The sequence below is a fragment of the Pseudomonas frederiksbergensis genome (assembly GCF_017114915.1).
In the GTDB taxonomy this organism is placed as follows: Bacteria; Pseudomonadota; Gammaproteobacteria; order Pseudomonadales; family Pseudomonadaceae; genus Aquipseudomonas; species Aquipseudomonas frederiksbergensis_I.
Genome location: NZ_JAAUOE010000040.1, coordinates 1 through 46782, shown reverse-complemented (window position 1 = coordinate 46782; position 46782 = coordinate 1). Strand labels below are relative to the sequence as shown.

34 protein-coding genes, 1 tRNA gene and 1 pseudogene are annotated in these 46782 nt (G+C 59.8%); 22 read left to right on the top strand and 14 right to left on the bottom strand.

The window, feature by feature from the left end; translation table 11 throughout:
* Positions 1 to 208 precede the first annotated feature (208 nt).
* From rimP to HCU66_RS22595, 9 genes are all read left to right on the top strand, one after another.
* Entirely contained in the window at positions 209 to 667 is a 459-nt protein-coding gene (gene rimP, locus HCU66_RS22635; RefSeq protein WP_205890659.1) for a ribosome maturation factor RimP, read from the top strand.
* Between the two features lie 47 nt (positions 668 to 714).
* A complete protein-coding gene (gene nusA, locus HCU66_RS22630; protein WP_007900474.1) occupies positions 715 to 2196 on the top strand; it encodes a transcription termination factor NusA in 1482 nt (493 codons plus the stop codon).
* A gap of 27 nt (positions 2197 to 2223) precedes the next feature.
* Complete coding sequence (infB, locus tag HCU66_RS22625) at positions 2224 to 4749, top strand: translation initiation factor IF-2 (RefSeq protein ID WP_205890658.1); 2526 nt, start codon at positions 2224 to 2226, stop codon at positions 4747 to 4749.
* Between the two features lie 159 nt (positions 4750 to 4908).
* The gene (gene rbfA, locus HCU66_RS22620; RefSeq protein ID WP_205890657.1) at positions 4909 to 5304 is read left to right on the top strand and encodes a 30S ribosome-binding factor RbfA; all 396 of its coding nucleotides are present in this window, start codon (positions 4909 to 4911) and stop codon (positions 5302 to 5304) included.
* A gap of 3 nt (positions 5305 to 5307) precedes the next feature.
* Positions 5308 to 6225, top strand: coding sequence for a tRNA pseudouridine(55) synthase TruB (truB, locus tag HCU66_RS22615; protein WP_007933551.1), 918 nt, complete (start codon positions 5308 to 5310; stop codon positions 6223 to 6225).
* A 142-nt stretch (positions 6226 to 6367) separates the two neighbouring features.
* Complete coding sequence (rpsO, locus tag HCU66_RS22610; RefSeq protein WP_011332409.1) at positions 6368 to 6637, top strand: 30S ribosomal protein S15; 270 nt, start codon at positions 6368 to 6370, stop codon at positions 6635 to 6637.
* A gap of 197 nt (positions 6638 to 6834) precedes the next feature.
* Complete coding sequence (pnp, locus tag HCU66_RS22605) at positions 6835 to 8940, top strand: polyribonucleotide nucleotidyltransferase (RefSeq protein WP_205890656.1); 2106 nt, start codon at positions 6835 to 6837, stop codon at positions 8938 to 8940.
* Between the two features lie 275 nt (positions 8941 to 9215).
* Positions 9216 to 9291, top strand: a tRNA-Thr gene (locus HCU66_RS22600).
* 260 nt (positions 9292 to 9551) lie between these two features.
* Positions 9552 to 9857, top strand: coding sequence for a DUF6388 family protein (locus HCU66_RS22595; protein ID WP_205890655.1), 306 nt, complete (start codon positions 9552 to 9554; stop codon positions 9855 to 9857).
* 83 nt (positions 9858 to 9940) lie between these two features.
* Here the strand turns inward: HCU66_RS22595 and nadC are convergent, their stop codons facing one another.
* Positions 9941 to 10789, bottom strand: coding sequence for a carboxylating nicotinate-nucleotide diphosphorylase (nadC, locus tag HCU66_RS22590; protein WP_205890654.1), 849 nt, complete (start codon positions 10787 to 10789; stop codon positions 9941 to 9943).
* 336 nt (positions 10790 to 11125) lie between these two features.
* Here nadC and HCU66_RS22585 point away from each other — a divergent pair, with 336 nt between their 5' ends.
* The 5 genes and pseudogenes from HCU66_RS22585 (at position 11126) to HCU66_RS27595 (ending at position 17133) form a co-directional block, all read left to right on the top strand.
* Positions 11126 to 13327, top strand: a complete 2202-nt coding sequence (locus HCU66_RS22585; RefSeq protein WP_205890653.1) for a DUF1631 domain-containing protein — start codon at positions 11126 to 11128, stop codon at positions 13325 to 13327.
* Positions 13328 to 13391: 64 nt separating this feature from the next.
* Positions 13392 to 13967, top strand: a complete 576-nt coding sequence (gene ampD, locus HCU66_RS22580; protein WP_205890652.1) for a 1,6-anhydro-N-acetylmuramyl-L-alanine amidase AmpD — start codon at positions 13392 to 13394, stop codon at positions 13965 to 13967.
* The gene (gene ampE, locus HCU66_RS22575; RefSeq protein WP_205890651.1) at positions 13964 to 14800 is read left to right on the top strand and encodes a regulatory signaling modulator protein AmpE; all 837 of its coding nucleotides are present in this window, start codon (positions 13964 to 13966) and stop codon (positions 14798 to 14800) included. The genes ampD and ampE overlap by 4 nt, the downstream gene beginning before the upstream one ends.
* Before the next feature lie 335 nt (positions 14801 to 15135).
* Positions 15136 to 16227 (top strand): annotated as a pseudogene (locus HCU66_RS27600) (methyl-accepting chemotaxis protein); the annotation flags it as partial.
* Entirely contained in the window at positions 16204 to 17133 is a 930-nt protein-coding gene (locus HCU66_RS27595; RefSeq protein ID WP_420908072.1) for a methyl-accepting chemotaxis protein, read from the top strand. The pseudogene HCU66_RS27600 and the gene HCU66_RS27595, both read left to right, overlap by 24 nt.
* Positions 17134 to 17273: 140 nt before the next feature.
* Here HCU66_RS27595 and HCU66_RS22565 read toward each other — a convergent pair whose 3' ends face one another.
* Together HCU66_RS22565 and cra are read right to left on the bottom strand one after the other, a co-directional pair.
* Positions 17274 to 18050, bottom strand: a complete 777-nt coding sequence (locus HCU66_RS22565; protein ID WP_205890649.1) for a TatD family hydrolase — start codon at positions 18048 to 18050, stop codon at positions 17274 to 17276.
* Between the two features lie 3 nt (positions 18051 to 18053).
* Positions 18054 to 19049 carry a catabolite repressor/activator gene (cra, locus tag HCU66_RS22560; protein WP_205890648.1) on the bottom strand — a complete coding sequence of 332 codons (996 nt, stop codon included), beginning with the start codon at positions 19047 to 19049 and terminating at the stop codon, positions 18054 to 18056.
* Between the two features lie 302 nt (positions 19050 to 19351).
* Here cra and ptsP point away from each other — a divergent pair, with 302 nt between their 5' ends.
* From ptsP to HCU66_RS22540, 4 genes are all read left to right on the top strand, one after another.
* The gene (gene ptsP / locus HCU66_RS22555) at positions 19352 to 22213 is read left to right on the top strand and encodes a phosphoenolpyruvate--protein phosphotransferase (RefSeq protein ID WP_205890647.1); all 2862 of its coding nucleotides are present in this window, start codon (positions 19352 to 19354) and stop codon (positions 22211 to 22213) included.
* The gene (gene pfkB, locus HCU66_RS22550) at positions 22213 to 23154 is read left to right on the top strand and encodes a 1-phosphofructokinase (RefSeq protein ID WP_205890646.1); all 942 of its coding nucleotides are present in this window, start codon (positions 22213 to 22215) and stop codon (positions 23152 to 23154) included. Before ptsP ends, pfkB begins: the two co-directional genes overlap by 1 nt.
* A gap of 11 nt (positions 23155 to 23165) precedes the next feature.
* Positions 23166 to 24905 carry a PTS fructose-like transporter subunit IIB gene (locus tag HCU66_RS22545; protein WP_205890645.1) on the top strand — a complete coding sequence of 580 codons (1740 nt, stop codon included), beginning with the start codon at positions 23166 to 23168 and terminating at the stop codon, positions 24903 to 24905.
* Between the two features lie 133 nt (positions 24906 to 25038).
* Positions 25039 to 26580 carry an alkaline phosphatase D family protein gene (locus HCU66_RS22540; protein ID WP_205890644.1) on the top strand — a complete coding sequence of 514 codons (1542 nt, stop codon included), beginning with the start codon at positions 25039 to 25041 and terminating at the stop codon, positions 26578 to 26580.
* A gap of 147 nt (positions 26581 to 26727) precedes the next feature.
* Here the strand turns inward: HCU66_RS22540 and HCU66_RS22535 are convergent, their stop codons facing one another.
* The gene (locus tag HCU66_RS22535; protein ID WP_205890643.1) at positions 26728 to 29256 is read right to left on the bottom strand and encodes a PepSY domain-containing protein; all 2529 of its coding nucleotides are present in this window, start codon (positions 29254 to 29256) and stop codon (positions 26728 to 26730) included.
* Positions 29257 to 29572: 316 nt separating this feature from the next.
* Complete coding sequence (locus HCU66_RS22530) at positions 29573 to 30736, bottom strand: type III PLP-dependent enzyme (protein WP_205890642.1); 1164 nt, start codon at positions 30734 to 30736, stop codon at positions 29573 to 29575.
* 14 nt (positions 30737 to 30750) lie between these two features.
* Here HCU66_RS22530 and HCU66_RS22525 point away from each other — a divergent pair, with 14 nt between their 5' ends.
* The 3 genes from HCU66_RS22525 (at position 30751) to HCU66_RS22515 (ending at position 33272) form a co-directional block, all read left to right on the top strand.
* The gene (locus HCU66_RS22525; protein WP_205890641.1) at positions 30751 to 31023 is read left to right on the top strand and encodes a hypothetical protein; all 273 of its coding nucleotides are present in this window, start codon (positions 30751 to 30753) and stop codon (positions 31021 to 31023) included.
* Positions 31024 to 31222: 199 nt separating this feature from the next.
* On the top strand, positions 31223 to 32806 hold the full coding sequence (locus HCU66_RS22520; RefSeq protein ID WP_205890640.1) for a peptide chain release factor 3: 1584 nt from the start codon (positions 31223 to 31225) through the stop codon (positions 32804 to 32806).
* A 226-nt stretch (positions 32807 to 33032) separates the two neighbouring features.
* Positions 33033 to 33272: a hypothetical protein gene (locus HCU66_RS22515; protein ID WP_205890639.1), complete on the top strand. Its 240-nt coding sequence runs from the start codon at positions 33033 to 33035 to the stop codon at positions 33270 to 33272.
* A gap of 187 nt (positions 33273 to 33459) precedes the next feature.
* Here HCU66_RS22515 and HCU66_RS22510 read toward each other — a convergent pair whose 3' ends face one another.
* The 9 genes from HCU66_RS22510 to HCU66_RS22470 all read right to left on the bottom strand — a co-directional run bounded on the left by HCU66_RS22510 (position 33460) and on the right by HCU66_RS22470 (position 46105).
* Positions 33460 to 34440, bottom strand: coding sequence for a peptide ABC transporter ATP-binding protein (locus HCU66_RS22510; RefSeq protein WP_205890638.1), 981 nt, complete (start codon positions 34438 to 34440; stop codon positions 33460 to 33462).
* Positions 34440 to 35408 (bottom strand): ABC transporter ATP-binding protein, encoded by a 969-nt coding sequence (locus HCU66_RS22505; RefSeq protein ID WP_205890637.1) that lies wholly within the window; start codon positions 35406 to 35408, stop codon positions 34440 to 34442. Before HCU66_RS22505 ends, HCU66_RS22510 begins: the two co-directional genes overlap by 1 nt.
* 10 nt (positions 35409 to 35418) lie before the next feature.
* Complete coding sequence (locus HCU66_RS22500) at positions 35419 to 36345, bottom strand: ABC transporter permease subunit (RefSeq protein ID WP_205890636.1); 927 nt, start codon at positions 36343 to 36345, stop codon at positions 35419 to 35421.
* Between the two features lie 11 nt (positions 36346 to 36356).
* Positions 36357 to 37367: an ABC transporter permease subunit gene (locus tag HCU66_RS22495; protein ID WP_205890635.1), complete on the bottom strand. Its 1011-nt coding sequence runs from the start codon at positions 37365 to 37367 to the stop codon at positions 36357 to 36359.
* A gap of 73 nt (positions 37368 to 37440) precedes the next feature.
* Positions 37441 to 39036 carry an ABC transporter substrate-binding protein gene (locus HCU66_RS22490; protein ID WP_205890634.1) on the bottom strand — a complete coding sequence of 532 codons (1596 nt, stop codon included), beginning with the start codon at positions 39034 to 39036 and terminating at the stop codon, positions 37441 to 37443.
* A gap of 77 nt (positions 39037 to 39113) precedes the next feature.
* On the bottom strand, positions 39114 to 40529 hold the full coding sequence (locus HCU66_RS22485) for an OprD family porin (protein WP_205890633.1): 1416 nt from the start codon (positions 40527 to 40529) through the stop codon (positions 39114 to 39116).
* Positions 40530 to 40704: 175 nt separating this feature from the next.
* A complete protein-coding gene (locus HCU66_RS22480) occupies positions 40705 to 42306 on the bottom strand; it encodes an ABC transporter substrate-binding protein (RefSeq protein WP_205890632.1) in 1602 nt (533 codons plus the stop codon).
* 303 nt (positions 42307 to 42609) lie between these two features.
* Entirely contained in the window at positions 42610 to 44235 is a 1626-nt protein-coding gene (locus tag HCU66_RS22475; protein ID WP_205890631.1) for an ABC transporter substrate-binding protein, read from the bottom strand.
* Between the two features lie 259 nt (positions 44236 to 44494).
* Positions 44495 to 46105 carry an ABC transporter substrate-binding protein gene (locus tag HCU66_RS22470; RefSeq protein ID WP_205890630.1) on the bottom strand — a complete coding sequence of 537 codons (1611 nt, stop codon included), beginning with the start codon at positions 46103 to 46105 and terminating at the stop codon, positions 44495 to 44497.
* A 274-nt stretch (positions 46106 to 46379) separates the two neighbouring features.
* Between HCU66_RS22470 and HCU66_RS22465 the strand changes: the two genes are divergently transcribed.
* Positions 46380 to 46730 (top strand): NIPSNAP family protein, encoded by a 351-nt coding sequence (locus HCU66_RS22465; RefSeq protein ID WP_205890629.1) that lies wholly within the window; start codon positions 46380 to 46382, stop codon positions 46728 to 46730.
* Positions 46731 to 46782: the final 52 nt, after the last annotated feature.

The window sequence follows — 46782 nt, the reverse complement described above, 5'->3', positions numbered from 1 at the left end:
TGGAGCAGTCTGGTAGCTCGTCGGGCTCATAACCCGAAGGTCGTCGGTTCAAATCCGGCCCCCGCAACCAGTTTAAGGAGCCCCTTTTCAGGGGCTTTTTGTTAGCTGGACACTTTCAACGCCGCTGTTCAACGGCGTTTCAAGGATGGGCGTTTCGCCCATTTTTTTATTTTGCATAGCATGCACATACATGCACGAGGGGGTTCAGGTGTCGAGCAAGCTAGAAGAGTTGCAGGCCTTGCTGGCCCCGGTGGTCGTGGCCCTAGGCTATGAATGCTGGGGTATTGAGTTTACGGCTCAAGGTCGCCACTCAATGTTGCGCGTTTATATCGATAAAGAAGGCGGCGTGCTGGTGGACGATTGTGCCATCGTCAGTCGCCAGATCAGCGGTGTACTGGATGTTGAAGATCCTATCGCCGTTGAATACACCCTTGAAGTTTCCTCGCCTGGCATGGAACGCCCACTGTTCACTCTTGAGCAGTTTGCAAAATTTGCCGGTGAACAAGTGAAGATCAAGCTGCGCTCGCCTTTTGAAGGTCGACGCAACTTTCAGGGCCTTCTGCGCGGTGTAGAAGAGCAGGACGTCGTGGTGCAGGTTGAAGACCATGAGTTTCTGTTGCCGATCGATATGATCGACAAGGCCAACATTATTCCCAGTTTTGACTGAGACGCGGATCCCGCGGATCCAATGGCTTGCGAAAGGCGAGGCGTACGATGAGCAAAGAAGTACTGCTGGTTGTTGAGTCGGTATCCAATGAAAAGGGCGTACCGGCAAACGTAATTTTTGAAGCGCTGGAGCTGGCTCTGGCCACTGCTACCAAAAAGCGTTTCGAGGACGAAGTCGATCTGCGTGTGGAAATCAATCGCCACACTGGTGCTTATGAGACGTTCCGTCGCTGGACGGTCGTCGAAGAAGCCGATCTGGACGATCCGGCCATCGAAACCTGGCCGAGCAAGGTTGCCGAAACGCACCCTGGCGCCAAGGTCGGTGACGTTGTCGAAGAAAAGATCGAATCCATCGAGTTCGGCCGCATTGCTGCACAGACTGCCAAGCAAGTCATCGTGCAGAAAGTTCGTGAAGCCGAGCGTGCTCAAGTCGTTGATGCCTATCGCGAGCGCTTGGGGGAAATCATCTCCGGCACCGTGAAGAAAGTCACCCGCGACAACGTGATCGTCGACCTGGGCAACAATGCTGAAGCGTTGCTGGCCCGTGAAGACATCATCTCTCGCGAGACCTTCCGGGTTGGCGTGCGTCTGCGTGCGCTGCTCAAGGAAATCCGCACCGAGAACCGCGGCCCGCAGCTGATCCTGTCGCGTACCGCGCCGGAAATGCTGATCGAGTTGTTCCGCATCGAAGTGCCGGAAATCGCAGAAGGCCTGATCGAAGTAATGGCTGCGTCCCGTGACCCGGGTTCGCGCGCCAAGATCGCGGTCCGCTCCAAGGACAAACGCATCGACCCGCAAGGCGCTTGCATCGGTATGCGCGGTTCGCGCGTCCAGGCGGTGTCCGGCGAGTTGGGTGGCGAGCGTGTGGACATCGTCCTGTGGGACGATAACCCGGCTCAGTTCGTGATCAATGCAATGTCGCCGGCTGAAGTGGCGGCAATTATCGTTGACGAAGATGCCCATGCAATGGACATCGCCGTTGGCGCAGACAATCTGGCTCAGGCCATCGGTCGCGGTGGTCAGAACGTGCGTCTGGCTAGCCAGTTGACTGGCTGGACCCTGAACGTGATGACCGAATCGGACATCCAGGCTAAGCAACAAGCAGAAACCGGCGACATCCTGCGCAACTTCATCGACGAGCTGGAAGTCGACGAAGACCTGGCACAGGTGCTGGTAGATGAAGGTTTCACCAGCCTGGAAGAGATTGCCTACGTACCGTTGGAAGAAATGCTCAACATCGACGGCTTTGACGAAGAAACCGTCAACGAGCTTCGCGCTCGCGCCAAGGATCGTTTGTTGACCAAAGCCATCGCTACTGAGGAAAAGCTGGCAGACGCCCATCCGGCCGAAGACCTGCTCTCGCTTGAGGGCATGGACAAGGATTTGGCGATGGAACTGGCGGTGCGCGGCGTAATTACCCGCGAAGACCTGGCCGAGCAGTCTATTGACGACCTGCTCGACATCGACGGCATTGACGATGATCGTGCCGGCAAGTTGATCATGGCCGCCCGAGCCCACTGGTTCGAGTAATTAGGCGCGGCCTGAGGAGAGAAGTGCATGACGCAAGTCACGGTGAAACAACTGGCCGATGAGGTCAAAACACCGGTAGAGCGCCTGTTGCAGCAGATGCGTGAGGCAGGTCTGCCGCACACCGCCGCCGAAGAACATGTGACTGACAGTGAGAAGCAATCTTTGCTGACTCACTTGAAAAGCAGCCACAAGGCGAAAGTGGAAGAACCACGCAAGATCACGCTGCAGCGTAAAACCACCAGCACCCTGCGTGTTGCTGGCAGCAAAAGCATCAGCGTTGAAGTACGCAAGAAGAAAGTCTTCGTGCAACGCAGCCCGGAAGAGATCGAAGCCGAGCGCAAACGCGAACTGGACGAACGTCGCGCAGTAGAAAATGCTGCACGTCAGAAGGCTGAAGAAGAAGCCAAGCGTCGCGCCGAAGAAGAAGCGCGTCGCCAGCCTGCTGCTGCGCAAACCGCTCCTGTCGAAGCAGTCGCGGCCCCTGTTGCTGTTGCCGAGCCTGTGCGTGAAAGCGCCCCGGTCATGGCTGCTGCGCCAGCACCTGCAGTCGACACGCGCAAACGCGACGAACAGCGTCGTCCGGACAAACCACGTGCCGACGACAGCAACCGTCGTGGCGGTGGCGATGGCGAGCGCAAAAACGCTCCGCATCGTGCTTCGGTCAAGGAAAAAGCGCCTGCTCCACGCGTTGCGCCACGTACTACCGATGAAGAAAGCGATGGTTTCCGTCGCGGTGGTCGCGGCAAGGCCAAGCTGAAGAAGCGCAACGCTCACGGTTTCCAGAGCCCTACCGGCCCTGTCGTGCGTGAAGTGAAGATCGGCGAAACCATCACTGTTGGCGATCTCGCCCAGCAGATGTCGGTCAAGGCTGCTGAAATCATCAAGTTCATGTTCAAGCTGGGTACTCCGGCCACCATCAACCAGGTACTGGATCAGGAAACTGCCCAACTGGTTGCCGAAGAGCTGGGCCACAAAGTGACCCTGATCAGCGATACCGCCCTGGAAGATTCCCTGGCCGAGTCCCTGAAGTTCGAAGGTGAAGCGGTTCCTCGTGCGCCGGTCGTGACCGTCATGGGTCACGTTGACCACGGTAAGACCTCGCTGCTCGACTACATCCGTCGTGCCAAGGTAGCTGCTGGCGAAGCCGGCGGTATCACCCAGCATATCGGTGCGTACCACGTTGAAACCGAACGCGGCATGGTCACCTTCCTCGACACCCCGGGTCACGCCGCGTTTACCGCAATGCGTGCCCGTGGTGCCAAGGCGACCGACATCGTGATCCTGGTGGTTGCGGCGGACGACGGCGTGATGCCACAAACCATCGAAGCCGTTCAGCACGCCCAGGCTGCTGGCGTTCCGCTGGTGGTTGCGGTGAACAAGATCGACAAGCCGGGTGCCGACCTCGATCGCATCCGTAGCGAATTGTCGGTTCATGGCGTGACCTCCGAAGAGTGGGGTGGCGACACTCCGTTCGTTCCGGTTTCCGCGAAGATGGGTACCGGTGTCGACGAACTGCTCGAAGCCGTACTGCTGCAGGCCGAAGTTCTCGAACTGACCGCCACTCCATCGGCTCCTGGCCGTGGTGTTGTGGTTGAATCGCGTCTCGACAAGGGCCGCGGCCCGGTGGCGACCGTGCTGGTTCAGGACGGTACCCTGCGTCAAGGCGACATGGTGCTGGTCGGCTCGAACTATGGCCGCGTGCGCGCCATGCTCGACGAGAACGGCAAGCCGATCAAGGACGCGGGCCCGGCCATTCCGGTCGAGATCCTCGGCCTGGACGGTACCCCGGACGCTGGCGACGAGATGAGCGTGGTTGCAGACGAGAAGAAAGCCCGTGAAGTGGCTCTGTTCCGTCAAGGCAAATTCCGCGAAGTCAAACTGGCCCGTGCTCACGCCGGCAAGCTTGAAAACATCTTCGAGAACATGGGTCAGGAAGAGAAGAAGACGCTTAACATCGTCCTCAAATCCGACGTTCGTGGTTCGCTGGAAGCGTTGAACGGTGCCTTGAACGGCCTGGGTAACGACGAAGTGCAAGTGCGTGTGGTCGGTGGCGGTGTCGGTGGTATCACCGAATCCGACGCCAACTTGGCACTGGCCTCCAATGCTGTACTGTTCGGTTTCAACGTGCGTGCCGATGCCGGCGCTCGCAAGATCGTCGAGCAGGAAGGTCTGGACATGCGTTACTACAACGTGATCTACGACATCATCGAAGACGTCAAGAAAGCCCTCACCGGTATGCTCGGCAGCGATGTTCGCGAGAACATCCTGGGTACCGCTGAAGTGCGTGACGTGTTCCGTTCGCCGAAGTTCGGCGCGATCGCCGGTTGCATGGTGATCGAAGGTGTCGTTCACCGTAACCGTCCAATCCGTGTACTGCGTGAAGACATCGTTATCTTCGAAGGCGAGCTGGAATCCCTGCGCCGCTTCAAGGATGACGCTTCCGAAGTACGTGCCGGCATGGAATGCGGTATCGGCGTGAAGAGCTACAACGACGTCAAGGTCGGTGACAAGATCGAAGTCTTCGAGAAGGTTCAGGTTGCTCGCAGCCTCTGACTTGCACACTTCAAGAGCCCTGATGGCCAGCCGCATGCAACTGCGCGGCGCATCGGTCGGGCTCTAAACGCAACGCCCGGTCTGGCTTCTGTCAGGCCGGGCGTTTGCCGCTTTCAGACCACACGGGTTTCACCGTGGGGCAGTAACAGGTAACAAGACATGGCAAAAGAATATAGCCGTACCCAACGTATCGGCGATCAGATGCAGCGTGAGCTGGCACAGCTGATCCGTCGTGAAGTCAAAGACCCGCGCGTCGGCCTGGTCACCATTACCGCTGTTGAAGTCAGTCGCGATGTCGGTCACGCCAAGATCTTCATCACCGTGATGGGGCAGGACAGCGCCGAAGAAATCTCGCAAAGCATCAAGGTGCTCAACTCCGCTGCCGGTTTCCTGCGCATGCAGTTGGCTCGCGAAATGAAGTTGCGCAGCGTTCCTCAGCTGCATTTCCACTACGACGAAAGCGTCGTGCGGGGCGCGCATCTGTCGGCCCTGATCGAGCGCGCCGTGGCTGAAGACAGCCAGCACGCCGCTGAACCCGAAGACGCCAAGGAGTAATCGGTGGCTCAGGTCAAACGTATCCGTCGTAACGTCAGCGGCATCATCCTGCTCGACAAGCCGCTGGGATTCACTTCCAACGCGGCATTGCAGAAAGTCCGCTGGTTGCTCAACGCCGAGAAGGCCGGGCACACCGGCAGTCTCGATCCGCTGGCCACCGGCGTGCTGCCGTTGTGCTTCGGCGAGGCCACCAAGTTCTCGCAGTACCTGCTCGATTCCGACAAGGGTTACGAAACCCTGGCGCAACTGGGCAAGACCACCACCACGGCCGATGCCGAAGGTGAAGTTTTGCTGGAGCGTCCGGTGACCGTTGGTCGCGCCGATATCGAAGCCGTTCTGCCGAAATTTCGTGGGCAAATCAGTCAGATACCGCCGATGTACTCGGCGCTCAAGCGCGATGGTCAGCCGCTGTACAAGCTGGCTCGTGCAGGCGAAGTAGTGGAGCGCGAACCGCGTTCTGTTACTATTGCGCGCTTGGAATTACTGGCCTTTGAAGGTGATACTGCGCGGCTTGCGGTGGATTGCAGCAAAGGCACCTATATCCGTACCCTGGTGGAGGATATTGGTGAGCAACTCGGTTGTGGCGCTTACGTGGCTGAATTGCGACGGACCCAGGCCGGGCCTTTCACGCTGGCCCAGACTGTCACCCTGGAAGAGCTGGAAGCGGTACATGCCGAAGGCGGCAACGAAGCGGTCGACCGCTTCCTGATGCCATCGGACAGCGGCCTGCTGGATTGGCCACTGTTGCAGTTCTCGGAAGCGAGCGCGTTCTACTGGCTTAACGGCCAACCGGTACGCGCCCCGGATGCACCGAAATTTGGCATGGTACGGGTACAGGATCACAATGGTCGCTTCATCGGTATCGGTGAAGTGAGCGAAGACGGGCGCATCGCGCCACGTCGTTTGATTCGGTCGGAATGACCGAAACCAGCCTGTGTAACAGCAGACTGGCGAGGGTGGCTGTCAACAGGCACGGTCACTACTCATTTATAGATACAGGGATTTGTCCCTGGCCTGTTGAAACTGTTTTCCTGAAACAGTTTCCTGATAAAAGGATTGCCTCATGGCTCTCGACGTTCAAGAAAAAGCTCAAATCGTAGCTGACTACCAGCAAGCCGTTGGTGACACTGGTTCGCCAGAAGTGCAAGTTGCACTGCTGACCGCCAACATCAACAAACTGCAAGGTCACTTCAAGGCCAACGGTAAAGACCACCACTCCCGTCGTGGTCTGATCCGCATGGTTAACCAGCGTCGTAAGCTGCTGGACTACCTGAAAGGCAAGGACGTGAGCCGTTACAGCGCTCTGATCGCTCGCCTGGGTCTGCGTCGCTAATAAGCGATTGCGCTAGAGGTTGGTTGTCTGTCGTGCGTCAGCGGGTTTCCCGCCAGCGCATGGCAGGCTCCCAGCCTCAAGTTTTATCTGGATATCAGCTTTACCCTGGACAATGGAGTCGGGCCGATTCCCGGCGTTGCCCAAGAATTTCGCAAGAAGACAAGTTCCCCCAAGAGCCACAAAGAAGGTAGGACACCGTGAACCCGGTAATCAAAAAATTCCAGTTCGGTCAGTCGACCGTTACCCTCGAGACTGGCCGTATCGCCCGTCAGGCCTCCGGCGCAGTATTGGTCACCGTTGACGACGACGTCAGCGTATTGGTGACCGTCGTCGGTGCCAAACAAGCCGATCCAGGCAAGGGCTTCTTCCCTCTGTCTGTTCACTACCAGGAAAAGACTTACGCTGCCGGTAAGATCCCTGGCGGTTTCTTCAAGCGCGAAGGCCGTCCTTCTGAGAAAGAAACCCTGACTTCCCGACTGATCGACCGTCCGATCCGTCCACTGTTCCCGGAAGGCTTCATGAACGAAGTGCAGGTTGTCTGCACCGTCGTTTCCACCAGCAAGAAGACCGATCCGGACATCGCTGCGATGATCGGTACCTCGGCTGCCCTGGCCATCTCCGGTATTCCTTTCGATGGCCCGATCGGCGCTGCCCGCGTTGCGTTCCACGAAAGCACCGGCTACCTGCTGAACCCGACTTACGAGCAACTGGCTGCTTCGAGCCTGGACATGGTCGTCGCCGGTACTTCGGAAGCCGTTCTGATGGTTGAATCGGAAGCCAAAGAGCTGACCGAAGACCAGATGCTGGGCGCCGTACTGTTCGCCCACGACGAATTCCAGGCCGTGATCCAGGCCGTCAAGGAGCTGGCCGCCGAAGCTGCCAAGCCAACCTGGACCTGGGCTCCACAAGCCGAAGCCACCGAACTGCTGGGCGCCATCCGCGCCGAGTTCGGCGAAGCGATCTCCCAGGCTTACACCATCACCGTCAAGGCCGACCGTTACGCTCGCCTGGGCGAGTTGAAGGATCAGGTGGTTGCCAAGCTGTCCGGCGAAGAAGGCCAGCCTTGCGCTGCTGACGTCAAAGCGGCTTTCGGCGAAATCGAATACCGCACCGTTCGCGAAAACATCGTTAACGGCAAGCCACGTATCGACGGTCGCGACACTCGCACCGTGCGTCCGTTGAACATCGAAGTCGGCGTTCTGCCAAAAACCCACGGTTCGGCCCTGTTCACCCGTGGTGAAACCCAGGCTCTGGTAGTCGCGACACTGGGCACCGCCCGTGACGCACAACTGCTGGATACTCTGGAAGGCGAGAAAAAAGACCCGTTCATGCTGCACTACAACTTCCCTCCGTTCTCGGTGGGCGAGTGTGGTCGCATGGGTGGCGCCGGTCGCCGCGAAATCGGTCACGGCCGTCTGGCCCGTCGTTCGGTTCAGGCCATGCTGCCTGCCGCTGACGTGTTCCCGTACACCATCCGTGTTGTGTCGGAAATCACCGAGTCCAACGGTTCGAGCTCCATGGCTTCGGTCTGCGGCGCTTCCCTGGCTCTGATGGACGCCGGTGTGCCGATGAAGGCGCCGGTTGCCGGTATCGCCATGGGTCTGGTTAAAGAAGGCGAGAAATTCGCCGTCCTGACCGACATCCTGGGTGACGAAGACCACCTCGGCGACATGGACTTCAAAGTAGCCGGTACCGCCAAGGGTGTGACCGCGCTGCAGATGGACATCAAGATCAAAGGCATCACCGAAGAAATCATGGAGATCGCTCTGGGCCAGGCCCTGGAAGCGCGCCTGAACATCCTCGGCCAGATGAACCAGATCATTGGCCAGTCGCGTACCGAACTGTCGGCCAACGCTCCGACCATGATCGCGATGAAAATCGACACTGACAAAATCCGTGATGTTATCGGTAAAGGCGGCGCGACCATCCGTGCGATCTGTGAAGAGACCAAGGCTTCGATCGACATCGAAGACGACGGCTCGATCAAGATCTTCGGCGAAACCAAGGAAGCTGCAGAAGCTGCACGTCAGCGCGTTCTGGGCATCACCGCTGAAGCTGAAATCGGCAAGATCTACGTGGGTAAAGTTGAGCGCATCGTCGACTTCGGCGCCTTCGTCAACATCCTGCCAGGCAAGGACGGTCTGGTTCACATCTCCATGCTGAGTGATGCTCGCGTCGAGAAAGTGACCGACATCCTGAAAGAAGGCCAGGAAGTGGAAGTACTGGTACTGGACGTGGACAACCGCGGCCGTATCAAGCTGTCCATCAAAGACGTAGCAGCAGCCAAGGTTTCGGGCGTTTAATTACTCCCGCACCTGACCGCTTCAACGTTATAAAAAATGCCCCGCCGTTAAAACGGCGGGGCATTTTTTTGTGTGCAGGNGTTAAAACGGCGGGGCATTTTTTTGTGTGCAGGAAGATCAAAAGATCGCAGCCTTCGGCAGCTCCAGATTCGATGTACACCGAGATAGCGGAGTTGAACACAATCTCGGGTAGGAGCTGCCGAAGGCTGCGATCTTTTGATTCTGCGGTGCGCGAAGTTGCCGGACCTCGAGACCGGTGCTAGGTTTAGCCCACAGCCCGTGTAGCTCAGCCGGTAGAGCAGCGCACTCGTAACGCGAAGGTCGCAGGTTCGATTCCTGTCTCGGGCACCACTTTCCTCGTCTGTTTTATGTTCCCGGGATTTCCTGCGCCTTACGCCCGTGACTTTTTGTGCGGTAGATGTAAAGAGCCGTGTAAATCGTCGGCAAAACGTCCTATATTCGTTGCCTGCCTGAGCATCGCCCAGCAGTTTTCAGATGATCCCGAATGGTTCTGAAGGCCAGACAAACCGGGCTTCAAACGGTTTTTTTGCGTCAGAGAGATCCTTGATGATCCAGATCCATCTTCCATTCCCCAGATCAACGAGAACGCCATGACCGTTAAAGAATTGACCCAAGAAGCCAGACACGAAGAAGCCCTGAGAAAGTATGTGCTGGACGCACCTGAATTGATGGATGAGATCAAGGACTTGCCACCCGATGATCAGAAAGACCAGATCCAGTGGGCGTTCGAAGATGAGGCCGAAGCCCAGGGCTTGCAGCCATGGGAACTGACGCTCAAGTACACCTCAAGCCCGCAAGAGTACGAGGCCGCGCGCCTGGCGCTGCACAAGGAGGCGGCCGAGGTATTGGGCGTCGAGTGGGAAGAGTACTGCGAGATGAACAATCTGGTCGTTTGACAGCAGTTTGAAGCTTCAAGCGGCAAGCTATAAGCCAAAGCAGATTCGCTTGAGGCTTGCAGCTTGTCGCTTGTAGCTGCTCCTCAGAGACTGAGGCGCATCGACAGGTCCACAGCCTTCACATCCTTGGTCATCGCACCAATCGAAATGTAATCCACCCCGGTCTGTGCAATTGGCAGCAACGTACTTTCGTTGATACCGCCGCTGGCCTCCAGTTTTGCCTTGCCGGCGTTCAGGCGCACGGCTTCGCGCATGTCATCCAGGCTCAATTCGTCGAGCATGATGATGTCGGCACCCGCCGCCAGGGCTTCTTTGAGTTCTGCCAAGTCCTCCACTTCAATCTCCACCGGTTTGCCCGGGGCGATCTTGTGCGCGGCGTTGATGGCTTCAGCGATGCCACCGCAGGCGGCGATATGGTTTTCCTTGATCAGGAACGCGTCATACAGGCCGATGCGGTGGTTATGGCAACCGCCGCAGGTCACGGCGTATTTCTGGGCCAGACGCAGCCCCGGCAGGGTTTTGCGGGTGTCGAGCAATTTCACTTGGGTTTGGGCGACGAAATCCGCCAGGTACTGCGCGCGCGTGGCCACGCCCGAGAGCAGTTGCAGGAAGTTCAGCGCGCTGCGCTCGCCTGTGAGCAGCGAGCGCGCCGGGCCTTCGAGGTGGAATAACACCTGATTGGGTTTCACCCGCTCGCCATCGGTCACTTGCCAGTGCACGGCGACCCGCGGATCCAGCTGCCGAAACACGGCATCAACCCACGCCGTGCCGCTGATGACGGCGGCATCGCGGGTGATGATGGTGGCTTTGGCCAGGCGTTCGGCCGGGATCAGTTGCGCGGTGATGTCGCCGCTGCCGATGTCCTCGAGCAACGCACGGCGCACGTTGGCTTCGATTTCGGCGGTCAAATCGGCGAGACGTAGATTCGGCATAACGGGCTCCACAAACAAAGTGGCCCGATTATAGGGCCATGGTGCGAGGCAACCCAAGGCATCGTCGGCCATCCCGTCGCTCGCCATCTGCATTTGGTCGATTCGCGCGAGCAATCGTCCCTGAGCAAGGGGCTTTCATAAACGTCTATTTCCACGGGCGGTGCAGAGTCTGCTGGCACAAGGAGGACCTTTTGCAGATAATTCGCCTTGTATTTGACGTCATGGCTTTGACGTGTGGAGTGGATATTGTTCCCCACTGAGCGCCGGCTGCCTGGCCTGCGAGCTCGATCTTTCTTAACGAACCGAACCGAAGAATCACCGTTTCAGGAGGCTTGGATGCACAACGACGGGAATGTAGTGCCTTTGCACAAGGCCGCTACCGACCAGGCTCATTCGCTGCTCGCCCGCCTGCCCGTGATTCTGCTTCAGGTTCGCGACAAGGCTGCGCAACAGCTCAAGCAGGGTTTGCAGGAGCTGTTCGATAACGCCGACGACACCCTGTTCGAAATGGCCGACCGGGCCCGAAACGACGTCGAGCAAAACATCTTCTTCGAGGCCATGCGCGATTTGCGCCTCAAGCGCAAAAATATCGAACGCGGTTTTCTCGAGCAGTTCCTCGAGGCTTTCCTGCGCCTCACGCAGTTCGACACCGCTCAGGCGGCCTTGCCTCGGGCGTTGTTCGATACCTCGGCGTCATTATCCCGCGACGACATGGAGCGCAATGTGGCGGTGGAGGGCATGGTCGGCAAAGTGCTGCACCGCGACGGTTTCGCCCTCGACCAACTCACCGCCCGACTCAGCACGTTGCTGGGCAAGACGCTGGTCGAACAGCACAACCCTCTGGGACCGACGCTGCTCTGCGAGTATTTCCTGCAGGCCGGGCGCAACCTGGGGATGGAGATCAAGGTCAAGCTGATCATCCTCAAGCTGTTCGAGCGCTACGTGCTCAGCAACACTGATCAGCTCTACGCCGAAGCCAATCAACTGCTGATCGCCACCGGCGTGCTGCCGGACCTCAAGCCTGCCCCGACGCGGCGTGCCGCCGATCGGGCGGCCGCCGGTGTTCACGATGCACCCGCCAAGGCGGGGGGGCGCTGCGGCATTCCACAGATTGACGAGGGGGTGCAGGAAGTTTTCGCCGCCTTGCAGGAGTTGCTGTTCCATGTGCGTGGCAGCGTTGCGCCGACCCTGGAGGTCAGTGCCCAGGCCCAGCCCATTTCTACCCGCGACTTGCTGCGCCTGCTCTCGCACTTGCAGCAATACGTGCCGGCACTGGCGGCTCAGGACGACTTCGATCTGCGTAACCAGCTCGAACAACTGCTGACCCGGGTCAGTGTCAAAAGCGGCAAGTCACGCGTGGTCGGGGTGGCTGATGAAGATGTGATCAACCTGATCGCCATGCTCTTCGAATGCATCCTCGATGATCGCAACCTCCCGGACTCCCTCAAAGCGCTGATCGGCCGCTTGCAGATCCCGATGCTGAAAGTCGCGGTGCTCGACAAGAGTTTTTTCAGCCGCAGCAGCCATCCGGCCCGGCGTTTGCTCAACGAAATCGCCGCGGCGGCCTTGGGCTGGGGCGCGTGCGATGACCATGAGCGCGACAGTCTGTACCTGCGCATCGAACAGGTGGTGCAGCGTTTGTTGAACGACTTTGTCGATGATCCGGCGATCTTCTCCGAACTGCTGGCGGATTTTCTCGCCTTCACCCATGACGAGCGCCGTCGCAGCGAATTGCTCGAGCAGCGTACCCGTGATGCCGAAGAAGGCCGCGCCAGGACCGAACTGGCGCGCCAGCGTGTCGAGCAGGCGCTGAACCAGGCGTTGCTGGGCAAGATTCTGCCGCACAGCGTGGTGGCGTTTGTCCAGGACGCCTGGAGCAAAGTGCTGTTGCTGACCGGCCTTAAGCACGGTGATCAGTCCGCCGAATGGCACGCCGATGTGCAAACCATGGAGCAGTTGATCTGGAGCGTGCAACGCCATGACGAACCCGACGCGAACCTGCGCTTGCTGGCGCTGGTGCCGGGGTTGCTCAAGTCGTTGCGCGAGGGGTTGAACAGCTCGGCGTTCGACCCCTTCGCCACCAGCGAGTTTTTCAGCGAACTGGAAGTCTTGCACGTTCAACTGTTCGAACGACCGGGCCGGAACAGCACGCCTGTCGACGGGCCGATGATGGTCCAGGTGCAGCAGGAAATCGTGCTTCGCACCGCTGACGAGGGCCTGGTCGAAACAGCTTCGGTGCGTTTGCCGGAGGACGATGCTGCTCTGCTGCAGGTCGATCAACTGCGCCCGGGTTGTTGGGTCGAGTTTCAGGAAGATGAAGACAATACCTTGCGCTGTAAATTGGCGGCGATCATTGAAACCACCGGCAAGTACATCTTCGTCGACCGCACCGGGATGAAAGTGCTGGAGCACAGCCGTACCGGTCTGGCCCAGGAGTTGCGGCGTGGCGCGGTGCGCATGCTGGACGATACCTTGCTGTTCGACCGGGCGCTGGAGTCGGTGCTGGGTAACTTGCGGCGCCTCAATCGCGGCAAGTGATCGCGCGACGAGGGTCTATCGCGGCATACTGAGCGCCAACACAGTCGTCGTTGAAGGAACTTGTATGCAGTTGGACCCCGCGAGCGGTTGGTGTCAGGGCGTGCGTGTATGCCCTTCGCCCAACTTCAATGCGCGCCCCGAGGGCGAAATTTCCCTGCTGGTGATCCACAACATCAGTCTGCCGCCGGCGCAGTTTCTGACCGGCAAAGTGCAGGAATTTTTCCAGAATCGTCTGGATGTCACGGAGCATCCCTACTTTGCGGGGATCGCCGACCTGCGGGTGTCTGCGCACTTTCTGATTGAACGTGACGGCACCGTCACCCAGTTTGTCTCTTGTCTTGAGCGCGCCTGGCACGCCGGTGTCTCGTGTTTCGAAGGACGGGACACCTGTAACGATTTTTCCGTGGGCATCGAGCTTGAAGGCACGGATGATCTGCCGTTTAGCGACGCCCAGTATCAGGCGTTGACGGCCCTGACCCGACAACTGCAAAGCGCCTTCACGGGCATCACCGCACAACGCATCTGCGGGCATAGCGACATTGCACCCGGGCGCAAGACCGATCCGGGACCGGCGTTCGACTGGGCACGCTATCGCGCGGCCCTGACAAATGCCGCTCAGGAAGAAGAGGAAGGACAATGAGTTTTCTGGTGCTGCTGTTGGCGGTGTGGATCGAAAAATTCTCGGCCCTGCGCCATCGGGTTCAACATGATGGCGGCTGGGTACGCGAGCTGAACAAGCTCGAAGTCAGCCCACGCATGACCAACCGCCCGTGGCTGATACTGGTGGTGCTGGTGTTGTTGCCAGTGGCGCTGCTGGGTTTGTTGTTGGTGGTGCTGGAGCCGGTGGCCTACGGTTTGCTGGCATTGCCGGTGCACTTGCTGGTGGTGATTTACAGCCTGGGCCGGGGCGATCTGCTGGCCGGCCTCGGACCCTTTCGCGACGCCTGGCGCCGGGAAGACCTGCAAGCCGCTGCCCACGTGGCCAAACGCGACCTGGATATCTGCGCCGACAGCGGCGAGCAATTGCTGGAGCGGGTACAAGGGCATTTGCTGTGGGAGGCCTATCAGAGCTTTTTCGCGGTGATCTTCTGGTACTTCCTGCTGGGGCCGGTGGCGGCGCTAAGCTATCGACTGCTGGCTCTGGCCCAAGAGCACGGGCAGAACCCGGCCGTGGTCGAGCGAGCGGCACAACTGCGCCACGCGTTCGATTGGGTGCCGGTGCGGTTGCTGGCGGCGAGTTTCGCGCTGGTCGGCAACTTTGTCTCGGTCGGCCGGGTGATGCTGCACGAACTGCTGAACTGGAACATCGGCGCCGCTCAGTTGATCGAGAAGGTCGGGCTGGTGGCCGGTGAAATTCCGGCGCCGGTGGTCGGCCCGGATGGCATCAATAGCCTGGACCGGATCTGGGAACTGCTGCTGCGCGCTGCGGTGCTTTGGTATGCCGGGTTTGCGTTGTGGACTGTTTTGTCCTGATTTCTGCTTAAAACCAAAAAGATCGCAGCCTTGTAGCAGCTGGCGAAGCCTGCGTTCGGCTGCGAAGCAGTCGTAAATCCTGCAAACGCGGTTAACCTGACAAAACCCGGTGCTTGAGCTGGCGACTGCTTCGCAGCCGAACGCAGGCTTCGCCAGCTGCTACAAGGCTGCGTGTCTGTCGTTAACCTTAAGTTACAAAACCTTCCTCCGATTTAAGCTATACAGGGATAGCGCCAATAGTGGCTATCTGCTGTCTCTGCGCGCCTGCCGATAAAAATAAGAAATCAAAGGGAGACTTCACAGTGAAGAGCTTGCTCTATCCCGCCGTCGCGCTGATGAACCGCCTGAGCTTCGGCATGAAGTTCAGCCTGATCAGCGTGCTGTTCCTCGTGCCGATGCTGGTGACCAATTTCTATCTGGTGCGCGATTCCTATCGCGAATTCCAGGGCACCCGGGTCGAGTTGCAGAGCCTTGACCTGCTGGGCAGCGGCCTGAGCCTGCGTCGAGACCTGGAAACCCTGAACAACCAGGTGCAGATCAACGTCATCCTCGGTCAGTCCGGCAAGGCCGGTCATGTCGAGTCGACGATCAGTGCCTTGGAGCAAAGCGTTCTGAGTCGTTTGCAAGGGCTGGCGGCGATGACCACTGACCCGGAGCAAATCACGTTTTTCGACGGCAAGCGTGATGAAATGATCGCCGCGTTCAAGGCCCAGCAAGCGGAAAACTCCCTGCAAAGCAAAAGCGCACTGATCGGCAAGTTGCTCGGCAACGCGCAGATTTTCAGCCAGATCATCGCCAGTCAGGCCGGCCTGAGCCGCGACAGCCAGAGCGACATGCGTCAGCTGAGCGAACTCATTACCAACGTCACGCCGGCCGTCACCCAGACGCTCGGCGAAGGCCGGGCGATGGGGTCTTACTCGCTGGGCCAGGGCTTCCTCAATTCGGCCTCGAGTACCCGATTCGATGAATTGCTGGCGCAGATCGAAAAACTTCAGGCCGAATATGGTCTGAAACTGCAGGACGCTCTGGGCTCAAGCAAAGCGGCGCACGAAACCCTGGCCGCTCAGGCAGAAAGCAGCAAGGCCTCCCTGAAAAAGGCCAGTGAACTGTTCGAAGAACAGGTGGTGATGGCCGACACTCTTGATGCGCCATGGCAGGCCTTTTTCGATCAGGTCACCGGCCTGATGGACCAGACCTATCAACTCAACGAAGCCACCCTGAAGTTTCTCGGCACCCAGTTGCAGCAGCGGCTGGAGCAGCATCGCACCCACATGGTGTTGCAGGCGGTGGCGCTGGCGCTGGTGTTTGTGTTGATTTTTTACCTCTACGGCGGGTTCTACGCCTCGACCCGCACCACCCTCAAGCGTCTTGGCGCGGTGATGGACAAGGTGGCGGCCGGTGACATGACCGTGACCTTCAGCGCCAACAGCCGCGATGAACTGGGCGAGTTGGGCGAGGTGTTCACCGGCACCGTGAAGAAAATCCATGACCTGATCGAGCGGGTGGGCCAGACCGTCAGTGAGGTCGAGCGCCAGGCCGGACAGGTCGAAAACGTGTCCGCCCAGAGCAACCAGGCGGTGGCGGGGCAGCGCACGCAGATCGAACAGGTCGCGGCGGCGATGAACCAGATGTCAGCCACTTCCCTGGAGGTGGCGCGCAGTGCCTCGGCGGCCGTCAGCAGCGCTCACAGTGTCAACGACGAGACCATCAGCGGTCGCGGATTGGTGGAGTCCCAGCAGGGCAGCATCGCTGCACTGGCCAGTGAGATCGATCAGTCGGTGCGGGTGATCAACCAACTGGCCAGCGACAGCCAATCCATCAGCCGCGTGCTGGAGGTGATCAAAAGCATTGCCGAACAGACCAACCTGCTGGCCCTCAACGCCGCCATCGAAGCCGCGCGCGCGGGTGAGCAGGGCCGTGGTTTTGCGGTGGTGGCGGACGAGGTCCGGACTCTGGCCAAGCGCACCCAGCAATCGACCGAAGAAATCGAGCAGATGATCGCCAAGCTGCACAGCGGTGTCGGTGCGGCGGTCAAGGCCATGGGCACCAGTCATCAAATGGCCAACGGCACGGTCGGGCAGTCGGAAAAGGTCCAGCAGGCGTTGGAAAACATCCTGGGTGCCGTCGGCATGATCGTCGACCAGAACCAGCAGATCGCCGCCGCCGTAGAGCAGCAGACCGCCGTGGCTCACGACATCGACCAGAACATCGTCGAAATCAACCGCGCCGGTGAGCGGACCGCCGAAGGCGCGCACCAGACTGAGAATGCTAGCCGAGCGTTGTCGGCGCAGGTGGTGGAGCTCAAGCAATTGATCAGCGCGTTCCGGGTTTAAGCATGATCGTTCCCACGCTCTGCGTGGGAATGCAGCCCGGGACGCTCCGCGTCCCAAAAGCGTGATCCAGAGCGTCACAGGAGGCATTCCCACGCGGAGCGTGGGAACGATCAGAGCAGATCAATGTGGGAATCAGTGGATTACCAGTTGAACAGCTCACAGGCATTGGCCGTGCTGGCGGCGGCCAGTCGTTCTGGGCTGATCGCCATCATGGCGGCCAGAGCTTCGCAGATCGCCGGCAAATGGGCCGGGCTGTTGCGTTGGCCGGGGAACATGGCGGGAGCCATGTCCGGTGAGTCGGTTTCCAGCACCACCGATTCAAGGGGCAAACCGGCAATCACACGGTGCATGCGCAAGGCCTGCGGCCAAGTCGCGGCGCCGCCGAGGCCGAGTTTGAAACCGAGCTTGATGTATTCGCGAGCCTCTTCCTGGCTCCCGGCGAAGGCATGAATAATCCCCGCCCGTTTCAAGCGAAACCGTTTGAGTGTGGCGATCACCGCCGCATGGCTGCGTCGCACGTGAATCAATGCGGGCAGATTGAAGTCCGCCGCCAGTTGCAGTTGGGCGTCGAACAGCGCTTGCTGACGTTCACGATCCAGGGTTTCGATAAAGTAATCCAGACCGATCTCGCCCACCGCGCATAGCTGTCGATGGCCCGCCAGGCGCGTCAGCCAGTCACCGAGTTCGGTCAAATTCTCGGGGCGATGGTCATCCAGATACACCGGGTGCAAACCCAACGCGGCGTGCAGATCGGGATCGCTTTGCACCAGGTCCCAGACCCGCTGCCAATTGGCCTGATAAACCCCCAGCACCACCATCCGCCGCACGCCCAGGGCGCGGCTCTCGGCCAGCAGCGCCTGACGGTCCTGGTCGAAGTCCGGAAAATCCAGATGAGTGTGGGTGTCGATCAGCTCCACGGTTCAGTCCTGATGAATACGCTGCTTGAAGGTCCGCGCGATGGCCTGCACACCGGGCTGGTAATCGGCCTGTTCGATGGCGGCCAATGCCAGTTCCAGGGCTTTGTCGGCAATCAGCTGATGTTGCTGGGACATGGCGTTGACCGGCAACGGCAAGAAGTCCAGTAACTGCGTATCACCGAAGGTGCCCAGGCGCAGCGGGCGGTTTTTCAGCGGGAAATCGTGCAAGGCATCGAACACGCCCTGAAGCAGCACGTAAGACGTGGTCACCAGCGCATCCGGCAAATGGCCCAGACGTTGAATTAACGCTTCCATCAATTGTTTGCCGCACTCACGGCTGAACGACTCGCCGTGCTCGATCAACGCTTCGCCTTTGAAACCGTTCAGCGCTTGCTTGAAACCCGCCGCCCGCTCCTGGCTGATACTCAATTCAGGGCGTGCGCCGATCAGCGCAATCTGCTTGGGCAGCGGGTCCAGCAAGCTGCGGGTCAGGTGCAGACTGGCTTCGCGGTCGTCGCTGATGACCGAGCAGAAATGCTCGGGCTCCATTACCCGGTCGATGGCGATGATCGGAATGCCTTTGGCCTGCAACTGGCGATAGCTGTCATCGCCGGCGGGCAGGCAACTGGCGACGATCAATCCATCGCAGCGGCGGGCGCGGAACAGTTGCAACAGTTGCCGTTCACTGTCCGGCGCATCGTCGGAGCTGGCGATCAGCAGTTGATAGCCGCGAGCCCGGGCGCCTTGTTCCAGCAGTTTGGCGATTCGCGCGTAACTGGGGTTTTCCAGGTCCGGCAGAATGAAACCCAGGGTGCGGGTGTGCCGACTGCGCAGCCCGGCGGCCTGAGGGTTGGGCGTGAAGCCATGTTGTTCCACCACCGCCCGCACGCGCTCGACGGTGGCGCTGCTGATGCGTTGCTGTTCGGCCTTGCCGTTGATGACATAACTGGCGGTGGTCACGGAGACGCCGGCCAACTGTGCAATATCACTGAGTTTCAACCCGGTATTCCTTGTTTTTTTAAGCGTGTCGCAACATTTTCGCCAATCCTACCCGAACCAGGCAGACGACCATTGTCGCAGCTTGTCCGACAATTGGACTTCAAGGATGAGACATTATCGAGTAACGTGCCTAATATTCTAGATTAAACGTTTCAGCAGGCGTATTTTCTACGTTATAGGTCGCTTTGGACGGTTCTGCCGCGAAACCGCCAAAACTGCCCCCTGAAAAGGCGTTCCCAAGGGCCTAAGCTGAATCAATCAAAACAATACCTGGCGTCACACGGCGCCAAAAAGGAGAAAGCATGCTCGAGCTCACCATAGAGCAGATATCCATGGGCCAGTCGGCTGTGGATAAAGCCACCGCCTTGCAATTGATCGCTGACCGACTCGTGACCGATGGCCTGGTGGACGACGGCTATCTCGCGGGCTTGCAGGCCCGGGAAGCCCAGGGCTCGACCTTTTTAGGCCAAGGTATTGCCATCCCCCACGGCACTCCCGAAACCCGCGATCAGGTGTTCGCCACCGGCGTGCGGCTGATGCAGTTTCCTGAAGGCGTGGACTGGGGCGACGGCCAGATCGTTTATCTGGCCATCGGTATCGCCGCCAAATCCGATGAACACCTGCGCCTGCTGCAACTGCTGACCCGTGCCCTCGGTGAAACCGACCTGGGCCAGGCCCTGCGCCGCGCCAGTTCTGCCGAAGCCTTGCTGAAACTGCTGCAAGGTGCACCGCAAGAGCTGGCGCTGGACGCACAGATGATCGGTCTGGGCGTGTCCGCCGATGATTTCGAAGAACTGGTCTGGCGCGGTGCCCGCTTGCTGCGTCAGGCCGATTGCGTGAGCGGCGGTTTTGCCGGTGTCCTGCAGCAAGTCGAAGCGCTGCCCCTGGGCGATGGCCTGTGGTGGCTGCACAGCGAACAAATGGTGAAGCGCCCGGGCCTTGCGTTCGTTACCCCGGACAAACCCATCCGCTACCTCGGCCAGCCGTTGAGCGGTCTGTTCTGCCTGGCCAGCCTCGGTGAAGCCCATCAGGCGCTGCTCGAACGCCTTTGCGCGTTGCTGATCGAAGGCCGTGGTCATGAATTGGGTCGCGCCACCAGCAGCCGCGCGGTGCTGGAAGTCCTGGGCGGTGAAGTGCCGGCGGACTGGCCGAGCGCGCGCATTGCCCTGGCCAACGCCCATGGCTTGCATGCGCGCCCGGCGAAGATCCTCGCGCAACTGGCGAAAAGTTTTGAAGGTGAAATCCGCGTGCGCATCGTCGATGGCCACGACAGCGCGGTGTCGGTGAAGAGTTTGAGCAAACTGCTCAGCCTCGGTGCCCGTCGCGGTCAGGTGCTGGAGTTCATCGCCGAACCCACCATCGCCGCCGATGCCTTGCCCGCCTTGCTGGCGGCCATCGAAGAAGGCCTCGGTGAAGAAGTCGAGCCGCTGCCTGTGGTGAGCCAGCAGCGCGAAGTGCTCGCCGAAGTTGCCGAAGTGCTGCTCGCACCCGCGTCCGGCAGCCTGATTCAGGCGATTGCCGCCGCCCCTGGGATCGCCATCGGCCCGGCGCATATTCAAGTGCTGCAAGTCATCGATTACCCGCTGCGCGGTGAGTCCGCCGCCATCGAGCGTGAACGTCTCAAGCAAGCGCTGGCGGATGTGCGTCGCGACATCGAAGGCCTGATCGAACGCAGCAAGGCCAAAGCGATTCGCGAGATCTTCATCACCCATCAGGAAATGCTCGACGACCCGGAACTGACCGACGAAGTCGAAACCCGCCTCAAGCAAGGCGAAAGCGCTGAAGCGGCGTGGATGACGGTGATCGAAGCCGCCGCCAAACAACAGGAATCGCTGCAGGACGCCTTGCTCGCCGAACGTGCCGCCGACTTGCGCGACATTGGCCGTCGAGTGCTGGCGCAATTGAGTGGCGTAGAAACCCCGGTGGAACCTGCGCAGCCCTACATTCTGGTGATGGACGAAGTCGGCCCCTCGGATGTGGCACGCCTCGATCCGACCCGTGTGGCCGGCATTCTCACCGCTCGCGGTGGCGCCACGGCCCACAGCGCCATCGTCGCCCGGGCCTTGGGGATTCCGGCATTGGTGGGCGCCGGTGCCGCCGTGTTGCTGCTGAAACCGGGCACGCCGCTGTTGATCGATGGTCAACGCGGTCGCCTGCACGTGGACGCCGATGCCGCCACCCTGCAGCGCGCCACCGAAGAGCGCGACACCCGTGAACTGCGCCTCAAGGCCGCCGCCGAACAACGCCATCAACCGGCGCTGACCTCCGACGGCCACCCGGTGGAAGTGTTCGCCAATATCGGTGAAAGCGCCGGCGTCACCAGTGCAGTGGAGCAGGGTGCCGAAGGCATCGGCCTGCTGCGCACCGAACTGATTTTCATGGCCCACTCGCAAGCGCCGGACGAAGCCACCCAGGAAGTCGAATACCGTCGCGTACTCGATGGCCTGGCCGGCCGACCGCTGGTGGTGCGCACCCTCGACGTCGGCGGCGACAAACCGCTGCCGTACTGGCCGATCGCGAAAGAAGAAAACCCGTTCCTCGGGGTGCGTGGCATCCGCCTGACCCTGCAACGTCCGCAGGTCATGGAAGCGCAATTGCGCGCCTTGCTGCGTGCGGCGGACAACCGTCCACTGCGGATCATGTTCCCGATGGTCGGCAGCGTCGATGAGTGGCGTCAGGCTCGGGACATGACCGAACGTCTGCGCCTGGAAATCCCGGTTGCGGACCTGCAACTGGGGATCATGATCGAAGTGCCGTCGGCCGCCTTGTTGGCGCCGGTGCTGGCCAAAGAGGTGGACTTCTTCAGCGTCGGCACCAACGACCTGACGCAATACACCCTGGCCATCGACCGTGGTCATCCCACGTTGTCGGCCCAGGCCGACGGCTTGCATCCGGCGGTGCTGCAACTGATCGACATCACCGTGCGCGCGGCTCATGCTCATGGCAAGTGGGTCGGCGTGTGCGGTGAACTGGCGGCGGATCCGCTGGCGGTGCCGGTGCTGGTGGGCCTGGGTGTGGATGAGTTGAGCGTGTCGGGCCGCAGCATTGCCGAGGTCAAGGCGCGCATTCGTGAACTCAGCCTGACCCAGACTCAAACCCTTGCCCAACAGGCCCTGGCCGTGGGCAGCGCGAACGAAGTCCGCGCATTAGTGGAGGCCCTGTAATGGCCAAGATCTTAACCCTGACCCTTAATCCGGCGCTGGACCTCACCGTTCAATTGCCGCTTCTTACACCCGGTCAGGTCAATCGTAGCGACGAAATGCACACCCATGCCGCCGGTAAAGGGGTGAACGTAGCGCAGGTGCTGGCGGACCTCGGGCATCAACTGACCGTCAGCGGTTTTCTCGGGGCCGACAACCTTCAGGCATTCGAAACCCTGTTCGCCAAACGCGGTTTTGTCGACGCGTTTATCCGTGTTCCGGGCGAGACCCGCAGCAACCTCAAACTGGCCGAACACGACGGGCGCATCACCGACATCAACGGCCCGGGGCCGGTGATCGGCGCGGCGGCGCAACAGGCGCTGCTGGATCGCCTGGCGCAGATCGCGCCGGGGCATGACGCGGTAGTGGTTGCCGGCAGTTTGCCGCGCGGGGTCAGTGCGCAGTGGTTACGGGAGTTGATCGAGCGCTTGAATCAAATCGGCTTGAAAGTCGCCCTCGACACCAGTGGCGAGGCGCTACGAACGGCGCTCAAGGCCGGCCCGTGGCTGATTAAACCGAATACCGAAGAACTGGCCGACGCACTCGATTGCGAAGTGGTTTCGCACACGGCCCAGTCCGAGGCGGCGAGCCGTTTGCATGCCCATGGCATCGAGCATGTGGTGATTTCCGACGGAGCCAATGGGGTGAGTTGGTTCAGTGTCGGCTCGGCCATGCACGCCACGCCGCCCAAGGTCAGCGTGGTCAGCACCGTCGGTGCGGGGGATTCGTTGTTGGCGGGGATGCTGCACGGCTTGCTCAGTGCCGATACGCCTGAACAAACCTTGCGCACCGCCACCGCAATTGCTGCCATGGCGGTCACCCAGATCGGTTTTGGCATCGGCGACGCCGCGCAACTGGCGCAGCTCGAACAGGGCGTGCGCGTGCGCCCCCTGACAGAACAATAAGAGGGTTTGCAATGAAATTAGCCATTGTTACGGCCTGCCCGAACGGCATGGTCACCAGTGTGCTCTGCGCTCGTCTGCTCGATGCAGCGGCCCAGCGTCAGGGTTGGAGCACCAGTGTCGAAGTCGTTGATGCAGCCCATCCGGAACGTCAATTGTCGGCGGCGACCATCGAGGCTGCCGAGTGGGTGTTGCTGGTCACCAGCGCGCCGGTGGATATGTCGCGGTTCATCGGCAAGCGCGTGTTCCAGAGCACCCCGGCCCAAGCCCTGCAAGATGTCGAAGCGGTGCTGCGCCGTGGGGTAGAGGAAGCCGAAGTTTACGTCGCGCCCCAAGCCTCAGCCGAGCCTGCTGCGGTGGTTAAAAATGCACCGCGGCTGGTGGCCGTTACCGCGTGCCCGACCGGCGTTGCCCACACCTTCATGGCCGCCGAAGCCTTGCAGCAAGCGGCCAAGCGCCTGGGCTACGACCTGCAAGTGGAAACCCAGGGCTCGGTCGGCGCGCGCAATCCGCTCAGCGCAGAGGCGATTGCCGATGCTGATGTGGTGCTGTTGGCGGCCGACATCGAAGTCGCCACAGAGCGTTTCGCCGGCAAGAAAATCTACCGCTGCGGCACGGGCATCGCGCTGAAACAGGCTGAAGCCACGCTGAACAAAGCCCTGGCCGAAGGCAAGCAGGAAAGCGCTTCGACCGGCGCCAAAGGCCCGGCCAAACAAGAGAAGACCGGCATCTACAAACACTTGCTGACCGGTGTCTCGTACATGTTGCCGATGGTGGTGGCGGGCGGTCTGATGATCGCCTTGTCCTTCGTGTTCGGCATCACCGCGTTCAAGGAAGAAGGTACGCTGGCGGCCGCGCTGATGCAGATCGGCGGCGAGACGGCGTTCAAGCTGATGGTGCCGCTGCTGGCGGGGTACATCGCTTACTCGATCGCCGACCGCCCGGGCCTGGCGCCGGGGATGATTGGTGGTTTGCTGGCGAGCACCCTGGGCGCCGGTTTCATCGGCGGGATCGTTGCCGGTTTCATCGCCGGTTACGCGGCCCAGGCGATCAATCGCTATGCGCGCTTGCCGCAAAGCCTCGAGGCGCTGAAACCGATCTTGATCATCCCGTTGCTGGCGAGCCTGTTCACCGGTCTGGTGATGATCTACGTGGTCGGAAAACCGGTGGCCGAAATGCTCGCGGGGCTCACGCACTTCCTCGACAGCATGGGCACCACCAACGCCATCCTGCTCGGTGTGCTGCTGGGCGGGATGATGTGCGTCGACCTCGGCGGGCCGATCAACAAGGCGGCTTACGCGTTTTCGGTGGGGCTGCTGGCGTCGCAGAGTTATGCACCGATGGCCGCGACCATGGCCGCCGGCATGGTGCCGCCGATTGGCCTGGGCATCGCGACGTTCATTGCCCGGCGCAAATTCGCCCAGACGGAGCGCGAGGCCGGTAAAGCGGCGCTGGTGCTGGGGTTGTGCTTTATTTCCGAAGGGGCGATTCCGTTCGCGGCCAAAGACCCGCTGCGGGTGATACCGGCGAGCATCGCCGGCGGTGCGCTGACCGGCGCGTTGTCGATGTACTTCGGCTGCAAACTGATGGCGCCTCACGGTGGGTTGTTCGTGATGCTGATTCCGAATGCGATCAACCATGCGCTGTTGTACCTGCTGGCGATTGTCGCCGGGAGTTTGCTGACGGCGGTGGTGTATTCGGTGCTCAAGCGGCCGGAAACAGTGGAGTTGGCGCTGGAACCGGCTAACGCTTAACAACAAAAGATCGCAGCCTTCGGCTGCTCCTACAGTGGTCAATGTGTAGGAGCTGCCGAAGGCTGCGATCTTTTTTGTGTCATGCCGGTTTCACACGGCCATGCTTTAGTTTTCCTTTTTCAGGGAGAACACCATGAGCGATTTCGACCTCGGCCGCCGTCGTGTCATGCAAGCCGTTGGCGCCGGGCTGTTGTTGCCCGGCCTGGCCCCGGCGGTGATCGCTTCGGTCAAGGATCGGCCGCAACTGACCGATGGCGTGCAGTCCGGCGACTTGCTGGGCGACCGGGCGATGATCTGGAGCCGCAGCGACCGTGCGGCGCGGATGGTGGTGGAATGGGACACGCGCAGCCTGTTCAGCAACCCGCGTCGATTCGTCTCGCCACTGGCCGATGCCCGCACTGACTTTACCGCACGGGCCGAACTCACCGGCCTGCCCGCCGATCAGGCGATTTTCTATCGCGTGACGTTCGAAGACGCCCAGAGCGGTGTCGCCAGTGAACCCTGGTTCGGTCATCTGCGCAGTATGCCAAGTGCGCGGCGGGATATTCGCTTCGTCTGGAGCGGTGACACGGTTGGCCAGGGCTTCGGCATCAACCCGGACATCGGCGGCATGCGCATCTACGAAGCCATGCGTCTGCGCCTGCCGGACTTTTTTATCCACAGCGGCGACACCATCTACGCCGACGGCCCGGTGCCGGCGCAACTGACCACCGAAAGCGGTCGGGTGTGGCGCAACCTCACCAGCGAAGCCAAGAGCAAAGTCGCCGAAACCCTCGACGACTATCGCGGCAATTACCGCTACAACCTGATGGACGAAAACGTCCGCCGCTTCAACGCCGAAGTGCCGCAGATCTGGCAGTGGGACGACCACGAAGTGGTGAACAACTGGTCGCCGGGCAAGCAACTGGATGATCGCTACAAGAGCAAAGATATCCACAGCCTGGTGGGCCGCGCACGGCAGGCCTGGCTCGAATATGCGCCGATGCGTTTACAGAGCGCCGACGGTGGCGGGCGGATTTATCGCAAGCTCAGCTATGGGCCGCTGCTCGATGTGTTCGTGCTCGACATGCGCAGTTATCGCGGTGCCAATGACGACAACCTCGGTGCCGCCAAACCGTTCCTCGGTCGCGAACAACTGGACTGGCTCAAACGTGAATTGAAAGGCTCCCAGGCCCAATGGAAAGTCATCGCCGCCGACATGCCCATCGGCCTTGGGGTACCCGATGGCGAAGTCAGCCCTGGTGTGGCGCGCTGGGAAGCGGTGGCCAACGGGGATTCAGGCCCGGCTCAGGGCCGTGAAGTGGAAATCGCTGAATTACTGGGTTTTCTACGGGCGCAGCAGGTGCGCAATTTCGTCTGGCTGACAGCGGATGTGCATTATTGCGCGGCGCACCACTATCACCCGGAGCGTGCGGCGTTTCAGGATTTCGAACCGTTCTGGGAGTTTGTCGCCGGGCCGCTGAATGCAGGGAGCTTCGGGCCCAATGCGCTGGATAAAACCTTTGGCCCCGACGTGGTGTTCCAGAAGGCGCCAGAGGCGCAGAACACCTCGCCGTTTGCCGGGTTTCAGTTTTTTGGCGAGGTGAACATCGATGGGCAGACGGGGGAGCTGAGTGTGGTGCTGCGGGATCTGGATGGGGTGGGGGTGTTTGAGCGCACGTTGCAGCCGGTTTGAGGGTCTGGCTGTGGCGAGGGGGCTTGCCCCCGTTGGGCTGCGAAGCGGCCCCAAAATCTCTGATGTACCTAAGATCTTGTGAGTGCTACGCACTCAAACGGGGGCAAGCCCCCTCGCCACAGGTCGCTCCCACAGGGATCAATGGTGTCAGTAGACGTCGCGGCGGTAGCGGCCTTGTTCGATCAGGCGCTCGACTTCAGCAGCGCCGAGCACATCGTTGAGCACTTGATCCACGCCTGAAGCCATCCCTTGCAAGCTGCCGCAGATGTAAATCACGGCGCCGTCGGCCAGCCATTTCTTCAGTTCACCGGCAGACTCGCGCAGGCGATCCTGCACATAGATCTTCTCGGCCTGATCCCGGGAGAACGCCAGGTCCAGACGCGCCAGATCACCGTTGATCAACCACTCTTCCAGTTCCACACGGCACAGGTAGTCATGTTCGCGGTTGCGCTCGCCGAACAGCAGCCAGTGACGTTGCTGGCCATCGGCAATCCGTGCCTTGAGCAAACTGCGCAACCCGGCCAGCCCGGTGCCGTTGCCCAGCAGGATCATCGGTACCGGTTCGTTCGGCAGATGGAAGCCGCTGTTGCGCCGCACCCGCAAACGGATGCTGCTACCCACCGGAGCATGTTCGGTCAACCAGCCGGAGCCGATGCCCAGGCTGCCGTCGGGATGCAGTTCCTGACGTACGATCAATTCCAGCACGCCGTCGGCGGCAATCGAGGCGATGGAGTATTCGCGCATGGCCAATGGCACCAAAGCGTCCGCCAGCGCTTGCGCGTGCAGGCCGACCAGATGGGCGCGGTTCTCGGGCAGTTGGCGGCTGGCCAGGGCTTGTTCCAGAGAGTGCGGCAGGCCATCGAGCGCTACCGTGGCGCGACCGTCGATGCCCAAGCCATCGAGGAAATGCTCGATGGCCCACGGGCAATTGCGCGGCAGCACTTCCACCAGGTCACCGGCCAGCCAACTGCTGGTGGTGGGGGCGCTGAGGCCGAGCAAGTACACGGGCGAGCCGCTGCTATCCGGGTTCATGCGTTCGCGGCGGGTCAGGGTCCAGTTGTCGTAGCTGGGCGCTTGCCAGGTGTCGACCGGCGCCTGACCGGTCAGCAGGCCGAGTTGCTGCTGCCAGTGACGCAAGGCGTAAGGATCACCACCGTCGACTTCCACTGGGGCAAATAAGGTCTTGCCGCCGTGCTCGCCCAGCCAGGAGTGCAAACGACGGGCGAAGCCGCAGAAGTGTTGATACTGACGGTCACCGAGGCCCAGCACCGCATAGTTCAGGCTTTCGAGGCTCGGTGCACGACCCAGCACTTTGCGTTCGAATCCTCGGGCGCTGTCCGGCGCTTCTCCGTCGCCGAAAGTGCTGACCACAAACAACGCGTTGCTGGAATCTCGCAGGTCCTGTTCGCTGACATTGGCCAACGGTTGCACCTTCACCGGCAATCCGGCGGCCTGTAATTGCCCGGCGGTCTGCCAGGCCAGTTGTTCCGCGAATCCGCTCTGGCTGGCGAAGCCGATCAGCCATGCCGGTGCGTCGCTACCCGGTTGCGCAAGGCCTTTGCGGGCATCCTTGATCTGACGTTTCTTGCGCCGACGGTCCAGGTACAGCAACCAGCCCGTGACGAAAAACAGCGGCATGCTCAGCGCGGTGACGGTCAGGATGATCCGCCCGACCACTCCGAAATAACTGCCGACGTGCAGCGCATAAATACTGGTCAGCAGTTGCGCCTTGAGGCTCTTGTCGCTGTAGCGGTCATGACGGCTGACGATGCCGGTCGCCGGATCGAGGATGATCTGATTCCGTGCCTGGTTGTGGGGTGAATCCTTGAGCAGGTAGAACACGGTTGCCGGTTGCCCGGCCACGGGCGGCATACGGACGTTGTAGGACGAAAGACCAGGGCCGGCGGCGCTGTAGATGCTGCTCCACATGGCGCTGTAATCGGCGGTGGGGGCCGGGCCGCTTGGCGCAGGGCCGCGACCACTGCGCACCCGCTCGTTCTGCGGCGAGTCGGAAAGCAGCCGGGTCAGGCCTTTGTTATACCACTCGTAAGACCAGGACAACCCGGTCAGTGCCGCCAAAAGGTAGAACACCAGGCACCAGGTGCCGGCCACCGAGTGCAAATCCCAGTTGAAGCTGCGGCCCTTTTTCTTCCAGTCCAGGGTCAGCCAGGCACGCCAGCTTTTCCACTGGCGCGGCCAGCGCAGGTACAGGCCGGACAGGCAGAAGAACACCAGAATCAGCGTACAGGCGCCGGTGATCTGCCGGCCGGTATCGCCCATGGCCAATACCCGGTGCAGTTGCAGCATCAGGTCAAAGAAGTCCTGGCCGGTGACCTCGCCCATGAACTGGCCGGTATAGGGATCGAAGTAACGCATCGGCCCGCGACGTTCGCCAGGTGGCGCCGTGAAGATCACCCGCGCGGCGTTGCCGCTGTCGATCTCGACCCAGAGCATCGAGACGGTCTTGCCCGAAGCCCCTTCGATTTTCTCCACCAGCTCGGCTGGCGGCAGCACGCCGGCGGCCTGCTTTTCGACATGCAGCACAGAGGGGTTCAACGCCCGCAGGATTTCATCCTGAAACGATACCGTCGCCCCGGTGATGCCCATCAGGGCCAGGACCAGTCCGGCGCTGATGCCGAAAAACCAGTGCAACTGGAACAGGGATTTCTTCAACACGTCGCTCGCCTTGTTCGTTCGAAAGTCATCATCACGGCGCGCATTATGCCGTGAGTTGTCGAGAAAGATTCTTTTTTACACAAAAAGCCCCGTTCACTTCGATGAACGGGGCTTTTGCCTGAGGGCCTCCACGCTTCGGTGATAGATCGTTCCCACGCTCCCGCGTGGGAATGCAGCCCGGGACGCTCTGCGTCCCATCCAAAGCCGAACGCGGAGCGTCCGTTGAGGCATTCCTTTGCTGCGCGTGGGAACGATCATCGCAGGCACAAAAAAGCCCATGACACGTCATGGGCTTTTTGATTTCTGCGTGCAGCGCTTACACGTAGAACGACTTCAGCGGCGGAAAGCCATTGAACTCAACCGCGCTGTAGCTGGTGGTGTACGCACCGGTCGACAGCCAGTACAAACGATCGCCGATCGCCAGGTTCAGCGGCAGGCCGTACTTGTAGTTTTCGTACATGATGTCGGCGCTGTCGCAGGTTGGGCCGGCGATGACCACTTCTTCCATCTCGCCTTTTTTCTCGGTCCAGATCGGGAACTTGATGGCTTCGTCCATGGTTTCGATCAGGCCGGAGAATTTGCCCACATCCGTGTACACCCATCGCTCGACGGCGGTACGGGATTTACGTGCAACCAACACCACTTCGCTGACCAGAATGCCGGCGTTGGCAATCAGCGAACGGCCTGGCTCCAGAATGATTTCCGGCAGGTCGTCGCCGAAGTCTTCCTTGAGGAAGCGGATGATTTCCTCAGCATAGGTTTCCAGGCTGTTGGTGCGGGTGATGTAGTTGGCCGGGAAGCCGCCGCCCATGTTGATCAGCTTCAGGTGAATGCCGTCTTCTTCTTTCAGGCGTTCGAAGATCACCTTGACCTTGGCGATCGCCGCGTCCCAGACGCTGATGTCGCGCTGCTGCGAGCCGACGTGGAACGAAATGCCGTAAGGCACCAGGCCCAGGTCACGGGCGAGGATCAGCAGGTCCATGGCCATGTCGGTCTGGCAGCCGAATTTGCGCGACAAAGGCCAGTCGGCGGTGGTCGAGCCTTCAGTCAGGATACGCACGTAGACTTTCGAGCCTGGAGCGGCCTTGGCGATGTTGCGCAGGTCGGCTTCGGAGTCGGTGGCATACAGACGCACGCCCTTGTCGTAGAAGTAGCGAATGTCCTTGGATTTCTTGATGGTGTTGCCGTAGCTGATCTGATCCGGGCCGACGCCGCGGCTCAGCACTTTGTCCAGCTCATAGATCGAGGCGATGTCGAAGCTCGAACCTTTCTCTTTGAGCAGGTCGATGATTTCCACGGCCGGGTTGGCCTTTACCGCGTAGTAGACCTTGGCGAACTCGAAACCGGCGCGCAGGTCGTCATAGGCCTGGCTGATCATCGCGGTGTCGATCACCACGAACGGGGTTTCCTGTTTGTCGGCGAAGGCCTTCATTTTCTGAAAGGTTTCGCGCGCGAAATAATCTTCGACCTGAATCGACATACCTGGGAGCTCCTATGGGCAAACTCGTAAAAACAATGGGTGCAAATGAACGTCCTCCGTATCCCCACTTTGGTTCGCCTACTTCCCAAGGCATGTCGCCGAAAGCAAAAAGGCCATGGGAGGCGGTGCTTCCCTTGGCCTTGCTGTCTCGTCGTCAGTACTTGAGCCGGATGGATCGTTTCCAGCATGGACGTTCGGCGCGAACTTTAGGGCGTGAGGGGCTTGAGATCAACAAAAAATGTCGCGTTTTTGCACGCTTCCGTCGTGCGGTCCCTGACAGCTACTGATGTAACCGACCTGCATGACAGTGTGATGTTCCCCTGGAAGGGATATTCGAGGTGTTTCAGAGGGCGTTGTGGTGCCTCCAATCGCGAGCGGGCGTCGGTTGGATCACAGCCTTCGGCTGCGCCTGCACACGGTGGTCCGTAGGTCACTTTTTAAGCTATACTCGCCGCCCTTTTTTGAATCATCGCCAGGCGATTTCCCATGACCAGACAGGCCGCCGAAGTCGCGAAACGCCGCACTTTCGCCATTATTTCCCACCCCGATGCCGGTAAGACCACCATCACCGAGAAGCTCTTGCTGATGGGCAAGGCGATTGCGGTAGCCGGCACGGTGAAATCTCGCAAATCCGACCGCCATGCCACCTCCGACTGGATGGAAATGGAAAAACAACGGGGTATTTCCATTACCACGTCGGTCATGCAGTTCCCGTATCGCGACCACATGGTCAACCTGCTCGACACCCCGGGCCACGAAGACTTCTCCGAAGACACCTACCGCACCCTGACCGCGGTGGACTCGGCGCTGATGGTGCTCGACGGCGGTAAAGGTGTAGAGCCTCGCACCATCGCCCTGATGGATGTCTGCCGTCTGCGTGACACGCCGATCGTCAGCTTCATCAACAAACTTGACCGCGACATCCGCGACCCGATCGAACTGCTCGACGAAATCGAAGCGGTCCTGAAGATCAAGGCCGCACCGATCACCTGGCCGATCGGTTGCTACCGCGACTTCAAGGGTGTTTATCACCTCGCCGACGACTACATCATCGTCTACACCGCTGGTCACGGCCACGAGCGCACCGAAACCAAAATCATCGAGAAGCTCGACTCCGCTGAAGCCCGCGCGCACCTGGGTGACGAGTACGAGCGTTTCATCGAACAGCTGGAACTGGTGCAGGGCGCCTGCCATGAATTCAACCAGCAGGAATTCCTCGACGGTCAACTGACCCCGGTGTTCTTCGGTACTGCGCTGGGCAACTTCGGTGTCGATCACGTGCTCGACGCCGTGGTCGACTGGGCGCCGCAACCGCTGGCCCGTGTCGCCAACGAGCGCACCGTCGAGCCGGTTGAAGAGAAATTCTCAGGCTTCGTGTTCAAGATCCAGGCGAACATGGACCCGAAACACCGCGACCGCATCGCTTTCATGCGCATCTGTTCCGGCAAGTACGAAAAAGGCATGAAGATGCGCCATGTGCGCACCGGCAAGGACGTACGGATCGGCGATGCGCTGACCTTCTTCTCCTCCGAACGTGAGCAACTGGAAGAAGCGTACGCCGGCGACATTATCGGCCTGCACAACCACGGCACGATCCAGATCGGCGATACCTTCACTGAAGGCGAAACCCTGGGCTTCACCGGCATCCCGCACTTCGCCCCGGAACTGTTTCGCCGCGTACGCCTGCGCGACCCGCTGAAGTCCAAGCAACTGCGTCAGGGCCTGCAACAGCTGGCCGAAGAGGGCGCGACCCAGGTGTTCTTCCCCGAGCGCAGCAACGACATCATTCTCGGCGCCGTCGGTGTGCTGCAGTTCGATGTGGTCGCCAGCCGCTTGAAAGAGGAATACAAGGTCGAGTGTTCGTACGAGCCGATCACGGTTTATTCCGCACGCTGGATCGATTGCAGCGACAAGAAGAAATTCGAGGAATTCACCAACAAGGCTGTGGAAAACCTCGCGCTGGACGGCGGCGGTCACCTGACCTACCTGGCTCCGACCCGGGTCAACCTGGCGCTGATGGAAGAGCGCTGGCCGGATGTGAAGTTCCGTGCGACGCGTGAGCATCATTAAGCGGCAAAGGTGTTGAGTAAGTAAAAAAGCGAAGCCTTGGGGCTTCGCTTTTTTTATGGAAGATGATTTTTTCGGCATAACACTTATTCCAAACCAATCTCCCCTCCAGTTGCATTTTCTGCTACCCGGTAGCGTCCTGTCTGGAGAACCCGGTCAATCGGAACTAAATTTTATTCAGCGCAAGACAGGCACTTAAGCTTCACCAACGAGAAGGATGGAATCGACTATGAGCATTTTTCTACGCATTGTGTTGCTGCTTAAGGTTTTGGTGATGCTGTCCCTCGGCAGTTCGGCGGTCTGGGCCGAATGCGAGGATCATGAGACCCAGGCGTCGAGCGGTCAGGTCGTGCAGGGTGACCTGATGCTGGCCAAATCAGAGTCTGAGCCAGGTGATCTGGCCCAGGGCGGTAGCACGGACGATGACGATCCAGACGCCGACGAGGATGAGGACGACACCCAAGCGTAAATGTCGGACAAAAGAAACCCCCTTCTCCCCCGACTGATGCGTAATCGAAGTAGAAGAGGTTGGTGAACAGGTATCCCCTGTAGGAGCGAGCTCGCTCGCGAAGGCGTCATGCCAGTCAATATCAATGTCGACTGACAGACCGCCTTTTCGAGCAAGCTCGCTCCTACATTTTGGGGTCAGATCATTTTTATGCCGCGCCGTCGAGGAATTGCTCGGCGTAGTGGCAGGCCACCTGGCGGGTGTCGAGCAGGCGCAGGAGCGGTTCTTCGATGGCACAGCGCTCGGTCGCGTACGGGCAACGCTTGTGGAAAGCGCAGCCGGACGGCGGGTTCAGCGGGTTGGGCAGTTCGCCGACGATCTTGATTTTCGGCTTGTCCGGATCCGGGTGGATGGTCGGAGTGGCCGACAGCAGCGCCTGGGTGTACGGGTGCAGGGGACGGGTGTAGATGTCCTCTTTCGGACCCATTTCCACGGGGCGGCCCAGGTACATCACCATCACGTGATCGGCGACGTGGCGCACCACGGCCAGGTTGTGGGAGATGAACACGTACGCCGTGTTGAACTCTTGCTGCAAATCCATGAACAGGTTCAGCACCTGAGCCTGGATCGACACGTCGAGCGCCGAGGTCGGTTCGTCCGCCACCAGCACTTTGGGGTGCAGCATCATCGCGCGGGCCAGGGCAATCCGCTGGCGCTGACCGCCGGAGAACATGTGCGGATAGCGCTGGTAGTGCTCAGGACGCAAGCCCACCTGTTTCATCATCGCTTGAACTTTTTCACGACGTTCGGTAGCCGACAGATTGGTGTTGATCAGCAACGGCTCGGCCAATTGATCACCGATTTTCTGCCGTGGGTTCAGCGACGCGTAAGGGCTCTGGAACACCATCTGCACGTCTTTGCGCAGCTGCTTGCGCTGGGCCTTGTCGGCGCCGGCGACTTCCTGTCCGGCGATTTTCAAGGAACCGGAGGACGGTTCTTCGATCAGCGTCAGGGCGCGGGCCAGGGTGGATTTGCCGCAGCCCGATTCACCGACAACGGCGAGGGTCTTGCCGGCTTCCAGTTCGAACGACACACCGTTAAGGGCGCGCACGGTCGCATGGCCCTTGAACAGGCCACGGGACACTTCGTAGTGACGGGTCAGGTCGCGGGCGGTAAGTACGACGGCCATTACGCCACCTCCTGGTTCAACGGGTAGAAGCAGCGGGCGAGGCTGTTACTTTTCTGATCAAGGGTTGGGCGCTGGGTGCGGCAGTTGTCTTGCACGTACGGGCAGCGCGGCGACAGCAGGCAGCCTTGCGGGCGGTCGTAACGACCGGGAACGATGCCCGGCAGCGTCGACAGGCGCGCAGCGCCCAGGCTGTGTTCTGGAATAGCCTTGAGCAGCGCTTCGCTGTACGGGTGCGCCGGAATGTCGAACAGTTGTGGTACCTGACCGACTTCAACCGCTTGGCCCGCATACATCACGCATACGCGCTGGGCGGTTTCGGCCACGACGGCGAGGTCGTGGGTGATCAGCACCAGGCCCATGTTCTGCTCTTTCTGCAACGCCAGCAGCAGGTCCATGATTTGCGCCTGAATCGTGACGTCGAGCGCGGTGGTCGGTTCGTCAGCGATCAGCAGTTTCGGCTCGCCGGCAATCGCCATGGCAATGGCCACACGCTGGCTCATGCCGCCGGAGAGTTGGTGCGGGTAGGCGTTCATACGACTGGCGGCGCCGGGGATTTCCACTTTTTCCAGCAGCTCGATGGCGCGCTTGCGGGCGTCCTTTCTGGACATTTTCAGGTGCAGGCGCAGCACTTCTTCGATCTGGAAACCGACGGTGTAGCTCGGGTTCAGCGCGGTCATCGGGTCCTGGAAGACCATGGCCAGGTCTTTGCCGACGATTTGCCGACGCTGACGGTTGCTGAGGGTGAGCATGTTCTTGCCGTCGAAATTCAGGGCGTCGGCGGTGACGATCCCCGGATGCTCGATCAGGCCCATCAGCGCCATCATGGTCACGGACTTGCCGGAACCCGATTCGCCGACGATGGCCAGCACTTCGCCCTTGTCCACGGAAATGTCGAGACCGTCGACCACCGGAACGGCGTTGGCGTCGCCGAAGCGAACGTTGAGATTCTTGATTTCTAACAGTGACATTTGAATCTCCTCAGGCGGCGTTCTTGAGTTTCGGGTCCAGCGCATCGCGCAGGCCGTCGCCCATCAAGTTGATTGCCAGCACGCTGAGCAAAATGGTCAAACCAGGCAAGCTCACCACCCACCAGGCGCGTTCGATGTAGTCACGGGCCGAAGCCAGCATGGTGCCCCACTCAGGGGTTGGCGGTTGTACGCCAAGGCCGAGGAAGCCCAGTGCCGCGGCATCGAGAATCGCCGAAGAGAAGCTCAGGGTGGCCTGAACGATCAGCGGCGCCATGCAGTTGGGCAGCACGGTGATGAACATCAGGCGTGGCAGACCGGCACCGGCCAGGCGCGCGGCGGTCACGTAGTCGCGGTTCAGCTCGCCCATCACCGCGGCGCGGGTCAGACGAACATACGACGGCAGGGACACCACGGCGATGGCGATCACGGTGTTGATCAGGCCTGGGCCGAGGATGGCGACAATCGCCACGGCCAGCAGCAAGGACGGCAGGGCCAGCATGATGTCCATCAGACGCATGATGGTCGGGCCGAGCACTCTGGGGAAAAAGCCGGCCAGCAATCCCATCAGAATCCCCGGGATCAGCGACATCACCACAGAAGACAGGCCGATCAGCAGCGACAGGCGCGAGCCGTGAATCAAACGCGACAGCAGGTCGCGGCCCAGTTCATCGGTGCCGAGGAAAAAGCGCCACTGCCCACTCTCGAGCCACACCGGAGGCGTCAGCAGGAAATCACGGTATTGCTCGCTTGGATTGTGCGGCGCAACCCAAGGGGCAAAAATCGCGCAGAACACAACCAGGGTGAAGAACATCAGGCCCGCCACAGCACCTTTGTTCTTCGAAAACGCCTGCCAGAACTCTTTGTACGGTGATGGATACAGCAGGCTTTGATCCACGGTGGAGGTAGAGGCGACTGCTGAGGACGTTGGAATGCTCATGGGTATTTTCCTCAGCGCTGGTGACGAATGCGTGGGTTGGCAAAGCCGTAGAGGATATCCACCACGAAGTTAACCAGGATCACGATGCAGGCAATCAACAAGATGCCGTTTTGCACGACGGGATAGTCCCGGGCGCCGATGGCTTCGATCAGCCACTTGCCGATGCCGGGCCAGGAGAAGATCGTTTCGGTCAGAACCGCGCCAGCCAGCAGTGTGCCGACTTGCAGGCCGACCACGGTCAGTACCGGAATCAACGCGTTGCGCAGGCCGTGGACGAATACGACGCGTGCTGGCGACAGGCCTTTGGCGCGTGCGGTGCGGATGTAGTCTTCACGCAGCACTTCGAGCATGGAGGAGCGGGTCATCCGGGCGATCACCGCCAGCGGAATGGTGCCCAGCACAATGGCAGGCAGGATCAGATGATGCAGGTAGTCGAGCAGTGCACCCGGTTCATCGCTGAGCCACGTATCGATCAGCATGAAGTGGGTTTTGCGTTCTACGTCGATCAACAAGTCGTTTTGCCCGGAAACCGGCGTCCAGCCAAGACTGACCGAGAAGAACATGATCAGGATCAGGCCCCACCAGAAGATTGGCATCGAGTATCCCGTGAGAGAAATGCCCATCACGCCGTGGTCGAACAGTGATCCTCGCTTCAACGCGGCAATAACGCCGGCCAGCAGTCCGAGGACGCCTGCGAATAGCAGGGCCGCCATCGACAGCTCGAAGGTAGCCGGGAACAACTGCGTGAACTCGCTCCAGACGCTTTCACGGGTACGCAGGGATTCGCCGAGATCGCCCTGGGCCAGTTTGCCAATGTAATCCAGGTATTGGGCATACAGGGGTTTGTTCAGACCTAGGCGTTCCATTGCCTGAGCATGCATTTCAGGGTCGACACGACGTTCGCCCATCATCACTTCCACGGGGTCGCCCGGAATCATGCGAATCAACGCGAAAGTCAGCAAGGTGATGCCGAAGAATGTGGGGATCAGTAACCCCAATCGGCGGGCAATAAAACTAAACATCTTGTGTGGTACCTCATCAGCCGGTTAGGCGTGCCCGGCAGCGCTGGGGTCAGCGATGCCGGGCGTTTCTTATCTACTTCACCTGGGTGGTGGCGAAGTTGTTAGTGGTGAGGGGGCTAATGTGATAGCCCTCTACGTTGGTGCGCATTGCGGTGAACATCCGGGTGTGCGCCATGCTGATCCATGGCTGGTCCTGATTGAAAATGGCCTGGGCCTGTTCGTAGAGCGCGGCGCGTTCGGCCGGATCCACTTTGGCCCGTGCCTGGTCGAGCAGTGCCTGGAATTGCTCGTTGCACCAGCGTGCATAGTTTTCGCCGTTCTTGGCAGCCTCACAACTGAGCATAGGCGTCAGGAAGTTATCCGGGTCGCCGTTGTCGCCGGCCCAACCGGCGGACACCATGTCGTGTTCGCCGTTTTTCGCGCGCTTGAGCATTTCGCCCCATTCCATGACACGAATATCGACCTTGATCCCGACCTTGGCCAGATCGGCCTGCATCATTTGCGCGCCGAGCATCGGATTAGGGTTGGTCGGGCCGCCGCCGTTACGGGTGAACAGGGTGAACACGGTGCCATCCGGCACGCCGGCTTCCTTGAGCAGGGCACGAGCCTTGTCGAGGTCACGCGGTGGGTTGGTCAGTTGATAGTTGTAACCCAGCAGGGTCTGCGGGTACGGGTTGACCGCCACTGTGGCATTACCTTTACCGAACAGGGCGGCGACGTAGGCTTCCTTGTCGAACGCGATGTCGATGGCTTTACGTACCCGCACATCGCTCATGTATTTGTGCTGGGTATTCATGGCGATGTAGGACACGGTCATCGCATCCAGTTCTGCGACCTTCAGATTGGTGTCTTTCTTGATGCTCGGGATGTCATCCGGCTTCGGATACAGCGCGATCTGGCACTCGTTGGCCTTGAGTTTTTGCTGGCGTACGTTGTTGTCGGTGGCAATCGCCAGGACCAGCGAGTCAGCCGGTGGCTTGCCACGGAAATAGTCCGAGTTGGCCTTGAAGCGAACCTGGGCATCCTTGGCATAACGCTGGAAGACGAACGGGCCGGTGCCGATGGGCTTGTTGTTCAGGTCGCCGGTCTTGTCGGCCTTGAGCAACTGGTCGGCGTACTCGGCGGAGTAGATCGAGGAGAAGGCCATGGCGATGTCGGCCAGGAACGGCGCTTCGCGGCGGGTCAGGGTGAATTTGACCGTGTTGTCGTCGACTTTCTCTACGCTTTTGAGCAGTTCCTTGAAGCCCATGCTCTCAAAGTACGGGAAGCCCACGCTCGACAGCTTGTGCCATGGGTGATTCGGGTCCAACTGACGCTGGAAGCTCCAGACCACGTCGTCGGCGTTCATGTCGCGGGTCGGCTTGAAGTATTCGGTGGTGTGAAACTTGACGCCTTTGCGCAGCTGGAACGTGTAGGTCAGGCCGTCTTCACTGATGTCCCAGGATTCGGCCAGCGCCGGAATCACTTCAGTGGTGCCGGGCTTGAAGTCCGCCAGGCGATTGAAGATGGTTTCGGCCACCGCATCGGCAGTGACTGCAGTCGTGTACTGGACCATGTCGAAGCCTTCCGGGCTGGCTTCGGTACAGACCACCAAGGGTTTGGCCGAGACGCCAACAGCGACACTCAGCAACGCGGCAGCGATGGCCGCTCGTAGGGGAAGCATTTTCATCAAGAACCCTCTGCAATCGGTTGAACAGGAAAAAACCGAACGGCCGACTCGTCATGAGTCAGCCGCCGACGTGCGTTTTACAAAATGTTGAACGGGATGGTGGTCACGAGACGGAACTCGTTGAGGCTGCCATCCGCCTGGTTTTCGCTGGCGCGGTGCGCGGTGTAAGTCGCACGGATAGCAGTGGCCTTGAGCGGGCCGCTCTGTACCGCGTACGAAGCGCCGATGCCGTATTCGTAGTGGTGCTCGTCGTCCATCTCCGTCAAACCGGAGTAGCCGGTGCTGTTGTAGTGAGTACCGTCGATACCCCAGCCACGAGCCTGGTAGATGTTGAACTTCAGGCCTGGCACACCGTATTCGGCCATGTTCAGGCCGTAGGCGATCTGGAAGGATTTCTCGTTCGGGCCGTTGAAGTCCGACAGCAGGGAGTTGGCCAGGTAGATACCGTTGGTTTCGTGCAGGTAGTCGAAGTACTCGTTGCCGTTCACTTCCTGGTACGAGAAGGTCAGGGTGTGAGCCGTGTGAGTCAGGCCGAACGACAGGGAGTAGGTGTCGTTGTCGATCTGGCCGAGCTTGGCTTTGCCTTCGTCCACGGTTTTGTAGTAATTCAGGCCGGTGGTCAGGCTCAGGATCGAGCTGTCGCCCAGTACATGACTGGCGCCGAAGTAGTACTGGTTCCACAGGTCTTCGGCCTGGGTGCCCCACAGGCTGGTGGTCAGGCTGGCGAACGGCTGGTAGGTGATGCCGGCAGTATGGACGTGATCGGCTTCGGCATTGGTGTCGCCGTATTCGGAACGGAACTTGCGCTGGCTTTGTTCGGTACGCGGAGAGTTGCGGTCGAAAGTGCCGAGGTCGAAGGTCAGGTTTTCCAGCTCTTCACTGTGCAGGGTCACACCTTCGAAGCTCGAAGGCAGGGCGCGGTTACCGATGACATCGACCATCGGGCTGCTGAAGTTCTGGCGACCGGCGGTCAGCGTGGTGTTGGAGATACGGGCCTTGACGTTGGCCAGGCCCAGTTTGCTCCACTGGCCGACGGCGTCGCCGCCTTCTTCGGTCAGGGTACGGTTGTTGCCCGCGCCAGGACGCGTGGTTGGCGCACCGCCGTTATTGGAGGCCAGGTTTTTGCGGTCACGTTCCAGGGCAATGGCGTTGTAGGCCGCTACTTCGGTGCTGAAACCAACGGTGCCTTCAGTGAAGCCCGAGTTGTACTTGATGATCGTGCCTTGCAGCCAGTTGATACGACGGTCGGTCTGACGAGTTTCACCATTCTGGCGGTAGTTGAGAGTCGCACCCCGCTTGAAATGCTCATTGGCGTACCAGTTACGCGTGCTGCCGGTGATCGACTGGCCTTCGACAAAGCCAGTGGCTTCGCTTTGGGCGCTCTTCTCTTTCACGGTAACCGGTGTGAACGCCTGGCTCTGGGATTCTGCGTAAGCCGTGGCGGTCACGCTGCTGATGGCCAAGGCCAATAACGCGGTGCTGCTCAGTCTCATGGGTGAAGCTCCTTTCTTTCTCTTTTTTAATACCGGTCTTTTTTGGTGATCCGGCTATTTGGTATTTTTTTACTTATCTCAGGCTTCGCAAACGTTTGCTGTAGGCCGGATTGACGAATTACGGCAACACGCTTGCGTGGGGGCGAAATTCGCCCCCAGCGTTTCTGCTACACGGTTATTGGTCCAGGCTGACGCCCGAGAACACGTTGCGACCGAAAGGACTCACCTTGAATCCTTCGACTTTGGCGCTCAACGGCTGGTTGACCGTCGAGTGGGCGACCGGCGTGATCGGCACCTGCTGTTTGAGGTACTGCTGCGCCTGTTTGTAGAGCACGGTGCGCTGGTCGCGATCGGTCACGACCTTGGCCTGCTTGATCAGCTTGTCGTAAGCCGGATCACACCACATGGAGTAGTTGTTGCCGCCAATGGCATCGCAGCCGTACAGCGTGCCGAGCCAGTTGTCCGGGTCTCCATTGTCACCGGTCCAGCCAATCAGGCTGATGTCGTGCTCGCCGTTCTTGGTGCGCTTGATGTACTCGCCCCATTCGTAGCTGACGATCTTGACCTTGAGGCCGACCTTCGCCCAATCCGCCTGGAGCATTTCGGCCATCAACTTGGCATTGGGGTTGTACGGACGCTGAACCGGCATCGCCCAGAGGGTGATTTCGGTGCCTTCCTTCACGCCGGCAGCCTTGAGCAGCTCCTTGGCTTTTTCCGGGTTGTAGGCGGCGTCTTTAATCGTCTCGTCGTAGGACCACTGGGTCGGTGGCATGGCGTTGACCGCCAGTTGACCGGCGCCTTGGTAGACGGCGTTGAGAATGCCTTGCTTGTTCACCGCCATGTCCAGCGCCTGGCGCACTTCGAGCTGGTCGAAAGGCTTGTGCCGAACGTTATAGGCGATGTAACCGAGGTTGAAGCCGGGTTTCTCGATCAGTTGCAGTTTCGGATCATTCTTGAGTGCGGTCACGTCGGCGGGACGCGGGTGCAGGGTGATCTGGCATTCATTGGCCTTGAGTTTCTGCACGCGCACCGAGGCGTCGGTGTTGATGGCAAAAATCAGGTTGTCGAGCTTGACCCGGCTCGGGTCCCAATACTGCGTGTTGCCGCTGTAACGGATGTTGGAGTCTTTCTGGTAGCTCTTGAACACGAACGGCCCGGTGCCGATCGGCTTCTGGTTGATATCGCTCGGCTTGCCTTCGGCCAGTAGTTTTTCGGCGTACTCGGCGGACAGGATGGCGGCGAAGCTCATGGCGATGTTCTGGATGAACGCGGCGTCGACATTGTTGAGCGTCACCACCACGGTCAGCGGCCCGGTCTTTTCGACCTTGGCGATGTTCTTGTTCAGGCTCATCCCGTTGAAATACGGGAACTCGGTCGGATAAGCCTTACGGAAGGGCTGCTGCGGATCGAGCATGCGATTGAACGTGAACAGCACGTCATCGGCGTTGAAATCGCGAGTCGGCGTGAAGTACTTGGTCGTATGAAACTTCACCCCTTCGCGCAGGTGAAAGGTGTACTTGAGGCCGTCCTCGGAAATATCCCAGCTCGTTGCCAGGCCAGGTACGACGTTGGTGGCGCCTTTTTCAAACTCTGCCAAACGGTTGTACAGCGGCTCGGCGGCGTCGTTATCGGTCGCGGTGGTGTACTGCGCGGTGTCGAAACCGGCGGGGCTGCCTTCGGAGCAGAACACCAGGCTGTTGTTGGCGGCCTGGCTGATGGAAGTGGCGGCCAGCAGGCTGGTGCCCAGCAATGCGGATAAAACCAAGGTATGGCGCATGACGCTCCCTCTTTTTGTCGTGTTATTCAATGCGCCGCGATCCCGTCCGGGGACGTTGTGGCTGCATTGAGCTCAAACCAATACGGGCAACAAACCGATAGCCCACGCAGTCACTGGTCAGAACCCGACGGTAGGTGCCGTGGGTCTGGCAGTAAATGCGCTGAGTCCTAAAGACTCGTAGGAAAAGGCAACGCGTCCTAAACCACTGTGGTAAGACCGAGTGGAAATGGATGTAGGCAAATTCCTAACTTCTCGGCAGAAAAAAGCAGCGGCGACGCTGAAAAACGTCGCCGCTGCCTTTTCTTACTTGCTGACGCTGACGCCGTAGAAGGACATCAGGCCGAATGGACTGATCTTGAAGTCCTGCACGTTGGCGCGCATGGGTTGGAACACCGTCGAGTGAGCGATAGGTGTGTATGGAACAGCATCTTTGAGGACGTGTTGCGCCTGTTTGTACAGTTCGGTGCGCTTGGCCTGATCGGTGGTGCGCTTGGCTTCCTTGACGAGGCCGTCGAATTTCTTGTCGCACCATTTGGAGAAGTTGTTGCCCTGCAGCGAGTCGCAGCCGAACAGCACGTTGAGCCAGTTGTCCGGGTCACCGTTGTCGCCGCTCCAGCCAATCAGCATGCCCTGGTTCTCGCCGCCCTTGGAGCGCTTGATGTACTCGCCCCACTCGTAGCTCTGGATCTTCACGTTCAGACCGATTTTCTTCCAGTCGGACTGGAGCATCTCAGCCATCAGCTTGGCGTTCGGGTTGTACGGGCGCTGCACTGGCATCGCCCACAGAACGATTTCGGTGCCTTCCTTCACGCCGGCTTCCTTGAGCAGCGCTTTGGCTTTCTCAGGGTTGTACGGCGCATCCTTGATGGTGGTGTCGTAGGACCATTGGGTCGGAGGCATGGCGTTGACGGCCAGTTGGCCGGCGCCCTGGTAAACCGAGTCGATGATTTGCGGCTTGTTGACGGCCATGTCCAGTGCCTGACGAACTCGCAGGTCGGCCAGCGGGTTCGGCTCGTTGCTGCCCTTGACCTTGTCCATCACGTTGTAGGCGATGTAGCCCAGGTTGAAACCGGCCTGCTCAGGCATCTTCAGTGCTTTATCTTCTTTGAGCGCTTTCAGGTCGGCCGGACGAGGGAACAGGGTGATCTGGCACTCGTTTTTCTTCAGCTTCTGGATACGCACCGACGGGTCGGTGGTAATGGCGAAGATCAGGTTGTCGATCTTGACGTCGTCAGGCTTCCAGTAATCCTTGTTCCCGGTGTAGCGGATGTTGGCGTCTTTCTGGTAGCTCTTGAACACGAACGGGCCGGTGCCGACCGGTTTCTGGTTGATGTCGGCAGCCTTGCCTTCCTTGAGCAGCTGGGCGGCGTACTCGGCGGACTGGATTGAGGCGAAGCTCATGGCCATGTTCTGGATGAACGCGGCGTCTACCTCTTTGAGGGTGAACTTGACGGTGTGATCGTCGACTTTATCGATCTTGGTGATGTTGGTGTCCATCCCCATGTCGGTGAAGTACGGGAATTCGGTCGGGTACGCCTTACGGAACGGATCATCCTTGTTAATCATGCGATTGAAGGTGAACAGCACGTCGTCGGCGTTGAACTCACGAGTCGGCTTGAAATACGGGGTGGTGTGGAACTTGACGCCTTCACGCAGGTGGAAGGTGTAGGTCAGGCCGTCATCGGAGATGTCCCACTTGGTCGCCAGGCCAGGAATCACGGCGGTGCCGCCGCGCTCGAACTGGGTCAGGCGGTTGAACATGGTTTCTGCAGAGGCGTCGAAGTCGGTTCCGGTGGTGTATTGGCCAGGGTCGAAACCGGCCGGGCTCCCTTCGGAGCAATACACCAGGTTAGTCGCAGCGACGGCGAAAGGTGCGGAGGCTAACAAGCCTGCGCCGACTAAAAACGGAATGACCGCGTGTTTAAGCATGTTGGCCTCATGATTTGTTGTCATTTTTGATTGTGAGGTACGACCTCGTGAGTCGTGCCTGCGGATACTTATGCAGGGGCCATACCCAATGCAAGATCCTGAATGGCTTCAAGTCTTAAAGAGTGGCACGAACGTACCTTAATGTCGCATATGTGTAAAAATAGAGGTATTTGACCGTTTGCGCAGGTTTTTTACGGTGCAAATCACGCACCAATAAGGGGCGACCTGGGCGTCTGGCGCACCCGGTTGGAGCCGGGTGTTACTTATTTATACCCACGCCATAGAAGGGGGTGAGGCCAAACGGGCTGATCTTGAAGTCGGTGACTTCCTTGCGCAGTGGCTGGAACACCGTCGAGTTGGCAATCGGTGTGATAGGTACTTGTTGTTTAAGGATTTGCTGCGCCTGTTGGTACAGATTGACCCGCTGCTGTTTGTCCGTGGACACCTTGGCTTGTTGCACCAGTTTGTCGTAGGCCGGGTCACACCATTTGGCGTAGTTGCTACCTTTCACCGCAGCGCAGCTGTAAAGCACGCCGAGCCAGTTGTCTGGGTCACCGTTGTCGCCGGTCCAGCCATAGATCATCGCGTCGTGCTCACCATTCTTGGCGCGCTTGATGTATTCGCCCCATTCATAGCTGACGATGTTGGCCTTGATGCCGACTTTCTCCCAATCCTGCTGGATCATCTGTGCCGACATCCGCGCATTGGGGTTGGAGGCGCGCTGCACGGTCATGGCCCACAAATCGATGGTGGTGCCGGGGGCAACCCCTGCTTCTTTCAGTAGCGCGCGGGCTTTGGTCGGGTCGTGGGGCGCGTCCTTGATGCTCGGGTCATACGACCATTGCGCCGGTGGCAAAGCGTTCTGCGCCAGTTGCCCGGCACTCTGGTAAACCGCCTTGATGATCGCCGGCTTGTCGATGGCCATGTCCAGCGCCTGACGCACCTTGAGCTGGTCCAGCGGCGGGTGGGTCACGTTGTAGGCGAGAAAGCCGAGGTTGAAACCGGCTTGCTTGAGCACGGTCAGGTTCGGGTCTTTCTCCATCACTTCGATGTCCGCCGGGCGCGGGTAGCCGCTGACCTGACACTCGCCGGCCTTGAGCCTTTGCAAGCGCACGGCGGCGTCCGGGGTGATCGAGAAAATCAGGTTGTCGAGTTTCACGTCCTCGGGTTTCCAGTAGGCCTTGTTGGCGGCGTAGCGAATTTGCGAGTCCTTTTGGTAGCGCTTGAACACGAACGGGCCGGTGCCGACCGGTTTCTGGTTGAGGTCGGCAGCTTTACCTTCCTTTAACAGTTGTGCGGCGTATTCGGCGGACTGCACCGAGGCGAAGCTCATGGCGAGGTTTTGCACGAACGCGGCGTCGACGTTGTTCAGGCTGAAGCGCACGGTGTGGTCGTCGAGCTTGTCGATGCTTTTGATCGTGGTGTTCAGGCCCATGTCGGTGAAGTATGGCGACTCGGCGGGGTAGGCTTTGCGAAAGGCATTTTCCGGGTCGAGCAGGCGCTGGAAAGTGAACAGCACGTCGTCGGCGTTGAAATCGCGGGTGGGGGTGAAGTAGTCGGTGGTGTGGAATTTCACCCCGTCGCGCAGGTGGAAGGTATAGGCCAGACCGTCCTTCGAGACCTCCCAGCTTGTGGCCAGGCCGGGTTCGATCTCGGTGCCGCCGCGTTTGAATTGGGTGAGGCGGTTGAAGAGGGTTTCGGCCGAGGCGTCGAAGTCGGTGCCGCTGGTGTATTGGCTGGGGTCGAAGCCGGCGGGGCTGGCTTCGGAGCAGTAGACCAGGGTGGTGGCGGCTTGGGCGGTTTGTGCGAGTGATGCGGTTGTGGCGAGGGCGAGTGCGAGCAGAAGTGGTTTGACGGTGGTTCTATCCATGGAGTCCCCGAGGGCGTGGCGGCGATGTTTTCCTGAGGGTAGCGTTGTTGGCGGGGAGTGTGGAAATATCGTTTTTTGAGGGGGACCCCTCTATCTGGGCATAGTTGGCCGGTTTTTTCGTTGATCTTTGACCTTGATCTTGGCGGCCTGACAGTCTCAATCTCCCCCAGATGTACGCCGTCCTACTGTAGGGGCGAGGCTTGCCCGCGAAGGCGGCAGATCAGCCAGCACATATCCTTAGGCAGGAACTGAAATCCCACAGGGAAGATTTGGAATGACTCGAATTGTTGAAATCCTGATGTACACCTTGAAACCGGGATCAGGATTGGATTTCCATCGAATAATGCGGGAAGTAAGCGTTCCGCTTCACTTAAAGGCGGGTATGGATGTTGTTTCTTATGGCGGCTCTTTGCATGACGATGACAGCTATCACTTAATTCGCTCCTACGAGAGCGAGAGTCATCGGCAAGCCTCTCAAGATCTTTTTTACTCAAGTACTGATTGGAAGCAAGGTCCGAGAGCAGACATCATCAGTCGGATTGAGGTAAGCACAACGACTGTCATGACGCTCACTCAAGAGGCGATTGATGCCATCAGAGCTTCCCATAAATCTATCCAGAGCTGATGCTCAATCAGCATAGGCATTCACTGACATTTACCATGTTGTCGGTGAATCG

Coding starts and splice junctions, on each gene's coding strand:
- nusA (WP_007900474.1), top strand. CDS start 715: ATGAGCAAAGAAGTACTGCTGGTTGTTGAGTCGGTATCCAATGAAAAG.
- infB (WP_205890658.1), top strand. CDS start 2,224: ATGACGCAAGTCACGGTGAAACAACTGGCCGATGAGGTCAAAACACCG.
- rbfA (WP_205890657.1), top strand. CDS start 4,909: ATGGCAAAAGAATATAGCCGTACCCAACGTATCGGCGATCAGATGCAG.
- rpsO (WP_011332409.1), top strand. CDS start 6,368: ATGGCTCTCGACGTTCAAGAAAAAGCTCAAATCGTAGCTGACTACCAG.
- HCU66_RS22595 (WP_205890655.1), top strand. CDS start 9,552: ATGACCGTTAAAGAATTGACCCAAGAAGCCAGACACGAAGAAGCCCTG.
- nadC (WP_205890654.1), bottom strand. CDS start 10,789: ATGCCGAATCTACGTCTCGCCGATTTGACCGCCGAAATCGAAGCCAAC.
- HCU66_RS22585 (WP_205890653.1), top strand. CDS start 11,126: ATGCACAACGACGGGAATGTAGTGCCTTTGCACAAGGCCGCTACCGAC.
- ampD (WP_205890652.1), top strand. CDS start 13,392: ATGCAGTTGGACCCCGCGAGCGGTTGGTGTCAGGGCGTGCGTGTATGC.
- ampE (WP_205890651.1), top strand. CDS start 13,964: ATGAGTTTTCTGGTGCTGCTGTTGGCGGTGTGGATCGAAAAATTCTCG.
- HCU66_RS27595 (WP_420908072.1), top strand. CDS start 16,204: ATGACCGTGACCTTCAGCGCCAACAGCCGCGATGAACTGGGCGAGTTG.
- ptsP (WP_205890647.1), top strand. CDS start 19,352: ATGCTCGAGCTCACCATAGAGCAGATATCCATGGGCCAGTCGGCTGTG.
- pfkB (WP_205890646.1), top strand. CDS start 22,213: ATGGCCAAGATCTTAACCCTGACCCTTAATCCGGCGCTGGACCTCACC.
- HCU66_RS22545 (WP_205890645.1), top strand. CDS start 23,166: ATGAAATTAGCCATTGTTACGGCCTGCCCGAACGGCATGGTCACCAGT.
- HCU66_RS22540 (WP_205890644.1), top strand. CDS start 25,039: ATGAGCGATTTCGACCTCGGCCGCCGTCGTGTCATGCAAGCCGTTGGC.
- HCU66_RS22530 (WP_205890642.1), bottom strand. CDS start 30,736: ATGTCGATTCAGGTCGAAGATTATTTCGCGCGCGAAACCTTTCAGAAA.
- HCU66_RS22525 (WP_205890641.1), top strand. CDS start 30,751: ATGGGCAAACTCGTAAAAACAATGGGTGCAAATGAACGTCCTCCGTAT.
- HCU66_RS22520 (WP_205890640.1), top strand. CDS start 31,223: ATGACCAGACAGGCCGCCGAAGTCGCGAAACGCCGCACTTTCGCCATT.
- HCU66_RS22515 (WP_205890639.1), top strand. CDS start 33,033: ATGAGCATTTTTCTACGCATTGTGTTGCTGCTTAAGGTTTTGGTGATG.
- HCU66_RS22510 (WP_205890638.1), bottom strand. CDS start 34,440: ATGGCCGTCGTACTTACCGCCCGCGACCTGACCCGTCACTACGAAGTG.
- HCU66_RS22505 (WP_205890637.1), bottom strand. CDS start 35,408: ATGTCACTGTTAGAAATCAAGAATCTCAACGTTCGCTTCGGCGACGCC.
- HCU66_RS22500 (WP_205890636.1), bottom strand. CDS start 36,345: ATGAGCATTCCAACGTCCTCAGCAGTCGCCTCTACCTCCACCGTGGAT.
- HCU66_RS22495 (WP_205890635.1), bottom strand. CDS start 37,367: ATGTTTAGTTTTATTGCCCGCCGATTGGGGTTACTGATCCCCACATTC.
- HCU66_RS22490 (WP_205890634.1), bottom strand. CDS start 39,036: ATGAAAATGCTTCCCCTACGAGCGGCCATCGCTGCCGCGTTGCTGAGT.
- HCU66_RS22485 (WP_205890633.1), bottom strand. CDS start 40,529: ATGAGACTGAGCAGCACCGCGTTATTGGCCTTGGCCATCAGCAGCGTG.
- HCU66_RS22480 (WP_205890632.1), bottom strand. CDS start 42,306: ATGCGCCATACCTTGGTTTTATCCGCATTGCTGGGCACCAGCCTGCTG.
- HCU66_RS22475 (WP_205890631.1), bottom strand. CDS start 44,235: ATGCTTAAACACGCGGTCATTCCGTTTTTAGTCGGCGCAGGCTTGTTA.
- HCU66_RS22470 (WP_205890630.1), bottom strand. CDS start 46,105: ATGGATAGAACCACCGTCAAACCACTTCTGCTCGCACTCGCCCTCGCC.
- HCU66_RS22465 (WP_205890629.1), top strand. CDS start 46,380: ATGACTCGAATTGTTGAAATCCTGATGTACACCTTGAAACCGGGATCA.